The sequence below is a fragment of the Nostoc sp. genome (genome assembly GCF_036919675.1).
Lineage (GTDB): Bacteria > Cyanobacteriota > Cyanobacteriia > Cyanobacteriales > Nostocaceae > Nostoc.
Window position 1 is genome coordinate 1 of the sequence record NZ_JBALCP010000075.1, and the last position, 44,195, is coordinate 44,195.

Here is a 44,195-nt window from a genome sequence, read left to right on the forward strand (position 1 = left end):
GAACGGAGTTCTGAGGTGGATGAACGGAGTTCTGAGGTGGATGAACGGAGTTCTGAGGTGGATGAACGGAGTTCTGAGGTGGATGAACGGAGTTCCGAGATGGATGAACGGAGTTCTGAGGTGGATGAATGAGTATTTAAGAGAGATGAACGAGTCCCCATGCGTGTCAACTTAACGTGAAACCCTTGTCAAGACGTGATATTCAGTTTTCTGGCTTCCCTCACGATCCGCGTTACCCCACCCTAACCCTCCCCTTTCTAAGGGGAGGGAACTAAATTTCCTGTTTCCCCCCTTGACAAGGGGGGATTAAGGGGGGTAAAACGCCTGTGGGACATGCATCTTAGCTTAAGTTGACACCAATGACGAGTCCCCAGTCTTTTTTTTGATCGCAATTTATCAAACATGACATTGGAAGAAACAGCCGCTCAAACACCTGAATTAGAATCGTTGACTGAAGAAAATCTGACCCGTGGTTTAATGGTGCTTGCCAATCTTGATAGCGATTTGGCTCGGATTTTAGAGACACTGGGGCCTCCACCTATATGGTCAAGAGAACCGGGTTTTGCAACGCTTCTATGCATAATTCTGGAACAGCAAGTTTCTGTAGCAGCTGCAAAGGCTGTATTTACCCGATTATGTGGGGTTGTTGTAACGCTGACACCAGAAAATTTTCTGAGATTGGATAATGTTCAATTGAGAGGAATTGGATTTAGTCGGCAAAAGATTTTATACTGTCGTGGGTTGGCGGATGCGATCGCAAGTGGTCAGCTTGACCTCAGCAAGTTGGAAAAAATGGATGAAACTGCGATCAGAACTGAGCTAAAGTGTCTCAAAGGGATAGGAGACTGGACAGTTGATATTTACTTGCTAATGGCACTGCAACGTCCTGATGTCTTTCCCAAAGGCGATTTAGCGATCGCGATCGCTTTCCAAAAACTCAAAGGATTGGCGACGCGGCCAACACCAGTTCAACTGGAAGCAATGACACAGCACTGGCGACCGTGGCGAGCAGTTGCTGCAAGACTTCTATGGCACTACTACTTGAGTAATGCCAATTCTCCCTAAACTTGCACTTAATGCTATACAGTTGCAGTTAAGCATTTCTTTCTTCTCTCTGCTTCCTCTGCGTCTTCTCTGCCAGACGCTAACCATGAATAGATTTTAGACAAGACGCCACATGCTTAAAGTCGCTAGAGCCGTCCAAAACAGTGGCTCCCCAACTTGTACGAATTACTACATAAATGATTTTTTTCGAGGTAAATTGTGTTTCTACCCATGTGGTAATAATCGGAAACCAATTTTTTTTAATTGTTAGGTTTGCTAATCAAAGAAATCTCTGTATTTTCTTTCTTCTGCTTTCACATATAATTGGAATCGGTTGAGCATTAGCCAAGGTTTCTAAACTAACTTTTTTAATTGATTGCAAGAGATTAATTACAATTTTTAACAACAGGTATCCACCAAGACTAAATTGGCTTTTTAAGTGTTTTTGGTAAAATGTTAGTTAGATTATCAATAATTAGGGATTATTGACAAACGTAGACCTGTCTTTTTATCCCATAAATTGCTGCATTCTAGACCCCATAAGTCTTGTAGCTTATTTGTTTTCCCCGTCAGGATTATTAGACTTATCGCCAAAATATTTTAGTTATCGCGTTGACCAAGAGGAAAAAGCTAGTGAAAGCCTTGGCTAAACTGGTTTTAGCTGATAATTTTTTGACTATCACAATATAATTATGAGCAGTAGCTAGAAAAAGTTTGTATTCACTATTTCAATAATATATATTTATTAAAATTTTTATTTTATCAAAATTTACTTCCACACTTAATTTAAATATCAGCCTTTTGGCATACACAAGGTTATAGCTTTAGAGGATGTTTTAAAAGGGTCTTTTACTTTTCTAGTTAGCAAAGCACTTCTGTACATGGCTCAAACCTTAATTTTTCGTTGTACTTAACCCAGTGCAGAACAGCAAAATTATACCTTCCGCGACTTTTAAAACATCCTCTTAGTAAAATTTGGCAGAGAGTGGCATCTGTTAATTAAGGAAAAGTTCATACTTAGGAATAATAAAGGAGTCCATTATCATTTATTTAGATAGATGAATAACCGGGCAAAAAAAGCAAATATTAAAAATAATTATAAAAAGAATAAAAATTGTTATTCCAATATTCGGAAAGTTGAGTTAATCATTATTTATGTCAAGCAAGAAAGTGCAAGTAGAAAATAGCGGTGCTACTAACGGTATCAGTGATATTGTGTCGCCAAAGCTGAGTGAAGCAAAACTATCGGAACCAGCCAAATTCCAATCATTAAAGACATCATCACTGAATTTATCCTCACTCAATAAAACTTCCCGAACAAAAAAATTTACAGATACACCTGATATAGTTTGCCTATCTCATTTGCGTTGGAATTTCGTTTATCAAAGACCACAACATCTTCTAAGCCGCTGTACTCAAGGAAAGCGGGTGTTCTTTATCGAGGAGCCAATTTTTAGCCAGGAACCATTGGGGCGATTGAATGTCAGCCAAGATGATAGTGGAGTTGTTGTTGTTGTACCACACTTACCAGAAGGTCTGAGCGAGGAAGCAATAAACGCAGATTTACAAGTGTTGATTAATGGTTTGTTTGTAGAGCATAACATCAACAAGTACATTTGTTGGTATTATACTCCAATGGCGATCGCTTGGACACGTCATTTGCAACCCCAAGCAGTTATATATGATTGCATGGATGAATTGTCTGCCTTTAAGGGAGCATCACCCACTTTAAAAAACTACGAAGCAGAACTGTTTCGTCGTGCAGACTTAGTGTTTACAGGGGGACAAAGCCTTTACGAAAGCAAGGTGAATCAGCACCCAAACATTTATGCATTTCCTAGTAGTGTAGATGTAGCCCACTTTGGACAAGGAAGAACCTTTGAAGAAGAACCAGTTGACCAAGCAAATATTCCTCATCCCCGTCTTGGGTTCTTTGGGGTGATTGACGAACGGATGGATATTGAACTGCTGGCTGGGATTGCCGAGGCTCGCCCTGATTGGCATTTAATAATAATTGGGCCAGTTGTGAAAATTGACCCAGCAATTTTGCCACAGCATGAAAATATTCATTACCTCGGTAGTAAAGACTATAAAGAGTTACCTGCATATTTGGCGGGTTGGAATTTGGCAATGTTGCCGTTTGCGCGAAACGAATCAACACGCTTTATCAGTCCAACTAAGACTCCAGAGTATCTTGCCGCAGGTAAACCAGTAGTGTCTACCTCAATTCAAGACGTAGTACGCCCTTATGGAGATTTGAAGTTAGTACGAATTGCAGACACTAGTGAAGAGTTCGTCACCGCCGCAGAACAGGCAATGCAAGAAGATACCCCAGTATCAGGATGGTTGAGTCGGGTAGATGCCTTTTTAGAGCAAATTTCTTGGGATCGGACTTGGGGATCGATGATGCAGTTGATAGAGTCTGCGATCGCTAGCACACAAGATGCCACAGTTAATGGTACAAATGGCAAATCTCATATCTCAACAAATGTCCCAGAAGCACCAAGCATCATTACCAGAGAGTTTTTATTTGATTACTTAGTTGTTGGTGCGGGGTTCTCTGGTAGCGTTCTAGCTGAACGTTTGGCGAGAAACTCTAGTAAAAAAGTATTGGTTGTGGATAAGCGCAACCACATCGGTGGTAATGCTTATGACCATTACGATAACCACGGTATTCTCGTACATAAATACGGCCCCCATATTTTTCACACCAACTCACGCGAAGTTTTTGAATACCTCTCACAGTTTACTCCCTGGCGTACTTACGAGCATCATGTTCTAGCCAGCGTAGATGGGCAACTCGTTCCCATCCCCATTAACCTTGACACCATCAACAAACTCTATGGAATGAACCTCAATTCATTCCAGGCGGAAGAGTTTTTTCAGTCGGTTGCAGAACCGAGAGAAGACATCCGTACCTCTGAAGATGTAGTTATCAGTAAAGTCGGTCAGGTACTTTACGAAAAATTCTTCCGAAATTACACCCGTAAACAATGGGGACTCGATCCATCGGAACTTGACAAAACAGTAATTGCCCGAATTCCCACCCGTACTAACCGTGACAGTCGATATTTCACGGATAGTTACCAAGCAATGCCACTGCACGGCTTTACCCGGATGTTCGAGAATATGCTAAATCACCCGAACATCAAGCTAATGCTCAACACTGATTACCGTGAAATCCAGAAAGGAATACCTTGCCGCGAAATCGTTTACACTGGCCCAATTGATGAGTTTTTTGATTATCGCTACGGTAAACTACCCTATCGCTCACTAGATTTTAAACACGAAACGCATCACACCCCTGTGTTTCAGTCAGCGCCAGTGATTAACTATCCCAACGAACAGCTCTATACCCGTGTCACTGAATTTAAGTACCTGACTGGACAGGAACATTCCAAAACTAGTATTGTTTACGAGTTTCCCAAAGCAGAGGGCGATCCTTATTATCCCGTGCCACGTCCTGAAAATCAGGAAATTTACAAACAATATAAAGCGCTGGCTGAGGTAAAGCCAGGGGTACATTTTGTGGGACGGCTAGCTACATACAAGTATCTCAACATGGATCATTGTGTAGCGCAGGCTTTGGCAACATACAAACAAATAGCGGTTAAGGCTTGAGTTTGTTGATCTTGATCATGGGCAGGTACTGCCCAGCCTACAATTCCTTAGTGAAGAAAGAATTCAGTCAAATAGATAGGACTTACGCATCAAGTACGAAATGTCGGGGCAATACCTTGCCCATTGGTGTCAACTTAACCGTAAACCCCTTTAAAACCTCGTTTTCAGCCTCTGGCTGGAAATACTCGTCATTGCGGCAGAGCCGCAAGTAAGAGGCGGAGCCTCTCATTAGGTATTAAGAGTCAGAGACTCTTGACGAGGCAATCTCTGAAGGACTTATCTAGACAGGCTTTCACTTTAATTTGACACCAATGTACCCTGCCTTAAGCCGCTTCTCTACGAGACGCTCCGCGTAGCTTACTTCTCCGTAGGAGTATGCGTCTAGATGAATTGCCCCTACGGTAAATCAAGGTTAATAAACCGCAAATATATGTTATATCTGCATTATTAAAACGCAGAAATACAAAGCTAATAGAAGCTTTAGTTGTGTAAATTATGACTTTTGTCTTTAACTCAAATAAAGATGCGGTTAATAGCGTCTTGAGAGAGAATAATTTACAACTCCCCCTGGAAGTATGGGCTGGTGTAGAGTGTACAGTTAATCGCGTGGGTAACGAGTATTTTGACCAGTTGGAATCCAACGGTCATGCAATGCGTTTGGATGACTTAGATTTATTTGCGGAATTAGGGATAAAAGCTATCCGCTACCCTGTGCTGTGGGAGAGGATAGCACCTAATGGATTAGAAAATGCTGATTGGTGCTGGGCGGATGAAAGACTGGGGCGCTTGCGGGAACTTTGCATCCGTCCGATTGTGGGATTAGTGCATCATGGCAGCGGGCCGCGTAACACTAGCTTGGTAGACTTGGAATTTCCAGAAAAACTAGCGGTGTTTGCTCGTGCAGTTGCAGATCGCTATCCTTGGATAACACATTACACACCTATAAATGAGCCACTGACAACAGCGCGATTTAGTGGGATGTATGGCCACTGGTATCCTCACGGTCGGGATGATTTAACTTTCGCTCGTGCTTTGTTGGGACAGTGCCGTGGAGTAGCACTGGCAATGCAGGTAATCCGGGAAGTCAACCCCAATGCCCAACTGCTCCAAACCGAGGATTTGGGTAAGATTTACAGTACACCAAAGCTGGCTTATCAAACAGAATTTGAGAACGAACGTCGCTGGTTGAGCTTTGATTTATTATGTGGTCGAATCACTCAAACTCATACCATGTGGGGTTACTTGCGCCACTGTGGTGTCAGTGAGGCTGAACTTGAGGAATTTTTGCAAAATCCTTGTCCACCTGACATCATCGGCATTAACCATTACTTAACTAGTGAACGCTTTTTGGATGAACACACAGAAAACTATCCAGCTTGGACTCATGGCGGTAATGGGCAACACAAGTATGCGGATGTAGAGGCGGTGCGAGTTTGTGCTGAGGGTTTGGCAGGCCCGCGCACATTGCTACTAGAGGCATGGGAACGCTATCACCTGCCCCTTGCTGTCACCGAAGTTCATGTCAGCTGCACTCGTGAGGAGCAGCTACGTTGGTTTTATGAAGTGTGGAATGCGGCGCAGGAATTACAATCTCAGGGTGTGGATATCCGCGCTGTAACTGCTTGGGCGCTCCTTGGTAGCTACGATTGGAATAGTTTAGTCACAAAAGCTCACGGCTACTACGAGCCAGGTGCATTTGATTTGCGTTCTCCACATCCCCGACCAACAGCGATCGCTAAAATGGTACGAGTTCTAGCAACTGGGCATCAACCAGATCACCCGCTACTTGATACCCCAGGATGGTGGCATCGCCAAGAGCGCCTGTTATACCCGGCGCTAAGTTGCAGTGGGGAAATAGGGAGAGCAAGAAAAAGTCAAGCAACATCTCCATCAGCTCCCCTAGCAATTCTCGGTGCGAGAGGAACTCTGGGAAAGGCTTTTGCTCGGTTGTGCCAAGTGCGCGGGATTTCATATCATCTGCTGACGCGTCAAGAGATGGATATTACCGATCCTGCCTCTGTGAATGCGGCGCTTACCAAGTTGAAGCCGTGGGCGGTTGTAAACGCTGCCGGATATGTGCGGGTGGACGATGCTGAACGTGAACCCGATGTTTGCCTGCAAGTGAACGCCGAAGGCCCAGCGATTCTAGCTGCTGCTTGCGCTCAACATCGTGTACGGTTATTGACTTTCTCCTCAGATTTGGTATTTGACGGTGCTGTGTCTAATCCTTATGTGGAAACTGATACCGTTGCCCCCCTGAATGTATATGGGTGCAGCAAAGTTTTGGCGGAAAAGCTTGTATTGCAGGCTGACCCAGCATCGCTAGTGATTCGCACCAGTGCATTTTTTGGGCCGTGGGATGATTACAATTTTATCACGATCGCCCTGCGTCAGCTTAGTGCTGGGAATACTTTCATCGCCGCAGAGGATGGAATTGTTTCACCTACCTATGTGCCAGATTTGGTTCATGCTAGCCTGGATTTATTAATTGACGGCGAGTGTGGGCTGTGGCATTTGGCGAACAAGAGTGCGATCGCCTGGGCTGATTTAGCACGGTTAGCGGCCAAGCGAGCTGGAGTCAGTGTCAGCAATCTGATTGCACTACCCACAGAAGAACTTGGTTTAACTGCTCTGCGCCCAAGTTACAGCGTTCTTGGTAGCAGCCGAGGTGAATTAATGCCATCCCTTGACAGTGCAATTTATCGCTACTTGGAAGAAAGAATCTAGGGGTCTGTTTTCTCAGCACTAAGGGACTTCCAAGAAATAAATTATCCAAATAAACGAACCACAGAGACACAGAGAACACAGAGAGAGGAAAAATGAGAGGGTTTTTGCGTCAGTTTTGGGACATTTTTTTATTTGGAAGTCCCTAAAGTGTTTACTACAAACCCTCTTGCACTAGCTTGACACTGTTAATAGAGATGTTGCACGCCCAAGAATCTGGTAGACAGATTTGAAGAATGCTTAATCAGCGATCATCAGATTTGGCGATCGCTGATTTCTATGGCACTACTACTTGAGTAATGCCAATGCTAAGGAATGCGGATTTATTAACTTCCAGATTTCTTGCACAGAAACATTTCAGTGCGCTGCTACCAGAAAAAAGTTGTGGATCTTATTAAATCCCGGTTCCTAAGTCGGTTACAGTTTACCCGTGAATACTCTCTCAGCCGGGCCTGTCATGTAAACCCTTTGGTCGATTTCTGACCATTGAATTTGCAAGGGGCCGCCTGGTAATTCTATAGTGGCAGCGCGATCGCATTTTCCTGTTAACACTCCAGCTACCAAGGAAGCACAAGCACCAGTACCACAAGCTAATGTAATCCCAGCACCCCGTTCCCATACCCGCATTTTCAAATAGTCACGGCGTACCACTTGCATAAATTCCGTATTTATGCGTTGCGGAAAAACTGGGTGATGCTCAAATTTAGGGCCGATGGTTTCTAGCTCAATTGCTGCTACATCTTCCACAAAAGTAATGCAGTGGGGATTTCCCATATTTACACAAGTGACTTCCCAAGTTTGCCCCGCCACCTCCAACGGCTGAGAAATTACTTTTTCTTGAGCGGGTGCAAGGGTGGTGGGAATTTCAACAGCGAGTAACCTGGGTAAACCCATATCCACCTTCACTAGACCATCAGATAAGAGTTGGGGAGTCATTACACCACCCAAAGTATGAATGCGATATGAGTCTTTATTCCGGGATTCGCCTTCTAAGTCTGCTAAAAAGCCAGCTAAACAGCGAATGCCATTGCCACACATTTCTGGTTCTGAACCATCGGAATTAAAAATCCGCATAGTGTAGTCAGTGCCGTTTTCTCCTGGTAGGGCAAAAATTACACCATCAGCACCGATACCAAAGTGGCGATCGCACAACTTGATGGCTTGCTCTGGGGTCACTACAGGCACAGATGACGAGCGATTGTCAATCAGAATAAAATCGTTGCCTAGACCATGATACTTAGTAAATTCGATTGCCATTTCTCCAAGGATGAATTATCAAGGATTAGTTACTCTTTATTTTGCCTTGTAGGTTCATCTTTACTAAAAATGCTTACCGAATTTGACACCGCTTTGCCTAGTATTAGACAAGTCCAAACCCTGATTAAACAAACAAAACCAGTAGAGTTCAAGTTGCTGACTGGTGATGTGGTAACAGGGAGGGTTTTATGGCAAGACCCACACTGTATCTGTATTGCTGATGAAAACAGTCAGCAAACCACTGTTTGGAAACAAGCGATCGCTTATATTAAACCGAAAACAAGTGAGTGAGGAGTTACAGCTATTTTCAGGTAAATAGACGACGCTCTAGGGGCACAGCATTGCTGTGCCCCTACGACAGATGTGGTTCAAATACATGAAAACATCTGTAAAATTCTAAACTCCTAACTCCTAACTCCACTGGCGACGACAAATAACTGTTCTAGTTGACTCAGACCTGTCAAGCCACCACATAACAATACTTGGTCGCTAACTCGTAAGTCCATGCCGCCATCAGGATAGCGGATAAACTTGCCATCTCGCCGGATCGCCTGTACCTGTACTCCATATTGCTTGCCGATATCTAAATCTCTAAGGGTTTTACCTAGCGTTGGCGCATCTGCATTAACTGTAATCCACTGACAAGCACTATTTTCTCCAGGAACAACAGCTTGTCCTTTAGCTAACTCTGCCAAAGCTGCTAATTCTTCATCTGCTCCCACTACCAGCAAGCGATCGCCTTCTTCCAATTTGGTTTGATTATTGGGATAATCGATTTCATCCCCGTTAGCGCGGCGAATTGCCATCAAACTCGCTCCTGTTAAGTAGCGCATATCTACTTCTTCTATGCTCATGCCAATTAAAGGCGAAGCAGATGGTAAAGGATACCAGCGCTGATTTAAATCGCGAGTTGCTTGGCGCAAATCACGAGCAACTTCAGTAGCAGAAAGCTCTGGCCGCAAATCTAAATAATGATCGTTGCGGATTTGCTGCATTTGGCGTTGGACGACAGCTGGCGACAACAAGCCTAAGCCAGTTAATAAATGAGTTGCCATTTCTAAGCTGGCTTCAAACTCTGGTTGCACAACTTCTTTTGCTCCCAATTGATACAGCACCTCAATATTTTTATCCTGGGTAGCACGGACAACCAAATCTAATTCTGGGCGCAATTCCAAAGCGCGTTTCAAGCAAAGACGGGTACTCATGGGGTCTGGGAGGGCGATCGCCATTCCTTTGGCATAATTCACGCCAGCAGTTTCCAGAACATGTAAACTCACGCAATTGCCATAGACATAAGACACACCCATCTCACGCAACTGCTGAATTCTACTTTCTGATTGGTCGATTACTACCACAGGCAAGTCATGTTGCAGCAACAACTTTACTAAATTTTTGCCAACTTGCCCATAGCCACAAACTACCACATGGTTTTTGAAGGGCAAATCTTCCGACACATCCCGCGCCTCTTGTTCTTCTAAATACGGTTTCAACCAGGGCATTGATTCGGCAAAGTTAAATAAAAATGGCACTAGCCGCAGGACAAAGGGAGTAAGCATGAGAGTAACTGCGGTGGTTCCCAAAATTAATAAGTATATTTGTCGGGACACCAGCCCCAAAGACTGCCCTTCACTAGCGAGGACAAAGGAAAATTCTCCAATTTGCGCCAGTCCCAAACCGGCAATTATCGCTGTTTTCAAAGGGTAGCCAAACAGCTTTACTAGGGGGGTGATAATCAAAAATTTCCCTACGAAAACTATTGCCACTAACCCCAAAATCAATTCTAGGTTGTTCCACAAAAACACTGGGTCGATTAACATCCCAATGGCGGCAAAAAATAAACTGGCAAAGATATCTCGCAAGGGTTCGACATAAGTCAAGGTTTGATCGGCGTACTCCACTTCAGAAATCATCAAACCTGCGACAAATGCCCCCATTTCAATCGACAGCCCCAAATGCTCTGTCAACAGAGCAATGCCCAAACATAGAGCTACAACCCCTAATAAAAATAGTTCTTTGCTTTCGGTACGGGCTAACAGTTGCAACAAAGGTGGTATCAGCCAAATCCCCGCAACTACTGCTCCGGCGGCAAATAAACCAATCAACAGTAGTGCTGTCAGCACAGTGATGCCAATAGTTTCTGCTGGTTGGTTAAGGGCTGGTAAGACTGCTAACATCAGTCCTAGTGCCAAGTCCTGTACTACCAGAATCCCTAGCATAACTTGCCCGTGGGGCGTTTCTGTTTCGTTATCTTCCATTAAGCACTTGAGGACAACCGCCGTGGAAGACAAGGACAGAATACATCCCAAAAACATCCCCTTAGCAGGTAAGGCTCCCCAGGCTCCGGTTAACCCGCATACCACAACTGTGATCAAAATCGTCAAAGCAATCTGGAGTCCACCTCCGCCAAGAGCGATCGCTTTTACCTTCTTGAGTTCGGCAAAGGAAAATTCCACACCCAAGGCGAATAACAAAAAGGCAACCCCGAACTGTGCCAGAGTCTCTACTTGAATAAGTTCTTTAATCAGTCCCAGTCCGGCTGGCCCAATGATCATCCCGCCTATGAGATAACCTAGCAGCACGGGTTGTCGCAAAAGTGCCGCCAACAGTCCGCCACAGGCTGCAACTCCTAGAACTAAAACTAAATCAACAATTAGCCTAAAATCTTCTTGCACCAGTTTTAAAAGAACTATTAATTAAGACCTATTAATTCAGGATACAAAGTTTTATGTGCTCAAACTGCTTGTTTAGTAAAGGTGCGACAAAATTTGATTATTTTGAAGGCGGCAATTAGAGTTTTTATTGGAGAACTTATGCACTGTACAAATTAATCATGGTATGCATTTACCAAAATAGGTCGTTTCCAACTTTGATTAATCATCTGGGATGGTAAATAGACCTGTGCTGTAGGGGTAAAGCGCATTGCTTATTGGTGTCAACTTAAGCTCAAATCCCTTTAAAACCTCGTTTCCAGCCAGAGGCTGGAAATGCTGATCATTGTGGCTCTGCCGCGAGTAAGGGAGGCGGCAGCCCCCACATTAGGCATTCCCAGTCAGAGACTGGGAACGAGAGAATCTCTAAAAGCTTGTTCTAGACTGGCTTTCAAAGACTCGTTCCCGAGTCTGAAAAATGGATCAACGGAGCTAAAAGACTGATTAACGAGTATCAAAGGTGGATGAACGCAGCTAAAAGACTCGTTAATGAGTATCAAAGGTGGATGAACGCAGCTAAAAGACTCGTTCACGAGTATCAAAGGTGGATAAACGCAGCTAAAAGACTCGTTCACGATTATCAAAGGTGGATGAACGTAGCTAAAAGACTCGTTCACGAGTATCAAAGGTGGATAAACGCAGCTAAAAGACTCGTTCACGAGTATCAAAGGTGGATGCCCCATCCCCAATGCCGATTAAATTTTAGGCGAGCTAAGGGCATTCAGTAGTAGGAGTGACCACGGCATTTTAATATCAGGTATGAGCCATGAGTACTTTCTCAGTACAGGCAATGCAGCCGACAGCACAAAACGTAGAGAACGTAGCGATGCGGGCCGATCGCCATTTTCATCTACAATTCCATATTGCTTGGCTAATTCGGCAACAATCTGCACCCGTCCTGTACGGCGCATGAGATTTGGCTCACAAGCAAGTGCAGCAATCACTCGTCCAGTTAATAAGGGAGTTTCCCAGTTGTAGCGATCGCTGATGAATGAGCTTTTTTGATCAGTAGCATTGGTTTGATTCATTTCAGAAGCAAAACGGGAAAAAAGCTCAGTACCAACTATACCTGGCCAAATTGAAACAGAAGCGACATTATGGGGTTTGAGTTCAACAGCCATATTAGCTGCTAGGCGATCGCAAGCTGCTTTACCAACACCGTATGCTGTATTAAAAATGTAAGACATCCCAGCCCACGAGGAAATGGTGCAAATTAGTCCAGAGTTACGCTTGGTCATCATTCGGGCAGCAAAAACACTCGCAACATAGTGGCTACGAAGACCAACGTTGTTGCTAGCATCCCAAATACTTGGTTCACCATCCCAAAAGGGCTGCCCATAGGCGTCTTTTACTGCCTGAACTCCTGAGTAAGCATTGTTAACCAGTAGGTCGAGTTGTCCATCCTGCTCATCTTGGATGCGCTCAAACAGTAAACGCACCTGCTCATCGTCACTGTGGTCTACTTGGACTGGAATGCATACACCACCGACTTCCTCTATGGCTGATTGGGTTTCACTAAGACTCCCTGAAACCGTATCACTGGAAGAGTTGTTGAGGCTGCGGCCGGTAACGTATACAGTTGCACCAGCCTCAGCCAAGCCAATAGCAATTCCCCTACCAATTCCCCGCGTAGCACCTGTTACCAATGCCACTCTATCTTCAAGATGTTTCATGATCGCTTTTCTCTGCGGTTAATGGTATAGCCAAACACGCAATAGTGAAAGCAGTTGTTCAGTATCTACGGGTTTGGTGATGTAGTCGGATGCACCCGCTTCAATACACTTCTCGCGATCGCCTTGCATGGCTTTAGCGGTCAGTGCAATAATCGGCAAAGATTTAAATTGATCGTTTTGGCGGATTACGCGTGTTGTTTCGTAACCGTCCATTTCTGGCATCATCACGTCCATCAAAACGACATCAATATCTGATGTCGTTTCTAACAAAGTAATCCCCTCCCTACCGTTTTCAGCATATAAAACCTGTATTTGATAACGCTCTAACATACTGGTCAGCGCGAAGATATTACGCACATCGTCGTCTATAATTAGCGCTTTCTTGCCAGTGAGTAAGTAGTCTTGTGAATGCAGTTGTTCGAGTATTTCTCGCTTGGGTGCGGGTAAATTTGCTTGGACTCGGTGTAAAAACAATGCTGTTTCATCGAGGAGACGTTCGGGCGATCGCACATCTTTAATGATGATTGTTTCGGCAATTCGCCTGAGTTCTGTTTCTTGAGCTTTGCTAATTTCTCTACCTGTATAAACAATAATTGGTAATGTTTTGCCGTTAGGTAGAAGCTTTATCTGTTCGATCAGTTCAAACCCAGTCATGTCAGGTAGCCCTAAATCGAGAACGAGACAATCAAAATGCTGGGCGCGAATAGCTTCTAGCGCTTCTGCACCTGTGCCAACAGCAGTAGTAGAAACATCGCTGTTGCCAATCAACTCGACAATACTAAGCCGTTGAATGTCGTCATCTTCGACGACTAACAAATTTTTCACTTGGCGCTCAACAAAACCTTTAATTTTAGTCAACGCCTGGGATATTGTCTCGCTGGTTAAAGGCTTTTGCAGATATGCGATCGCTCCTAGTTGCAAACCGCGTTGTCTCCCTTCCTCAACGCTCATAATATGTACAGGAATGTGACGTGTATTTTGGTCATGTTTCAGGCGATCCAATACCGTCCAACCATCCATTTCTGGTAACCTAATATCTAGCAAAATGGCTGAAGGTAGGAATTGCTGCGCTAGTGTCAAACCTGTACTGCCGTTTTGGGCAGTTATTACTTTGAATCCTTGCTGTTGCGCCATCTCTATGAGGATACGCGCAAAATTAACGTCATCTTCGACAATTAACAACACGCGATCGCCTATGCCAATAGTAGTGCGATCGTCATTTAAACCTGCTGTTAGGGGATAGCTCTGGTTTAGCCGGGGCTGAGTGCTGTTAGCGGATAGCTCTGGTTTAGCCGGGACTGAGTAGGGAGTGGGAAATATTAATGTAGACTCTTGACTATTGACTCTTAACTCTTGTCTCAATTGGGGGACGTAGAACGTAAACGTGCTACCTTGACCGGGTTGACTGACTAATTTAATTTCTCCACCAAAGAGATGGGCGATTTCGCGGCTAATTGATAAGCCCAATCCAGTGCCGCCGTATCTCCGACTGGTAGAGCCATCGGCTTGCTGAAATGCCTCGAAAATCACTTTCTGCTTTTCGGGGGCAATGCCAATGCCTGTATCGCTGACTGAGAAGGCAATCACAAGCTGGGCGCTATTTAGAGTTTTCTGGTCGTTGCTCCATCCCTGCTTCGCCACCGCAATCTTTAAGCGAACCTCCCCATGCTGTGTAAATTTAAAAGCGTTGGAGAGGAGATTTTTCAACACCTGTTGTAAGCGTTTGACATCTGTATTGATGCTGATTGGCAATTCGGGAGCAAATTCAATTGCAAAGCCAAGTCTTTTGCTCTGAGCTATTTCTCCGAAGGTGCGCTCAGTCTGTTCGCCCAACTCTGCTAACGATATTTGGGTTATGTCAATTGACATAGTTCCAGATTCAATTTTAGCGAGATCCAGAATGTCATTGATTAACGTCAACAAATCAGTACCTGCTGAATAAATTGTCTGGCTGTATTCGACTTGTTTGTTGGTGAGGTTGTGATCAATGTTATCTGCCAACAACTTCGCCAAAATCAACAAGCTGTTCAACGGTGTCCGCAGTTCATGGGACATGTTGGCGAGAAATTCTGATTTGTATTTTGAGGAAAGGGCGAGTTGTTCAGCCTTGTCTTCTAAAGAGAGTCTTGCTTGTTCAATTTCGCGATTTTTGCGCTCGACTTCTTTCTTCTGCGTAGCTAACAACTCTGCCTTTTCTTCTAACTCAGCATTGGTTTGTTGCAATTCCTCTTGCTGTCCTTTGAGTAAATCCTCTGAGGCTTTGAGGGATTGGGCTTGTTGTTCTAAACGCTGGTTGGTTTCCCGAAGTTCACTTTGCTGGGTTTGGAGTTCTTCAGCCAAAGATTGCGACTGCTTGAGTAATTCTTCAGTTCGCATCGATGCTGCGATCGTGTTCAGGACGATCGCTATACTTTCGGTAAGTTGGTCGAAGAATGTCAAATGAATTTCGCTAAAGCGGCGAAATGAAGCTAATTCTATGACTGCTGTCACCTGTCCTTCAAAAAGTACAGGTAACACCACCGCATTAAGTGGCGTGGCTTCTCCCAAACCAGAGGAAATTCTGACATAATCACTTGGTACTTCCGTCAGCAGAATTCGCTCTTTTTCTAAAGCGCATTGTCCCACCAAACCTTCACCCAAGTGGAAGCGGTTAGCCAAATGTCTGCGTTCGCGGTAAGCGTAGCTACTAATTAGTTTCAAATACGGTGTATTTTCCCCATACTCCATCAGGAAGAATACGCCGTGTTGCGCTCCTACCAGGGGTGCAAGTTCTGAGAGAATTAGTTTAGATACAGTTTCCAACTCTCGCTGCCCTTGCAGCATTCGGGTAAACTTAGCTAAGTTAGTTTTCAACCAGTCTTGTTCGGTGTTTTTCTGCGTTGTTTCCCGCAGATTGGCAATCATTTGGTTGATGTTGTCTTTGAGGATGGCAACTTCCCCTAGCGCTTCGACAGCAATGGAACGAGTTAAATCGCCCTTAGTTACAGCTGTAGCAACTTCTGCCAGCGATCGCAACTGGGTGGTAAGTGTAGCAGCGAGTTCGTTGACGTTATCTGTCAAATCTTTCCAAGTCCCAGCCGCCCCAGGGACTCTCGCTTGTCCCCCTAACTTCCCTTCAATTCCCACTTCCCGCGCCACTGTGGTTACTTGATTGGCAAACGTTGCTAGGGTATCAATCATTTCGTTGATTGTTTCTGCCAAAGTTTCAATTTCTCCCTTGGCATCTAACATCAGTTTCCGTTTCAAGTCACCATTAGCAACCGCCGTTACAACTCTGGCAATACCGCGCACTTGAGCCGTTAAGTTCCCCGCCATCGAGTTAACGTTGTCTGTTAAATCTTTCCAAGTCCCTGCAACACCTTGGACTTGCGCTTGTCCGCCCAACTTCCCTTCAGTTCCCACTTCCCGCGCCACCCGCGTTACTTCACTTGCAAAGGAACTGAGTTGATCAACCATTGTATTGGTAGTATTCTTCAAGTCTAAAATTTCGCCTCTGGCATCGACGGTAATTTTCTTAGAAAGGTCGCCATTAGCTACCGCCTTTGTAACTTCCGCGATGTTGCGAACTTGTCCGGTTAAGTTCCCCGCCATCGAGTTAACGTTGTCTGTTAAATCTTTCCAAGTGCCTGCAACTCCTCTAACGTAGGCTTGCACACCTAATTTACCTTCCGTCCCCACCTCCCGCGCCACCCTTGTAACTTCTGATGCAAAGGAATTTAGCTGATCCACCATTGTATTAATGGTGTTTTTGAGTTCCAGAATTTCGCCTTTCACATCGACAGTAATTTTCTTCGAGAGGTCGCCCTTCGCTACAGCTGTGGTAACTTCAGCAATGTTTCGCACTTGCGCCGTCAAACTTCCCGCCATAAAGTTTACACTGTCGGTGAGATCCTTCCAAGTGCCGGCGACACCTTTAACTTCCGCTTGTACACCCAGCTTCCCTTCAGTTCCCACCTCACGGGCAACTCTTGTAACTTCACTTGCAAAGGAATTAAGTTGATCTACCATCGTGTTGACGGTGTTCTTCAACTCTAAAATTTCACCTTTGACATCAACGGAGATTTTTTTAGATAAGTCGCCATTAGCTACAGCGGTGGTGACGGCGGCAATGTTTCGCACCTGTGCCGTTAAACTTCCCGCCATGAAGTTCACACTGTCAGTTAAATCTTTCCAAGTGCCAGCCACACCCTTAACATCAGCTTGCACACCCAACTTACCCTCACTTCCCACCTCACGCGCCACCCGCGTCACTTCACTTGCAAAGGAGTTGAGTTGATCCACCATTATATTGATGGTATTCTTAAGTTCCAGAATTTCGCCTTTGACAGCAACAGTAATTTTCTTAGATAAGTCACCATTGGCGATCGCAGTTGCAACTTCGGCAATGTTTCGCACTTGATCGGTGAGGTTCCCCGCCATTAAATTTACGTTGTCGGTTAAGTCTTTCCAAGTACCTGCCACTCCTCTAACTTCCGCTTGCACGCCCAATTTACCTTCAGTTCCCACTTCCCGGGCGACTCGCGTCACTTCACTAGCAAAGGAACTGAGTTGATCCACCATCGTGTTGATGGTATTTTTCAACTCCAGCATTTCACCTTTAACATCTACAGTGATTTTCTTAGAAAGGTCACCTGTTGCTACGGCGGTAGTTACTTCGGCAATATTCCGCACTTGTGCCGTTAAACTTCCCGCCATGAAATTCACGCTGTCAGTTAAATCTTTCCAAGTGCCAGCCACACCGCGCACTTCTGCTTGCACGCCCAGTTTCCCCTCGCTTCCCACCTCACGCGCAACCCTCGTTACTTCTGATGCAAAGGAATTGAGTTGATCCACCATTGTGTTGATGGTGTTTTTGAGTTCCAGAATTTCACCTTTGACATCGACAGTGATTTTCTTGGATAAGTCGCCTGTTGCCACAGCAGTAGTCACTTCCGCAATGTTCCGCACCTGCGCCGTTAAACTACCCGCCATGAAGTTTACGCTATCAGTTAAATCTTTCCAAGTGCCAGCGACACCCTTAACATCGGCTTGCACGCCCAGTTTCCCTTCACTACCCACCTCACGCGCAACTCTTGTGACTTCACTTGCAAAGGAACTAAGTTGATCCACCATTATATTGATGGTATTCTTGAGTTCTAGAATTTCACCTCTGACATCGACGGTGATTTTTTTAGAGAGATCACCATTTGCGATCGCAGTGGCAACTTCGGCAATATTTCGCACCTGTCCGGTGAGATTACCCGCCATTAAGTTAACGTTGTCAGTTAAATCTTTCCAAGTACCCGCTACTCCCTGCACTTGCGCTTGCACGCCTAATTTTCCTTCAGTTCCCACCTCACGCGCAACTCTTGTTACTTCCGATGCAAAGGAATTAAGCTGAACCACCATCGTATTGATCGTGTTTTTCAACTCCAGTATTTCGCCTTTGACATCCACAGTGATTTTCTTAGATAAATCACCATTCGCTACAGCCGTGGTAACTTCCGCAATATTCCGCACTTGTGCCGTCAAGCTTCCCGCCATGAAATTCACACTATCGGTAAGGTCTTTCCAAGTACCCGCTACTCCCCGAACTTCTGCTTGACCGCCCAATTTGCCTTCTGCACCCACCTCACGCGCAACTCTTGTTACTTCTGATGCAAAGGAATTAAGTTGATCCACCATGATGTTGACGGTGTTTTTCAACTCCAAAATTTCGCCTTTGACATCGACAGTAATTTTCTTAGACAAATCACCATTCGCTACCGCCGTTGTTACTTCCGCAATGTTACGGACTTGGGCAGTCAAATTCCCTGCCATTAAGTTAACGTTGTCTGTGAGATCCTTCCAAGTGCCGGCGACACCTTTAACTTCGGCTTGCACGCCCAATTTCCCTTCAGTTCCCACCTCACGCGCAACTCGCGTTACTTCCGATGCAAAAGAATTAAGCTGATCCACCATCGTGTTGACGGTGTTTTTAAGTTCTAGAATTTCGCCTTTAACATCGACAGTGATTTTTTTGGATAAGTCACCGTTAGCGATCGCAGTGGCAACTTCGGCAATGTTCCGAACTTGTCCGGTGAGATTTCCCGCCATCAAGTTAACGCTATCAGTCAAATCTTTCCAAGTACCAGCAACACCTTGGACTTCGGCTTGAACACCTAATTTCCCTTCAGTTCCCACCTCACGCGCCACCCGCGTTACTTCCGATGCAAAAGAACCAAGCCGATCTACCATCGTGTTAACGATGTTAGCAGTTTGGAGAAACTCACCTTGCAAAGGTCTGCCCTCAAGTTCTGTGGCGATCGTTTGCGATAAGTCACCATTGGCAACTGACCGAATTACCCGAGTAGTTTCTGCTGTTGGTTGGACTAAATCTGTAATCAGAGTATTGACAGAAGTAACACAATGTGACCATGAACCACGAACATCTCCCAGAGAGGCGCGTTCAGCAATTTTGCCTTCTTTGCCGACAACATTACCAATCCGTTGTAGTTCTGCCGCCATTCGCTCATTCTGATCAATAATATCATTGAGCGTGTCAGCTATTTTCCCCGCCACACCAGTATGGTCTATGGGCATCCGAGCCGAGAAGTCACCCTGTTTAACAGCATTCAGCGTTCTTAGTAGCTGATTTAAATCTAGATTGTCGCTGTCTCTAGTTAACTGTTCGGTTGCCATAGCCTTATCTCTAAAGAATTTTCTGGGTTTTCGTGTTTAAAAGAGGTTTTCTTAAAGCAATTCCTGACTCTATATTCCGGTTTGCACCCGTAATGCATACTAACTTCTAATGATAACGGGGGAAAGGCAAGGAGGCAGAGGGTAGTTTGCTATGGGGTTTGTGCAGCGTTTGCTCTAGTAGATTGTTAATAAAGAAGACGCAGTGAACCAGCGCTGTCGGCGGGCTTGCTGCGTCTGTTTTATTATTGTTGATTAACTTGCGATCGCTTCCAGCGGGCGGTTACGCCATCGCAACTGACTTTCTGCGGGAAGGACGCTTGCGCTCTGATTTTTTCTTTAGTCCAACCGCTTGGGCTTGGTCGCTATCTGACCCATATTGTCCGCGGATTACTTCTTTCATAGCTAATACAGCATTGTGAAATTCCCATTCTGCTAATCGCGCAGCATCGGTAGCAGCACGGTATAAAGTTAGTTTCTCAGTTTCGGCTTGTTGCTGCGTCAACATAGCTTGATAAGCTTGCTGTAAGTTTGTTATAGAGGCATCAGCACGGGTCGTATCATAGGTACTGACAGTTTGCAAACCGTGTAATGAAGTAATATCTTGATTAATTGATTGAGAGGGCAAACGGCGGGTTTTATCTTGGGTAGGCATATATGCATACTGTTGTAAGGGATAAGTTTAATGTGCCCATTACAACAAAAAAACTAACAGTAAATGAGATTTTTAGATAGAACAAAGTTAAGGAAACGTGGGTTAATTTTTGCAAGTCGATGCGATCGCATTGTTAGTCGATACAATGGCATTGTCAGTTGATGCGATCGCATTGTTAGTCGATACAATGGGATTGTCAGTTGATGCAATGGGATTGTCAGTTGATGCAATGGGATTGTCAATCGATGCAATGGGATTGTCAGTCGATGCAATGGCAATGCAGGGGGTTGCGTTTAGATAGCGTCGAATAAAAAACCTCTCCCTGGTTAGACTACGCAAAACCTGTCCCTCTCTGAGTCGGAGCTACGGTGTACACACAAGTCTTTTAGAGTTGCTCCACAGCGTTTCTCTCGTTCCTATGCTCTGCATGGGAATGGCTGATAAGAGGCTCTGCCTCCAATCAGACATTGAGTCGGAGCCTCGATGAATGCATTCCCATGCAGAGCATGGGAACGAGGAATGAAGCAGGTAGGTGGGAAAATTTATAAGTATGTCATTACTACTGATTACGGGGGGTAGAAAAGCCTGCCTGTAGCTAAAAACGGGCTTTTTGAACCCACCCCACAAGATTAGACAATTTATTTGTTGGAAATCTCTTAGCGTGAAACGTGTAACGCACCCTACAACACTAGGGTGGGGAAATCTCCAAATCTTTGCAAATCTTGATAGCTAGAATATCAACAATCTCAGTATGTTTTGGAACTGCCGAGGTTCTGTTGTTTGATGGATTGTAATAAATCGTATGCCTTCCACCCTCCCGAAGAAACAAACAGCCGTTCTCTTGCAAATGGCGAATCAATTCACGTCTTTTCAGTAAAATTTGACAGTAATCTGTTCACGGACGACATCTTTACCGGAGAGTTGTTGCTCTGCGAGTTCCCGATTTGATATTAGAATTAACTCTATCGCTTCCCGTAGACTTATTCTCGCTTCTTCCAGCGTTCTCTCTTGGACATTGGCACCCGGTAACTCTTGAACGTAGCCAATATACCAGTCTTCTACCTTTTCAAATACAGCAGTAAAAGAGTTTTCCATATAATTTGCTATTGAATGTTACGAGATATCAAATGCTAACGGACTCAACTCTCTAAACCGTCACTCCTTCCAATTCCTCATCTGTCAACTCATATAATTGCCGCAATTTATCTAACTTCTCACCATCAGCTTCCCAGAAACCCCGCCCATGCGCCTCCAACATTCTCCCTAAAATATTGCGAAAAGCTTCAGGATTTGCCTTACGTAATTTATCCGCCATCTCTGCATCTAAAGCATAAGTATCAGCCGCTTGGTCATAAACCCAATCATCGGTAAAATCGGCAGTACCACCCCAACCAATCAACGCCGTCATCCGTTGGGAAATTTCAAACGCACCACCAGAACCTTGATTTGCCATCGCTTGCGCCCATTTGGGATTTACCAACTTAGTGCGATACTCCATTCGCAGCAAATCATCTAAATTGCGGGGTGTAGTATCTTTCGAGAAACTTTCGACAAAGCTGGTTGTAACCTTCTTCCCGCCTTGTTTTTCTGCTGCCCTTTTCAAACCGCCGGTATTGGCGTAATATTCTTGAATATCAGTTAAACCATATTCAACCGAATCGATTTCTTGAACAATGCGATCGCTTGTTTTTAACAACGTATTCAACACTTCCGGTCTAGCTTGACCTTTATCTTCTCTCCCATAGCTAAACACATTGCGACTTTGCCAAGTATTGCCTAACTCCTCACCAGATTCCCAATTCCCATCAACCACGCGATCGTTCACCAAAGAACCAAAATCACCCGCCGGATTAGAAAACAATCTTGCCGATGCATTTTCCACCCCTTGGGCTTTTAAAGCCAAAGCATGTCTTCTAATAAAATTTTGATCTTCCGGTTCATCAGCATCAGCCGCCCGTTGAAATAAATCATCCAACAATTCGATGATATTTACAAAACTATCCCGGAAAATCCCAGACAAATTACCCAACACATCAATCCGGGGATGTCCAACCTCCACCAACGGCTTCAATTCATAACGAACAACTCTGCCAGTTCCTTCCTTAACAGGTTCAGCCCCCACCAATTCCAACAGAATCCCCAGAGATTCACCCTTAGTTTTAATCGCATCCAATCCCCAAAGCATCACCGCCACCGTTTCCGGATACGTCCCATATTCATCCAAATGCTGGGCGATAATTTTTTGAGCAATTTCTCGTCCCCGTTCATAAGCAGCAGGTGAAGGCATCCGATAAGGATCTAAAGCATGAATATTCCTCCCAGTCGGTAACACACCAGCCCCATCCCTTAACAAATCCCCACCAGGTGCAGGCTGAATATACTCCCCATTCAACCCCCTTAACAAATTCGTTAACTCATCCGTAGATTGCATCAACAAATCCCTTATTAGCTTTTCTTCCTCTTGGTGTCCTTGGCGGCTTGGCGGTTCGTTTATTCCTTCCTCCCCCCCAAAATAAGCCTCCAAATACGACCCCAACTCCTCCTCATTCGGTGCTTCCCCCAAAGTATGCAACCCAGAAGAAAACAACCGATTTTCTAAAACCTGCAAATATTCATACAACTCCACCAAATAATCATCAAAAGCATGACCACTAAACATCCGAACATTCTCCGGAGTAAACGCAATCCCCAACCGTTTAGCATCTTCAAACGGACAATCAGCATCCAACCCAGAGTCCACAATTTTTTTACAAATCCCTTCCTTCAAGACATAATTCTTTTGTGGATCTTCCCGATACTCCGAAATCAAATCTCGCAACACCACCAATTCCTTATACAAACCTGCCCGTCCATAAGGCGGTACATTATGAGAAATTAACACCCCATAACCGCGACGTTTTGCCAACATCGACTCAGAAGGATTATTCGCCGCATATATATATAGATTAGGCAAATTTCCTAACAAAATATCCGACCAAGAATAACCCGTATTACCCAACGGAGAACCAGGCAACCATTCCACCGTCCCATGCATTCCAAAGTGAACTAAAGCATCAGCTTGAAACTCATTTTGCAGCCATTTATAATAAGCAGCATATTGCGGATGAGGCGTTAAATCTCGTTCAAACATTAAGCGCATCGGGTCGCCTTGTATCCCCAAAGGTGGTTGTACACCTATCCACACATTGCCTAATTGCACACCACTAATCTGAAATTCATCGCCATAAGTTTTAATTCCAGTTCCCGTGAGAGATTTCCATTGTTTTTCGATGCGGGAGGTTTGCAGATATCCCAACCATTTTTCTAATGTGCGAACATTGACAGAGGCAGGGATATTCTCCGCATCATTTAAAGATTCATCCGCCTCTTTCACCCAGCGAATCAATTCTTCCCCATCTTCCGGCAAATCCCCAACGGTATAACCTTGGTCTTTGAGTGCGTGGAGAAACTTCAGCAAACTACGCGGGACATTTAATAATGCAGCTGTGCCCACAGCGCCATAACCTGGAGGAAACCCATATAAAATGATCGCAATCTTGCGTTCCGAAGCAGGTTTTTGTCGCAAAGCCACCCAACTTTTTACCCTACCAATTAATCGCTGCACCCGTTCGGGAACCAGATAAATATTTTCGCCCACCAAACCACCAAGGGGAACGGTATCAATAGCCCCATCCAATTCTGGTAACGCGTACAACACGACACTTTGCAATCCGCCGACACCTTGGCGCGTCCACGAAGAAATATCTTGAATTAATAGTGGTGCAGCAACAATATAAGGTACATTCTTGGCAGTGAGGATGCGCTTTGCTACTTCCACCTGACGCCCTGCTTCCATTGAACCAGCCGGGCCACCCACCAGAGGAAAGCCAATTGTCGAAACGATCGCATCCACTTTGACTGCTTCATTAGATAGTGAGGGAGTCTCGATATTACCTAGTTGTCGTTGCTGAATTTCATAGTCGCTTGTCATCAAATCCCGTACCGCCACATGTCCTTCCACGCCGTTGATGAAAATAGGTAAAGGAATTAACCCGGCTGATTCAAAACTGCGAATCAGTTGGGGAATGTAGGGTTGTTTTGTGATGACGTGTTTTCGGTAGAGGAGAATTCCGACAACTGGGGAGACGCGATTCGGGGAGACGTGATTAATCGCGTCTCTACAATGGGTTTTATACCATTCTAAATATTCGCGGGGCGATTCAAAAAATCCTGGATAATCGGGATGGAGTAAGCCGATGTTGGGGGTTTCGACTAGCGGGGGAATGTCGCCGACTTTTAAACCCAAATATTTTTCTGCCAGTGTCCAGAATAATGAAGCGACATTTTCTGGGCCGCCAGCATTCCAGTAACCATAGATAATTAACCAGTTGCGTAAGTCTTGGACTTTTTGCCCTGGCACGTATTTCAGTAGTTTGGGGCCAATTTTTAAGAAGCTGATGTAACCAGCGAGTTTGTCTTCTTCTCGTCCGTTGCTAAATTTGTCGAGGATGAATTTAATTGGTTTGGGCATTCCTTTGGGTTTGTCGCCAATGGCAAAGTCACCCAGCTTGGTTAAACTCATCAATTCCAAAGCTGACTCAAACACCAGGCGGATGGGAATTTGGGCAATGCGATCGCGCAACCACACAACCTGGTCATAATCAAATAGTAGGCTACCGAAAAACACATCAGCTTCATGAAGTGCTGCTTCTACCTCAGTGCGAATGCTAGTAAGATCGCGATCGCTAAATACCCGAATATCCAACTCAGGACAGCGAGAGTTAGCCAAAAAAGCTGCTTTTCTATATAAGTCAGCGTTGAACGATTCAAACCCAGCAACCAAGACGATGCGTTTCATGCCTGTAAGCTACGAAATATTTCTTTACTTAAATTTTAAACTGGCTCACAGGTTGATTGTTAAATATCTGCCCACAGATTCCGGTCATTCAGGCGTACTAGTACAGAATCGCGGAAATAAACATACCATTCGATCAGGCTGAAAAGCCTGTGTTATCGCTTTTCTTCCTTGTACCCCTCTGCTTCTGTGCCCCTCTGCCTTGTTGCACTAGGTAGATTTGTCATAGCTTTCTACTTTTACGAAGCGTTATTATCTTAACAATGGGGGTAACTGCTGCATTTCAATTTATTGCAACAATCACCGGATTATTTCCGATTTTGATAAATTATGATGGTTGTGTTTTTTCTTCCAAAAAATCTTGCAATCAGCGGATTTTACTACATAAAATCTGCTTGCAATGTTCGCAGAAAAACTTATTTTACTTACCAGCGTAGTAATGCTTAAAATAATGCGGACATTGCTAACAAGTACTTCAACAAATTTATTAACAAAACTTTGTCTCTATAATTGGAAGAGTTTTGAACTAGCGTAAAAATAAGTAAGTTGAGGATAAAATCATGAAATTCGGAATTGATAGTGGGCACAATTGTCCACCAGACACAGGAGCCAGGGGGATTAAATTTGAGGATAATTTAACTCTCGATGTTGGTAATAGAGTTATAGCCAAGTTAAGAGCTTTGGGGAATGAAGTCGTAGTATGTAGACCAAGTAGTGCTAGTACAGTCCGGGAATCGCTTTCAAAAAGATGTTCTACAGCTAATGGGAGTAAAGTAGATATTTACGTCTCGATTCATTTTAACTGTTTTAACGGACAGGCTAATGGCACAGAAGTATTTGCAACTAGCGATACTGGCACAAAAATCGCTAAACCTGTATTAGATGAAATCGTCAAGTTAGGATTTTTTAATCGCGGCGTTAAGAGTGGTTCCCACTTGTTTGTTCTGAAAAATACAGATATGCCTGCGATTCTTGTAGAAGGTTGCTTTATCGATTCGCAAAAAGATATGAATCTTTTTAATCCGGAAGCAATGGCCAATGCGATCGTCAAAGGCTTAACTGGTAAAGTGTCAAGTGTTCCTGTTAACCCCGTACCAGATGAAGAGCAGAATGTAGATACTACTATTCTCAGACTACAAAAAGCCTTAAATCGACTAAAGATAACCGATAAAAATGGTAAGGCATTAGTAGAAGATGGCTTCACTGGGGCTAACAGCAAATCTGCCGTAGAAAAATTTCAGACTATTGTTGGAGTTCAGCCGACTGGAATTGCTGACGAAGCTACATGGAATGCCATAAATTTAATTTTGGCAAAACGAATTCTCAGACCAAACCATGCTGGTAATTCAGTTATCAGATACTTGCAATATCGTCTAGGTGTCGAGGCTGATGGCGTCTATGGACCGCAAACAGAGGTTGCAATTAAGAACTTTCAAAAGCAAAATGGTTTAGATGCCGATGGAATTGTCGGGCCTGCTAGCTGGCAGAAATTAATTGGTTAGATTCAGGGGTAGGTATTATTCAAGGTAGATGAATTGTTGAAGTTGGTATTGGATGTCATTGAGAATATTTCTGAAAAGGTGTAGTAAACTTCCAACCGAACCTGCCCCAGTCTCAGAGCGATCGCTGTTCATTCAGCATCAAGCAATGACAAGGTTTAAAAAGGGGGGCAAAAACTTCTCAAAGTCCCTCTTTTTAAGGGGAACTACTGCGGTTTTCTCCCTACAGACCTTCTCACGCGAATGGGCATCCTACGGCAGGCCCTAGCCTCTGCTCTTTGGAAGAAGGGAAGACCCCAAGAGGAGCCAGCCGCGTGGGCGGGGCGGGTCTACCGATTTGAGCGGACTGGCGTCAATTGGCAGGGATTTAGGGGGATCTATGACGATTTTGGTTTTGTACAGAAATGTGTGTACACCGTAGCCTTTTTAAGAAGACTGCATTGGCCCCCCATGAGCAACTGGCGTGGGTTAGGGAGTGATCAAGTCCAAGCATATTCACCCATAAGCGACGCCGAATAGCCGATCATAGACATCCCCTGAAGCTGTTGACCTAAAATAATGAAAATAAATAACCAGAGCGTAGAAAGTCACCTATGCTGCTGACAGGAATATGTTCAACTTAACCAGGTTATATTGATAACTATCAATCACACTTGGTCACAGGTAATTTCCTATCGCTCTGGTGCTTTTTTGGCGGTGAAGTTTCGCCAAAAGTATAAACGTTAAGGGCTTTTCAAGCCTATAACAATTGTTACTACTTTGTTGTATAAGTGGACACAATTTTTCTGGGTTTCAAATTTATCACCCTAGTGTGTAGATATAAGCTTGTCTCAAGCGCCGTACCATCTCTCGCCGCACCTCATTTTGGATACGGTTTCCACTCCGCCAGTGTTCTAACTGAATATTATCAACATAGAACCTCACAGAAAATTGCATAGCAGAGCGTTGGATATCAGTTAGCTGAACTTGTGGTTCTTTCCAAGCAGTATTAGACTCTTTAAAACTATCATGTAGCCATTCAACAAATTTTAAGGAATAGTCGTCTAATCTGGTTTCATCTACTCCTGGATTTAATATTTTTTGAAATAATTTTTTCATTTTTATTTTCAAAATTTCAACTTTTTGCTCCTATTCGTCCGGTAAAATATGTTGGTCTTCAAGTACTAAATCAGGATCTTTTAACCAAGTTTGATACCATTGGCGAATCAAGCTAATCAGAGTGAGTTTATCAGTCTGCTCTTGTTCTTCTAGCCGCGAGTGCTCGTTACCTTCAGCCAATATTTCCGGAATTTCAGTGCGATCGCCGCTAAAATTAAAATGCCAATGCTCTGAGCGCCCGTCGAGCTAATTTTACGTAAGTTTTCACAGTAGCGTAAAGCATCTCTAAATCTTCGGATATAACCTGCAATGATTCTCCCATCTCCCGGCGTGCTAAGATAGTTGCCCAGGTAGAAGCAATTTTATCAGTGCGATCGCCTCCTGTGCGTTTTCGTTGTGCGGTGAATAGCGCTGTCAATTCATCAATGCGTTCTCCCAGCAGATTTGTTAGCACTTGAGTGGGTAAGTTTACCTCTGGTTCCACCCAATCAAAGCGAGTTTGTCCCAGTCCAAAAGTAGTTTTGTGTCCCGTACCACAGTAGGGAGCCAGTCGAGCCAAAGCATAAAACAACCGAGTAAACTCAGAGTTAGCCAAAGCTGCCTTACTCAAACCACAGGACATTACCCCTGTGAACCCAGTCACCGAACCCCGCTTGCCAGCTGCTACCTTCACCGACTCCAAGCGATGCTGATGGATAATTACCCCTTCATCTATCCAATCGAAAAAAGGTTCTTGTTCGATTGGGATTCCCGAAAAGTCATTCCAGCGACGCAGGTAGCTGTGAAACAGATTAACTGGCACTGGTAGAGGGAAATGATTACCCTTGCGGCGAAAGCTGGTAGGCGAGACAAAGCTGAAATTGACGTTAGAGCGTTTCTCTAGTGATGACTGCAATAGTTGCGCGTAGGTAGTGGGTGAATGGGCGATACTCACCTGTTTTATTTGAAGCAAAGCATCTCTTAAGTCCAGCATTTGGGGCAGTTGGGTTAACCATTGTTTGAGAAACTGCACCACTCTTGGAGACAAAGCATTGACGTGCCAGCGGTAAATTTGCTTGGCTTGCAATTGCAGTTGTCTACCACTGGCGAGGAGTTGACCTGACAGCGCCGAAATATTGAAGGGCTTGCTTAGGAAACGCTATATATACTACCTTTAACCTATCAAATACTTAAAAAATAAATTAATAATTGGGAGCGGGATAAGTTTATCTAGAGCAGTTTGGCAACTAATTTGAGAAGCATACGGCGATGCCTTCACAGTAGGCATCGCGGATTTTAGATTTAATCTAAAATCCCAAATCGAGTTACCGATTCACCGCCGCCGCTTCCCGTGCTGCTGTTGCTTGATCTGGGTGGATACCCAAGCGCGTGAGATTAATCCGACCTTTGTTGTCAATTTCGCGCACTTTGATAATCACTTCATCGCCCACCGCTACTTCATCCTCAACTTTGCCAACGCGGTAGTCAGCTAGTTGTGAGATGTGGATCATCCCTTCTTTTCCAGGCAGAAATTCCACAAATGCACCTATCGGTATAATCCGAGTGATGCGTCCTGCGTAGACATCCCCTTCGTGCAGCTTGCGGGTCATGCCTTGGATGATGTTTTTGGCTCTTTTGGCCTTGTTCTCATCCACAGCGGAAATTGTCACGGTACCATCATCTTCGATGTCAATTTTAGCACCAGTTTCCTCAGTGATTCCCTTAATAGTCTTGCCTCCAGGCCCGATCACCAGACCAATCATGTCTGAATCAATCTTGATTGTTAACAGACGTGGGGCATAAGGTGAGGTTTCTATCCGGGGTTGATCGATGCAGGCAAGCATTTTTTCCAGAATGTGCAATCGGGCTGATTTGGCTTGGTGGACGGCTTGGGAAATAACGTCCAAAGACAAACCGGAGATTTTCATATCCATTTGCAAGGCGGTAATTCCGGTATCCGTCCCAGCAACTTTGAAGTCCATGTCGCCCAAAAAGTCTTCAATGCCCTGAATGTCGGTCAGGATTCGCACTTCGTCCCCATCCTTAATCAGACCCATTGCTGCGCCACTGACGGGTTTGAGAATTGGCACACCAGCATCCATTAAGGCGAGGGTGGAACCGCAGACTGAACCCATTGAGGTGGAACCGTTGGAGGAAAGTACTTCCGATACGATGCGAATCACATAAGGAAATTGTTCTTTTGACGGTAGCACAGGTAGGAGCGATCGCTCTGCTAATGCCCCGTGACCAATTTCGCGCCTTCCTGGAGAACGCATTGGCTTGGTTTCCCCAACTGAAAACGGCGGGAAGTTGTAATGATGCAGATAACGCTTATGTTGATCTAGCTGCATGTCATCGTTGAGGTTTTGGGCATCCCCAGGTGTACCCAGAGTACAAGTGGATAATACCTGAGTTAGTTCCCGGTTAAATAAACCGCTGCCGTGGACTCGCTTTGGTAAGACACCAACTAAACAAGAAACACGACGGACTTCATCGAGTTTACGACCATCAACGCGAACGTTATCTTCAATGATTTGCCGCCGCATGAAGTATTTGGTAATATCTTTAAAAGTGTTACCAAGTGCCTTACTATTTGCAGTTGCGGCAACTCGAATTGGATCTTCTTGTGGCAGTTCCTTAATCGTCGTGGCAATTTCATCCTTGACGACATCTAAAGCTGCATCGCGTTCGGGTTTGGTGAAAGTAAATTGCGACAGGATTTTCTTAATCTGGCTGCTAGCGCGATCGCGGATATAATTTTCTAACGTCTGGTCTACTTGTGGTGGTGCTTCTTGCACTATTACCAGACCCAGTTCTGCTACTAAATCTTGCTGCGCTTTGATTAAGTCCCGCACTGCTTCATAACCAAAGTCAATCGCCTCGATAATATCTCGCTCTGGCAACTGATTGGCTCCCGCCTCCACCATGATCACCCCATGTGGTGAACCTGCTACTACTAGATCCAAATCTCCAGCTTCAATTTCTGCATAAGTGGGGTTAATAATGAAATCATCTCCCACTAAACCAACCCGCACTGCTGCCATTGGCCCATTAAAAGGAATCTGGGCAATCAGGGTAGCAATGGAAGCACCTGTAACTGCTAACACATCGGGTGGCACCAACTCGTCCATCGACAGCGTTAAGGCAATAATTTGCAGGTCATCCCGTAGCCATGACGGGAACAGGGGACGCATGGGACGGTCTATAAGACGGCTGGTGAGAATTGTTTTTTCTGGTGGACGACCTTCCCGGCGCATGATTCCTCCGGGAATCCTACCAGCGGCATATAGCCTTTCTTCATAATCTACTGTGAGCGGAAGAAAATCAATGCCTTCTCTGGCTTGCGATCGCGTAGCCGTAACTAAAACGGATGTGTCCCCTGATTCTATCAAAACCGACCCACCAGCCTGGGGAGCTAGTAAGCCTACTTTCAGTCGAATATCCCTTCCATCGAAGGATATTGACTTGTCAACTTCTGCCATTCAGTTTTTTTTCCTTCTCTTTCGCTATTCTCTTTCTGTGGCAATCCTAACATTTATGCCCTATGACTGACTTCTAGTACATACAAAGATCAGACTTGTGGTTCAACCCAAAGCACGATACATGATCAGCGCGTCTACCACCTGTTCATCCCCTAGCTTCGCCGCACGCGGAATGTGCCCAATAATCTCAAATCCTAACGACTGCCAAAGTGTAATTGAAGGTATATTAGTTTCAAAGACTAAATTGAACATTACTGCTTCATAGCCCAGGCTGGCTGCTATCAAGAGCATAGTCTCTCCCATGAACCGCCCGATCCCCTGACTGCGTAACCCAGGTTGTACAATAAAACCAGCGTTGCAAATATGGCAACACCGACCGGGAAAGTTTGGCTTTAAATAAAATGCCCCTAATATTTCTTTTGGTTTGTGTGTAGCATCCTGAACAGATGTCCTGACAACAAAGGCATCCTTGCTCAACCAGTAAGTTGAAAATTCTACCTGAGATAGAGGTTGCTTTTGGGGATAAGTTTTACCTTCAACAATTACAACATTGAGTAATGCTCTTACAACCTCCTGTTCTTGAGGATGCATATAATCTAGTTCAACCAGCATCCCGGTTTTTAACACTTTAATTAGGGGAAATCTCATTATTAATAATCTTTATGTGCAATATGCTGAAATATTTATTGTATGCAAAATCTAACGAAAAAATCTTATTGATAAGATGCAAAAAGTAGAACAGTTACGATTTTAGTTCATGAGTTTTGGGAAAATATAAGTAGTTAGCAAATGGCGATTTTACACGGAAATTGGTTACTAAAAAGTCAAAAAGGTTGTTTATTTATTTGGGGAGAAACTTGGCGATCGCCACGAGTGAATTTCGAGTCTAATGGATCTGGAGATATCCCACTACATCCATTGGCAATGACATCAGTTGAGTTGAGTGAGTGGTTGCCTTCGCAGAACATGGCAATTACCAACTTCATCCAGCAACCTCAAGTTGCTATGGCTACTACTGGGCGAACCTCCAAAGGAGGAGCTACGCTAACGCGCAAAGCAGCAAGTGCCACTGAGATAATGCCAACGCACTCCCAAATAATTGCCCTGCCAACTTATATCCCAGAAGGGAGTAAAGAAGGAACAGCAGCGATTTTCCCTGTACATTCTGCCAGCTTGGGGCTGGATACAGACTCCCCGCAATATTTGCAACCGTGGCGAGTTGAGGGTTTTTGTCTTAACCCCAGCGAGGCGGTAAAATTTCTCGCTGCTGTTCCCCTAAATGCTGCTAAAGGGGAAGATGCCTTTTTAGGAGGAGATTTACGTTTTTGGTCGCAGGTTGCCCGATGGAGTTTAGATTTAATCTCGCGGTGTAAGTTTTTACCAACAATTAACCGACAATCAGATGGTGCATTTGCTGCTAAATGGCAAGTACTTCTAGACAGTGCTGTAGATGGAACCCGCCTAGAAAAATTTTCTGCGAACATGCCGTTAGTTTGCCGCACCTATCAAGAAAGTGCTGAGTTGAAAGAAAAAGACTCAACACTCAACGCTCACTACTCAGCAGTAGACTTCCCTACCGAACCTCAAGAATTACTTTTAGGATTTCTTAACAGTACGATAGATGCCCAAGTGCAAGGGATGGTGGGTTCCCAACCTCCAATGGAAGCCAAAGCGATCGCATCTTTACCATCTGCGGTGCGACAGTGGTTACAAGCCTTAACTAGTGCATCTCATCCAGTTAATGCAGATGCAATTGAAATGGAACGACTGGAAGCGGCACTGAAGGCTTGGACTATGCCGCTACAATACCAATTAACTCTTAAAACTCTATTTCGTACCTGTTTTCAACTGCGTTCTCCAGAGTCTAGCGAAACAGATTGGACATTAGCCTATTTCCTGCAAGCGGCTGACGATCCTGAGTTTTTGGTGGATGCAGCAACTATTTGGAACAATCCAGTTGAACGGTTGGTTTATGAAAATCGGACAATTGAGCAACCACAAGAAACATTTTTGCGAGGTTTGGGGCTAGCTTCCCGATTATATCCAGCGATCGCACCCAGTTTTGAAACCGAATATCCCCAATTTTCTCGTCTCAACCCCATCCAAGCATACGAGTTTATTAAAGCTGTAGCTTGGAGGTTGGAAGACAGTGGTTTGGGAGTAATTTTACCTCCCAGTTTAGCTAACCGTGAAGGATGGGCGAACCGTTTGGGTTTGAAAATTACTGCCGAAACCCCAAAGAAAAAGCAGGGACGCTTAGGGTTGCAAAGTCTGCTGAATTTCCAATGGCAATTGGCAATTGGTGGACAAACTATTTCCAAAGCTGAGTTTGATAGACTTGTGGCTTTAAATAGTCCGCTAGTGGAAATTAACGGCGAGTGGGTGGAATTACGGCCCCAAGACATCAAAACAGCCCAAACTTTTTTTACCACTCGCAAAGACCAAATGGCGCTTTCCTTAGAAGATGCCTTGCGTTTCAGTACAGGAGATACCCAGGTAATTGAAAAATTACCAGTGGTCAGCTTTGAGGCATCTGGGGCATTACAAGAGTTGATTGGGGCGCTAACAAATAACCAGGCTTTAGCACCTTTGCCCACACCAACAGGCTTTCAAGGACAGTTGCGACCTTATCAAGAACGAGGCGCTGCTTGGCTGTCATTCTTAGAACGTTGGGGCTTAGGCGCGTGTCTGGCGGATGATATGGGACTCGGTAAATGCGTAGCAAATAATACGCTAATAAATGTAAATGGACTGTTACGCACAGCCGAGACAATCTGGACAACTCACGCTGGAGAAACAGAGTTTGACGGCGAAGGATTTTGGGCTAACCCCACAGAGCAATTACTAGTTAATTCCATAGATGAAAAAACTGGCAAAATTGTCCAGGCTAATGTCAGACGGTTGTATCGGCAGCAAGTCCGCGAGAAATTACGAAAAGTCACGCTAGAAGACGGTAGCAATATCACCATCACTCATCGTCACAAGCTGCTAACAAGTAAAGGTTGGACAAATAACTTACAGGTGGGTGATTACGTTTGTGTACCAGGTAAAACGCTCTGGAATGGACAACCACAAGACCCTGATTTAGTCAAGTTTCTTGCTTGGCAGATTGCCGAAGGGCATGAACTACCCGATGTGGGAAGAGTCACAATATCCCAAAAAGATACCAGAGTACTAGAGGATCTACTCCAGATTTGCCAACGCATTCAAAAGCGCTATAACCTCAAAATTAACAACCCTAATATCTCTACCTTCCCTAACAGAGTTTCTAATCTTCGAGTTAACAGCCAAGCCTATCGGCGATTCTTAGAAGCTAAAGGTTATGTTTGGGGTAAACTATCGGCAGAAAAATCTATTCCGCCCTTCATTATGCAGGCAGACTTGGATAGTGTGCGGATATTTTTACAAAACTATTTTGATGCTGAATCTACTGTTGTTTTGAGTATGGGGAGTATTGAGATTGCTACAGCTTCAGCTTTACTGATTCAGCAACTTTCTGCACTGTTGCGTCGTTTCGGTATTTGGTTGCGAATATCGCCCAAACTGAAGTGTGCCACTAATGGAACTCGTACTTTACGCACCTACTATATTGGTGTGATTGGAGGAAATTCTGCCCGCAGATTTTTGCAAGAAATTGGTTTTAACAACTCAGAAAAACAGAGCAAATTAGAACAAATTTGTCAACTGGTAAGTAACACAAATATTGAAGAAATTCTTGCTTCTGATATGGTTGCCCAAACAGTCATAGCAACGAGACTACCGTTGCGGCATTTTGGGATGTACAACACTGTTTACATTAATGGTTCACAGCAATTTTCTAGAGATAGTTTACAGCGAGTAATAGCTGGGATGAACCGCATGATTAGTGGAGAAGCCCAAGAGCAGTATCAGCTACTAAAACCTTCCAAGTGGACAACTCAAACTTTGTCAGCCTATGGCAACCTAGATGTAGAACAGTTGAGCTTAACAAGACAGTCTTTGCAATGTCTTCTCGACCAAGAGGTATTTTATTGCAGGATAGAATCAATAGAGGAGATAGATTATGATGGATGGGTTTATGACTTTGAAGTGAGCGAACATCATAATTTTTTCGCTAACAATATTATTTGCCATAACACTGTCCAATTCATTGCTTTTCTGCTGCACTTGAAAGAACAGGATGCACTAGAAAATCCAACACTGCTAGTTTGTCCAACTTCTGTTTTAGGCAACTGGGAAAGGGAAGTCAATAAATTTGCCCCCAGTCTGAAAATTTTGCAATATCACGGTGACAAACGCCCGAAAGGGAAAGCGTTTTTAGAAGCAGTAAAAAATCACGATTTAATCGTTACCAGTTACTCACTTCTTCATCGAGATATCAAGTCGTTGCAAAGTGTATCTTGGCAGATAATTGTTTTAGATGAAGCCCAGAATGTGAAAAATCCAGAGGCGAAGCAGTCAAAAGCAGTGCGGCAATTATCAGCGACGTTTCGGATTGCGTTGACGGGGACACCAGTAGAAAATAGGCTGCAAGAACTCTGGTCTATTTTAGATTTTTTGAATCCAGGGTATTTAGGCAATCGGCAATTTTTCCAGCGGCGGTTTGCCATGCCAATTGAAAAGTATGGTGATACGGCTTCTTTGAATCAATTACGTTCATTAGTTCAACCATTTATACTGCGGCGATTGAAAAGCGATCGCGACATCATTCAAGACTTACCAGATAAGCAGGAAATGACCGTATTTTGTGGTCTAACTGGCGAACAGGCTGCACTTTATCAACAAGTTGTAGAACAATCTTTAGCAGAAATAGATTCTGCTGAAGGATTGCAACGTCGAGGAATGATTTTGGCTTTACTAATCAAACTCAAACAAATTTGCAATCACCCAGCCCAATACTTGAAACAGGCGACATTAGAGCAACATAATTCAGCCAAACTTCTGCGACTAGAAGAAATGTTAGAAGAAGTTTTAGCAGAAGGCGATCGCGCTTTAGTTTTTACACAATTTGCTGAGTGGGGTAAATTACTTAAACCCTATTTAGAAAAACAGCTTGGGCGAGAAATATTCTTTTTATATGGTAGCACCAGTAAAAAACAACGAGAGGAAATGATCGACCGTTTCCAACATGACCCGCAAGGGCCCCCAATTATGATTCTTTCTCTGAAGGCGGGTGGAGTTGGACTGAATTTAACACGAGCAAATCATGTATTCCACTTTGATAGATGGTGGAATCCAGCCGTAGAAAATCAAGCCACAGATAGAGTATTTCGGATTGGACAAACTCGGAATGTGCAAGTACATAAATTTGTTTGTACTGGCACTTTAGAAGAAAAAATTCATGACATGATTGAAAGTAAAAAACAATTGGCTGAACAAGTTGTGGGTGCTGGTGAAGAATGGTTGACTGAACTAGATACAGACCAACTTCGCAATTTATTAATACTTGATCGTAGTGCAGTAATTGACGATGATGCAGAATAATTTTGTAGCGTCAACTTAACTGTATTAACTGTGCCAAGCTACTACAAATTTATATTTGTTCGTATGCACTAGACTTCTTGCATAAATATTTTGTAACCTGATGTGGAGGTGCAAAGAGAGAGTTAAAAATCGATATTTTTGGAAAGTTTATATTGGTTTAATTTTCCTCTTTAAAAGTTTGTTATATTTATTTTTGATATAACTCTATGGATGATCAAGATCAAGCACTACAGAGAACTCTAAACCGCGCACGTCGCGACTTCCAGATATTAGAGGATGAGAAAACTGTTTTTTGGATTCAAGTTCCAGTGCATTTGCAGATCGAACTGGAGGAAAAACAAAAAGAAGTCACTAGCCTAGAGGTGCGATTAAGCCAGTTACAGGGAAAGCGCCCGGAAAGTCTGCCGGATAACCTGCCCCCCTATAACGATGTGTTTGTGGGACGGAAAAAAGAAATCGCCCGTTGTTTGGAGGCACTGTCACCAGAGGTACGTGGTTGGGGTGTGGCAATAGATGGTATTGGTGGCATAGGCAAAACTGCGTTGGCGCTGAAAGTAGCATAGAGCGGTTAGCCAATCTACCATTAGGAAATGACTTAAATGAAGAACCGTTTGCTCTGCACTCTCGCATTGCTTATTTATGGGCAACTTTGGGCATAACAGATATAGTTGAGAAACTACAAGAAAGCAAGCAAAAGGAAGTTTTTATCTCCTACACCTGGCGAGATAATCACAGCAAACTATTTGTACAAAAACTGGAGAAAGCATTTCAGGCAAAAGGTATTACAATCATTCGGGATAAAAATGCAATTGGCTACAAAGAACGATTTCAAGAATTCATGCAGCGATTGAGTCGTGGCAAATACGTGATTGTGGTAATCAGCGACCAATATTTGAAGTCTGAAAATTGTATGTATGAACTAGTTGAAGTTGCCAAGAATGGAAAACTTTATCATCGAATTTTTCCCATAATTTTAGCAGATGCCCAAATTTATGAGCCTATTGAAAGAATTAAATATGTTAAGTATTGGGAAAAGAAAATTAAAGATTTAAATGACGAAATGATAACAGTTAACGCTGCTAATTTACAGGAATTTCGAGAAGAGATTGACCTATATACTGAAATTCGTAAGATGTTTGCTAATCTCATAAAGCTGCTGAAGGATATGAATGCTCTAACGGAAGAGATTCATATACAATCCGATTTCGAGGCACTGCTCAAAGCGATCGCAGAAAGTTTAGATGAGTAAGCTAAGAGCGAGTGTATGGAGCATCTGCCAAAGGCGATCGCCCTCAATGATTTGGGAAAAGTGGATATCTTGTTGCTCCTCCTGCCCTTTGCCTTTTTTCAACTGCAAATCCTGAGATTTATTTTTATCAAATCCTATGGATAATCAAGAAGCACTACAGCGAACTCTCAACCGCGCTCGTCGCGCCCTCCAGATATTAGAAGAACAAAAAGGTGGTTTTGGGATTCGAGTTCCAGTGGATTTGCAGATCGAACTGGAGGAAAAACAAAAAGAAGTCACTAGCCTAGAGGGGCGATTAAGCCAGTTACAGGGAAAGCGCCCGGAAAGTGTGCCCGATAACCTGCCCCGCTATAACAATGTGTTTGTGGGACGGAAACAAGAAATCTCCCGTTGTTTAGAGGCACTATCACCAGAGGAACGCGGTTGGGGTGTGGCGATCAATGGTATTGGTGGTATGGGTAAAACGGTGTTAGCGCTAGAGGTAGCACACGTTGCCCGTCAACAAGCCTTGTTTGATGCCTACCTGTTTTTTTCTGCCAAAACTACCTGGCTCTCAACTGAGGGAGTGCGGCAAGAAACCCTCGCCCTGTCTTCTCTCGATAGCTTCTGCCGGGAATTTGCCAAGGGATTGGGACTGGCAGATATTGTGAAAATGACTGATGCCACAGAACGCCGCCGTGCCCTTCTTGATGCCCTGCGGGGAAGGCGTACACTGTTGATTTGGGACAACTTGGAAACGCTGAATGCAGAAGAACGTGATATGGTTGCCGAGTTTTTGCGGAAACTGCCTACCCACAACAAAGCTATCATCACCAGCCGCCGCCGCACTGGGGAAAGCGCCCTCACCATCCGCTTAGATCGTCTCTTAGAGGCAGAAGCTTTGGAGTTAATGCGGGAGAAGGGAAGGAAGAACCCCCGTCTAGCCCAGGAACTAAACGCAACTAAGCCAAATATATTGACCGCTTTATATGAAGCGTCTGGTGGCAACCCCCTAGCGCTGGATTGGACATTGGGACAGGTGGCACACAAAGGCTACTCCATAAGTGATGCCCTAGAGCGGTTGCGGAATGCTGCCAAATCCCCCGATCTCTATGGGTTTCTGTTTGCTGATGCCGCCCAAACTCTCTCTGAAAACGATCGCACAGTGTTATCTGCCCTGGTTGTATTCCTGACACCAGCAACAACCGCAGCACTGGCAGATGCTACGGATTTAGCCATCACCGAGATCCAAGTTTCTTTAGAGCGGTTGGTAACATTATCTTTGGTAAATGAGTTGGATGGAGAACGGTTTGGCCTGCACCCCCTCACCCGCACCTATGTCCGGGCAGCTGTGGGCGGAACGAATAGTGTTGGGACTGCACCCCTAGCGAGTGGAATCCGGTTTGACTCTGCTGCCCAACGCAAAGTTCTGCGCTACTGGGTGGACTTTGCCCAGAAGTACGGGGGTAATGACAAAGATGCCTACAAAACCCATGACAAGCTGGAAGCCGAGTGGCAGAATCTAGAGGGCGTGGCGACAACCCTGCGGGGGATAGCAGGTATTCCCGGTGAATTGAAAGACCGACAGGCTGCCCAGATGCTCATCGATTTGGAAAGCGCTTTGTCTAACTTCCTCTTCTTTCGAGGCTACTGGGATGAGTCGGTGCGCTTGGGTGAGTGGCGATATCAGGTGGGAAAGGCGTTGAGTCAGTGGAGCGATGCTGCTTGGGGTGCCGATCATATTGCCTGGATTTACTACAATCGCGCGGAGACAGATCGGGCAGCAAGTTGGGCGGCTCAGATGGCAGAGGCGATGGAGCAGGGCGGCAGGCGTTGGGACAAGGCTGCTGCAATTGCCTTGCAAGGAGATATTGCAGAGCAACGCCAGAACCTAGCGGAGGCGGAGCGACTGTATCAGGAGGCATTAGCAATTTACCGAGAGTTGGAGGATGAAGAAGGTGAGGCGATCGCTCTCAACAATCTGGGAGAAGTTGCGCGGGAGCAGGGAGACTATGATCGCGCGGAATCCTACTTGAAGGAAGCGTTAGCGATATACAAACAACCAGGAGATAAACAAGTACAAGCAATTTACTACGGCAACTTGGGAACTCTAGCTCTTGCCCGCGATCGCTCTACAGAAGCCCGCCCCTGGTACGAGCGCGAGTTAGCTTTGGCGCAAGAAGTGGGACGGCAAGACTTGGTAGCTTCTGCTCAATCTGGTCTGGCACAAGTTCTGGAGAATGAAGGGCGCTACGCAGAGGCACTACCCTTGGCACAGGCTGCCCTGGAAATCCGAGAGCGCCTGCGCGATCAGAGCTTGGATTTTTCGCGCCAATTAGTTGAGCGGTTGCGGCACAAGGCGGGGATAGAATAATTCGTAATTCGTAATTAATTCAAGATTTTACGCCCCTGTGTAGTCGCAGAGTTCCAGTCTGTAGGCGTATATTTGCGAAACTGATATGCTCCCAACGATAACGCTATAGTCTGAGGTAACTGTTACAAAACGAGATCAACTCATCCATCCCATATTTTGAATTTTGAATTGACTTATGACTAATTACACATTACAAGCAAGCCGCGAATGGTGGTCACAACAATGGCTAGATTTGCTAGACTCCTATCGCTTTAAAAAGCGTTTAGAACGTGCAAGAAATTATGCTCGTCAAGGAAATGTTCTCAGCATCGAATTTAAAGGTGCAAAAGTATTAGCTAGGGTGCAAGGTAGTGAAGTAGAACCTTATAAAGTTTCCCTTTCCCTTGAACCTTTTAGCGATGAACAGTGGGGTTATGTAATTGAAACCATGTCCCAAAGGGCAATTTTTGCTGCCAAACTACTAGCAGGAGAAATGCCACAAAATATAGAAGAAGTATTCACGGCTAATGGTCTTTCGATATTTCCATTTACCCTTGCTGATGTCCAAAGTAAATGCTCTTGTCCTGATAAAGCAAATCCCTGTAAACACATTGGTGCCCTGTACTATCAGTTAGGCGATCGCTTCAGTGAAGACCCCTTTGTACTATTTCAATTGCGCGGACGCACCAAAGAGCAAATTATCAGTGATTTACGTCAATTACGTACTGCCAAGATTCAACCCAATACCACAGAAACACCCGATATTCAAGAGTCAATTCCTAATAACAAATACTCGGTAAAAATTGATTATTTCTGGCAATACAATGAGCCACTAGAGTCATCATTAGTAGTGATTGCGCCGTCCACTAACGACATGGTATTAGATGTATTAGGAGCAATTCCCCTAGCAAAGGAAGAGGAAAATGCAGTAAATTCAACTTCCAGTGATGTAGTAATGAAGTATTTGAATACAGTTTATAGAGATGTGAGCCAGAAGGCTTTTTTAGCAGCAATGAATGTGGGAGGAAGTTGAGATTAATTCGTAATTCGTAATTATTTTTCGTGAGATTGTTGTAATTTTAATTTCAGGACAAAGTGCTGTAGCACAAAGATTCATCTGCAAAGATAAAATTCTCAAAGCCTGTTGTGGACAGTGTAATAACATTTTTATTGTTATTGAAGCTGATGTTAGCTGGGTTTAGGGCATTGTCCGAAATTACACCAGAAAAAGTGAGTTCAGAGCGATTGAAAGCACTGAGGTCTAAGGTATCAAAACCTTTTCCACCATCCACAGTCCCAGTACCGAACCCTTTGAAGTAGTCATTTCCAGTGCCTAGATCAATACCGATACCGCCACCAATAGTAACTTTTTGTTGAACTTCATTGATGGTACTGGTGGCTGTAATTTCGTCATTGCCATCGCCAGTCCGGATCGTTCCTTGTCCATGAATGCCATAGGCAGTACCACCAATTTTTGCTGTAGCCTGTCCAGTAAGAATGTCATCACCATTCCCAGTATCAATTACTCCGTCGTTAGAGATACCTATAACGATGAGGCTCATCAGCCCCTTTACCTCCAGTGCCATTGCCTTTAATAGTGTCCTTTCCTAAGCCTGTATAAATGAAACCTCCAGTTAAAATATCAATCCCAATTGCGGGAAATTTATTTAAATCTTCCCCAATTAAAGTGTCGGAACCAGCAGTGCCTGTGAAATTGGGTGGAACCGTAAGTCTAGGCATAATCAAAATTCTCTAAATTTAGATTAGTAGGGTCAGTTTGCTCATTAAAATTGGAATCGCTCATCAATACTTTGCCAAAAATAAAGGTAATTTAGCTTTTGCCGAAATAGCCCAACATAAGACTATGCTTAATTATTAGGCAAAACTTCAAACCCCAGTCCATAGGTATACGACAGTCAAAATTACTTCCACACAAACCATACAGGACTTTATTGGTTTTTTGCCATCTGGCAAAAACAAGCTTGTAAAATTTTACGTTTATTCTATATCAAAGCTCGTAAATTGGCAAAGGTATTGCTCATTATTAATTATCTTGGTAAGTCGCTCAGTTAATCAATAGATTACTAATTATTCCTATAAAAAAAGCCCTTGCTTTTATGCAAGAGCCTCTAAACTATTTAATTATCAGTGATGAAATAAACTTTACAACCTAATCTAGGTCGTCCATAAACATCACTGGCTCAGTATCACGATTAATTCCTTTCTCAAAACCACCAGAAGCAGCCCGGGCGCGACCAGCGTGCCACAAGTGACCAACTAGGAAGAAGAATCCTAGTACGAAGTGAGAAGTCGCCAACCAAGCGCGAGGAGATACGTAGTTGAAGGAGTTAATTTCAGTAGCCACACCACCCACAGAGTTCAGAGAACCCAGAGGAGCATGGGTCATGTATTCAGCAGCGCGACGAGCTTGCCAAGGCTGAATATCGTTCTTGATTTTTTCCAGGTCAAGACCATTGGGGCCACGTAGAGGCTCCAACCAAGGGCCGCGGAAATCCCAGAAGCGCATGGTTTCACCACCAAAGATGATTTCACCAGTTGGAGAGCGCATCAGATATTTACCTAGACCAGTGGGGCCTTGGGCAGAACCGACGTTAGCACCCAAGCGTTGGTCACGAATCAAGAAGGTCAGAGCCTGAGCTTGAGAAGCTTCTGGACCGGTAGGACCGTAAAATTCGCTGGGGTAAACGGTGTTGTTAAACCAAACAAACAGGCAGGCAATAAAGCCCATCAAAGAAAGAGCGCCCAAACTGTAGGAGAGGTAAGCTTCACCAGACCAGATGGATGCCCGACGTGACCAAGCAAAAGGCTTGGTAAGAATGTGAAAAATGCCGCCAGCAATTAAGATAAAGGCAATCCAAATGTGACCGCCGACCACATCTTCCAAGTTATCAACGCTGACAATCCAGCCTTCACCACCGAAGGGAGACTTGATTACATAACCGAAGATAACTGCTGGGTTCAGTGTTGGATTAGTAATGATCCGAACATCACCACCGCCTGGTGCCCAGGTGTCATACAAACCACCAAAGAACATTGCTTTTGCTACCAACAGCAGCGCACCGAATCCCAAAATAATCAGGTGGAACCCGATGATGTTGGTCATCTTGTTCTTGTCTTTCCAGTCGTAACCAAAGAAAGAAGAGTATTCTTCTAAGGTTTCTGGACCACGAACAGCATGATAGATACCGCCAAAGCCAAGGACGGCTGAGGAAATTAAGTGGAGTACACCGACAACAAAGTAGGGGAAGGTGTCGATGACTTCACCACCAGCACCAACACCCCAACCCTGACTGGCGAGGTGAGGTAACAGGATCAAGCCCTGCTCGTACATGGGCTTTTCAGGAACGAAGTGAGCGACTTCAAACAAGGTCATCGCTCCAGCCCAGAATACAATCAAACCAGCGTGGGCAACGTGAGCACCCAGTAGTTTGCCAGATAGGTTGATTAAACGTGCGTTACCAGACCACCAGGCAAACCCAGTGGATTCTAGGTCGCGTCCAGCGCCGCCTAAGATATTTGGTCTATTAGAGAGCGTTACCACGTGGTAATACCTCCTCAGGGAATACAAATTGTTCGTGGGGTTGATCTTGAGGAGCCATCCAAGCGCGGATACCCTCATTCAGCAAAATGTTTTTGGTATAGAAGGTTTCAAACTCCGGGTCTTCCGCCGCCCGTAATTCTTGGGAAACGAAATCATAAGCCCGCAGGTTGAGGGCTAAACCGACGATGCCGACGGCGCTCATCCACAAGCCTGTGACTGGTACAAACAACATGAAGAAGTGCAGCCAGCGTTTGTTAGAGAAGGCAATCCCGAAAATCTGTGACCAGAAACGGTTTGCCGTCACCATTGAGTAGGTTTCTTCCGACTGGGTTGGATTGAAAGCGCGGAAGGTGTTAGC

The 44,195-nt window shown here is 44.5% G+C and carries 27 protein-coding genes and 3 pseudogenes; 12 read left to right on the plus strand and 18 right to left on the minus strand.

The features are described from left to right. Positions 1 to 402: 402 nt before the first annotated feature. Positions 403 to 1,065 (plus strand): DNA-3-methyladenine glycosylase family protein, encoded by a 663-nt coding sequence (locus tag V7K49_RS15565; protein ID WP_334867389.1) that lies wholly within the window; start codon positions 403 to 405, stop codon positions 1,063 to 1,065. A gap of 148 nt (positions 1,066 to 1,213) precedes the next feature. Here V7K49_RS15565 and V7K49_RS15570 read toward each other — a convergent pair. Next, positions 1,214 to 1,453 (minus strand): annotated as a pseudogene (locus V7K49_RS15570) (IS4 family transposase); the annotation flags it as partial. 746 nt (positions 1,454 to 2,199) lie between these two features. On the opposite strand from V7K49_RS15570, the gene glf reads away from it, so the two are divergent. Both glf and V7K49_RS15580 read left to right on the plus strand, forming a co-directional pair. Beyond that, complete coding sequence (gene glf, locus V7K49_RS15575) at positions 2,200 to 4,665, plus strand: UDP-galactopyranose mutase (RefSeq protein WP_335206315.1); 2,466 nt, start codon at positions 2,200 to 2,202, stop codon at positions 4,663 to 4,665. Between the two features lie 495 nt (positions 4,666 to 5,160). Further along, the gene (locus V7K49_RS15580; protein WP_335206316.1) at positions 5,161 to 7,392 is read left to right on the plus strand and encodes a family 1 glycosylhydrolase; all 2,232 of its coding nucleotides are present in this window, start codon (positions 5,161 to 5,163) and stop codon (positions 7,390 to 7,392) included. Positions 7,393 to 7,806: 414 nt separating this feature from the next. Here the strand turns inward: V7K49_RS15580 and dapF are convergent, their stop codons facing one another. After that, positions 7,807 to 8,646 (minus strand): diaminopimelate epimerase, encoded by an 840-nt coding sequence (gene dapF, locus V7K49_RS15585; RefSeq protein WP_335206317.1) that lies wholly within the window; start codon positions 8,644 to 8,646, stop codon positions 7,807 to 7,809. A 69-nt stretch (positions 8,647 to 8,715) separates the two neighbouring features. On the opposite strand from dapF, the gene V7K49_RS15590 reads away from it, so the two are divergent. Further along, positions 8,716 to 8,937 (plus strand): Hfq-related RNA-binding protein, encoded by a 222-nt coding sequence (locus V7K49_RS15590; RefSeq protein WP_335206318.1) that lies wholly within the window; start codon positions 8,716 to 8,718, stop codon positions 8,935 to 8,937. A 113-nt stretch (positions 8,938 to 9,050) separates the two neighbouring features. Here V7K49_RS15590 and V7K49_RS15595 read toward each other — a convergent pair whose 3' ends face one another. The 4 genes from V7K49_RS15595 to V7K49_RS15610 all read right to left on the minus strand — a co-directional run bounded on the left by V7K49_RS15595 (position 9,051) and on the right by V7K49_RS15610 (position 20,339). Then, positions 9,051 to 11,318 (minus strand): cation:proton antiporter domain-containing protein, encoded by a 2,268-nt coding sequence (locus tag V7K49_RS15595; protein ID WP_335206319.1) that lies wholly within the window; start codon positions 11,316 to 11,318, stop codon positions 9,051 to 9,053. Positions 11,319 to 12,049: 731 nt separating this feature from the next. Beyond that, positions 12,050 to 13,027 (minus strand): SDR family NAD(P)-dependent oxidoreductase, encoded by a 978-nt coding sequence (locus V7K49_RS15600; protein ID WP_335206320.1) that lies wholly within the window; start codon positions 13,025 to 13,027, stop codon positions 12,050 to 12,052. 18 nt (positions 13,028 to 13,045) lie between these two features. Then, a complete protein-coding gene (locus V7K49_RS15605) occupies positions 13,046 to 19,687 on the minus strand; it encodes a HAMP domain-containing protein (protein WP_335206321.1) in 6,642 nt (2,213 codons plus the stop codon). A 280-nt stretch (positions 19,688 to 19,967) separates the two neighbouring features. Continuing rightward, positions 19,968 to 20,339, minus strand: a complete 372-nt coding sequence (locus V7K49_RS15610) for a hypothetical protein (protein WP_334867369.1) — start codon at positions 20,337 to 20,339, stop codon at positions 19,968 to 19,970. A 109-nt stretch (positions 20,340 to 20,448) separates the two neighbouring features. On the opposite strand from V7K49_RS15610, the gene V7K49_RS15615 reads away from it, so the two are divergent. Then, the gene (locus V7K49_RS15615) at positions 20,449 to 20,640 is read left to right on the plus strand and encodes a hypothetical protein (protein WP_335206322.1); all 192 of its coding nucleotides are present in this window, start codon (positions 20,449 to 20,451) and stop codon (positions 20,638 to 20,640) included. A 387-nt stretch (positions 20,641 to 21,027) separates the two neighbouring features. Here the strand turns inward: V7K49_RS15615 and V7K49_RS15620 are convergent, their stop codons facing one another. Genes V7K49_RS15620 through bchH form a run of 3 tightly spaced genes read right to left on the minus strand, consistent with a single transcriptional unit; the run spans position 21,028 to position 25,176 of the window. Beyond that, the gene (locus V7K49_RS15620; RefSeq protein ID WP_335206324.1) at positions 21,028 to 21,198 is read right to left on the minus strand and encodes a type II toxin-antitoxin system HicA family toxin; all 171 of its coding nucleotides are present in this window, start codon (positions 21,196 to 21,198) and stop codon (positions 21,028 to 21,030) included. A gap of 11 nt (positions 21,199 to 21,209) precedes the next feature. Continuing rightward, positions 21,210 to 21,434: a type II toxin-antitoxin system HicB family antitoxin gene (locus tag V7K49_RS15625; protein WP_335206325.1), complete on the minus strand. Its 225-nt coding sequence runs from the start codon at positions 21,432 to 21,434 to the stop codon at positions 21,210 to 21,212. A 52-nt stretch (positions 21,435 to 21,486) separates the two neighbouring features. Next, positions 21,487 to 25,176 carry a magnesium chelatase subunit H gene (gene bchH, locus V7K49_RS15630; protein WP_335206327.1) on the minus strand — a complete coding sequence of 1,230 codons (3,690 nt, stop codon included), beginning with the start codon at positions 25,174 to 25,176 and terminating at the stop codon, positions 21,487 to 21,489. Positions 25,177 to 25,733: 557 nt separating this feature from the next. On the opposite strand from bchH, the gene V7K49_RS15635 reads away from it, so the two are divergent. Continuing rightward, a complete protein-coding gene (locus V7K49_RS15635) occupies positions 25,734 to 26,675 on the plus strand; it encodes an N-acetylmuramoyl-L-alanine amidase (RefSeq protein WP_335206328.1) in 942 nt (313 codons plus the stop codon). Between the two features lie 798 nt (positions 26,676 to 27,473). Here the strand turns inward: V7K49_RS15635 and V7K49_RS15640 are convergent. The 5 genes and pseudogenes from V7K49_RS15640 to V7K49_RS15660 all read right to left on the minus strand — a co-directional run bounded on the left by V7K49_RS15640 (position 27,474) and on the right by V7K49_RS15660 (position 31,879). Next, the gene (locus V7K49_RS15640) at positions 27,474 to 27,770 is read right to left on the minus strand and encodes a hypothetical protein (protein WP_335206329.1); all 297 of its coding nucleotides are present in this window, start codon (positions 27,768 to 27,770) and stop codon (positions 27,474 to 27,476) included. A gap of 30 nt (positions 27,771 to 27,800) precedes the next feature. Then, on the minus strand, positions 27,801 to 27,950 hold the full coding sequence (locus V7K49_RS15645) for a hypothetical protein (RefSeq protein ID WP_335206331.1): 150 nt from the start codon (positions 27,948 to 27,950) through the stop codon (positions 27,801 to 27,803). 34 nt (positions 27,951 to 27,984) lie between these two features. Next, positions 27,985 to 28,896 (minus strand): annotated as a pseudogene (cas6, locus tag V7K49_RS15650) (CRISPR-associated endoribonuclease Cas6); the annotation flags it as partial. A 178-nt stretch (positions 28,897 to 29,074) separates the two neighbouring features. Further along, a complete protein-coding gene (locus V7K49_RS15655) occupies positions 29,075 to 31,231 on the minus strand; it encodes a polyribonucleotide nucleotidyltransferase (RefSeq protein ID WP_335073384.1) in 2,157 nt (718 codons plus the stop codon). Between the two features lie 102 nt (positions 31,232 to 31,333). Beyond that, positions 31,334 to 31,879 carry a GNAT family N-acetyltransferase gene (locus tag V7K49_RS15660; protein ID WP_335206332.1) on the minus strand — a complete coding sequence of 182 codons (546 nt, stop codon included), beginning with the start codon at positions 31,877 to 31,879 and terminating at the stop codon, positions 31,334 to 31,336. Positions 31,880 to 32,020: 141 nt separating this feature from the next. On the opposite strand from V7K49_RS15660, the gene V7K49_RS15665 reads away from it, so the two are divergent. From V7K49_RS15665 to V7K49_RS15690, 6 genes are all read left to right on the plus strand, one after another. Beyond that, entirely contained in the window at positions 32,021 to 36,694 is a 4,674-nt protein-coding gene (locus V7K49_RS15665) for an SNF2-related protein (RefSeq protein WP_335206333.1), read from the plus strand. Between the two features lie 206 nt (positions 36,695 to 36,900). Continuing rightward, the gene (locus V7K49_RS15670; protein WP_335206334.1) at positions 36,901 to 37,257 is read left to right on the plus strand and encodes a hypothetical protein; all 357 of its coding nucleotides are present in this window, start codon (positions 36,901 to 36,903) and stop codon (positions 37,255 to 37,257) included. After that, positions 37,191 to 37,943, plus strand: coding sequence for a toll/interleukin-1 receptor domain-containing protein (locus tag V7K49_RS15675; RefSeq protein ID WP_335206335.1), 753 nt, complete (start codon positions 37,191 to 37,193; stop codon positions 37,941 to 37,943). Before V7K49_RS15670 ends, V7K49_RS15675 begins: the two co-directional genes overlap by 67 nt. 15 nt (positions 37,944 to 37,958) lie before the next feature. Further along, positions 37,959 to 38,087, plus strand: coding sequence for a hypothetical protein (locus tag V7K49_RS15680; protein WP_335206336.1), 129 nt, complete (start codon positions 37,959 to 37,961; stop codon positions 38,085 to 38,087). Further along, on the plus strand, positions 38,080 to 40,296 hold the full coding sequence (locus V7K49_RS15685; protein ID WP_335206337.1) for a tetratricopeptide repeat protein: 2,217 nt from the start codon (positions 38,080 to 38,082) through the stop codon (positions 40,294 to 40,296). The genes V7K49_RS15680 and V7K49_RS15685 overlap by 8 nt, the downstream gene beginning before the upstream one ends. Before the next feature lie 175 nt (positions 40,297 to 40,471). Next, a complete protein-coding gene (locus V7K49_RS15690; protein ID WP_335206338.1) occupies positions 40,472 to 41,308 on the plus strand; it encodes an SWIM zinc finger family protein in 837 nt (278 codons plus the stop codon). 52 nt (positions 41,309 to 41,360) lie between these two features. On the opposite strand, the gene V7K49_RS15695 is transcribed toward V7K49_RS15690, so the two are convergent. From V7K49_RS15695 to V7K49_RS15710, 4 genes and pseudogenes are all read right to left on the minus strand, one after another. After that, on the minus strand, positions 41,361 to 41,837 hold the full coding sequence (locus V7K49_RS15695; RefSeq protein ID WP_335206339.1) for a hypothetical protein: 477 nt from the start codon (positions 41,835 to 41,837) through the stop codon (positions 41,361 to 41,363). Further along, positions 41,809 to 42,015 (minus strand): hypothetical protein, encoded by a 207-nt coding sequence (locus tag V7K49_RS15700; RefSeq protein WP_335206340.1) that lies wholly within the window; start codon positions 42,013 to 42,015, stop codon positions 41,809 to 41,811. The genes V7K49_RS15695 and V7K49_RS15700 overlap by 29 nt, the downstream gene beginning before the upstream one ends. A gap of 430 nt (positions 42,016 to 42,445) precedes the next feature. Next, a complete protein-coding gene (gene psbC / locus V7K49_RS15705; protein ID WP_334867342.1) occupies positions 42,446 to 43,837 on the minus strand; it encodes a photosystem II reaction center protein CP43 in 1,392 nt (463 codons plus the stop codon). Continuing rightward, positions 43,821 to 44,195 (minus strand): annotated as a pseudogene (locus V7K49_RS15710) (photosystem II D2 protein (photosystem q(a) protein)); the annotation flags it as partial. The gene psbC and the pseudogene V7K49_RS15710, both read right to left, overlap by 17 nt.

Excerpts from the sequence above, each read along its gene's own strand:
- V7K49_RS15695 (WP_335206339.1), bottom strand. The coding sequence starts at position 41,837 with ATGAGCCTCATCGTTATAGGTATCTCTAACGACGGAGTAATTGATACT.
- V7K49_RS15670 (WP_335206334.1), top strand. The coding sequence starts at position 36,901 with ATGGATGATCAAGATCAAGCACTACAGAGAACTCTAAACCGCGCACGT.
- V7K49_RS15635 (WP_335206328.1), top strand. The coding sequence starts at position 25,734 with ATGAAATTCGGAATTGATAGTGGGCACAATTGTCCACCAGACACAGGA.
- V7K49_RS15625 (WP_335206325.1), bottom strand. The coding sequence starts at position 21,434 with ATGGAAAACTCTTTTACTGCTGTATTTGAAAAGGTAGAAGACTGGTAT.
- V7K49_RS15685 (WP_335206337.1), top strand. The coding sequence starts at position 38,080 with ATGGATAATCAAGAAGCACTACAGCGAACTCTCAACCGCGCTCGTCGC.
- V7K49_RS15655 (WP_335073384.1), bottom strand. The coding sequence starts at position 31,231 with ATGGCAGAAGTTGACAAGTCAATATCCTTCGATGGAAGGGATATTCGA.
- V7K49_RS15690 (WP_335206338.1), top strand. The coding sequence starts at position 40,472 with ATGACTAATTACACATTACAAGCAAGCCGCGAATGGTGGTCACAACAA.
- V7K49_RS15580 (WP_335206316.1), top strand. The coding sequence starts at position 5,161 with ATGACTTTTGTCTTTAACTCAAATAAAGATGCGGTTAATAGCGTCTTG.
- V7K49_RS15605 (WP_335206321.1), bottom strand. The coding sequence starts at position 19,687 with ATGGCAACCGAACAGTTAACTAGAGACAGCGACAATCTAGATTTAAAT.
- V7K49_RS15700 (WP_335206340.1), bottom strand. The coding sequence starts at position 42,015 with ATGCCTAGACTTACGGTTCCACCCAATTTCACAGGCACTGCTGGTTCC.
- V7K49_RS15660 (WP_335206332.1), bottom strand. The coding sequence starts at position 31,879 with ATGAGATTTCCCCTAATTAAAGTGTTAAAAACCGGGATGCTGGTTGAA.
- bchH (WP_335206327.1), bottom strand. The coding sequence starts at position 25,176 with ATGAAACGCATCGTCTTGGTTGCTGGGTTTGAATCGTTCAACGCTGAC.
- V7K49_RS15680 (WP_335206336.1), top strand. The coding sequence starts at position 37,959 with ATGGAGCATCTGCCAAAGGCGATCGCCCTCAATGATTTGGGAAAAGTG.
- V7K49_RS15590 (WP_335206318.1), top strand. The coding sequence starts at position 8,716 with ATGCTTACCGAATTTGACACCGCTTTGCCTAGTATTAGACAAGTCCAA.
- glf (WP_335206315.1), top strand. The coding sequence starts at position 2,200 with ATGTCAAGCAAGAAAGTGCAAGTAGAAAATAGCGGTGCTACTAACGGT.
- V7K49_RS15665 (WP_335206333.1), top strand. The coding sequence starts at position 32,021 with ATGGCGATTTTACACGGAAATTGGTTACTAAAAAGTCAAAAAGGTTGT.
- dapF (WP_335206317.1), bottom strand. The coding sequence starts at position 8,646 with ATGGCAATCGAATTTACTAAGTATCATGGTCTAGGCAACGATTTTATT.
- V7K49_RS15610 (WP_334867369.1), bottom strand. The coding sequence starts at position 20,339 with ATGCCTACCCAAGATAAAACCCGCCGTTTGCCCTCTCAATCAATTAAT.
- V7K49_RS15640 (WP_335206329.1), bottom strand. The coding sequence starts at position 27,770 with ATGAAAAAATTATTTCAAAAAATATTAAATCCAGGAGTAGATGAAACC.
- V7K49_RS15600 (WP_335206320.1), bottom strand. The coding sequence starts at position 13,027 with ATGAAACATCTTGAAGATAGAGTGGCATTGGTAACAGGTGCTACGCGG.
- V7K49_RS15565 (WP_334867389.1), top strand. The coding sequence starts at position 403 with ATGACATTGGAAGAAACAGCCGCTCAAACACCTGAATTAGAATCGTTG.